Origin of the sequence: Pedobacter antarcticus, assembly GCF_900112985.1 — a bacterium.
Lineage (GTDB): Bacteria > Bacteroidota > Bacteroidia > Sphingobacteriales > Sphingobacteriaceae > Pedobacter > Pedobacter antarcticus.
The window spans coordinates 230,686-288,356 of sequence record NZ_FONS01000002.1; the positions used below are offsets into that span (position 1 = coordinate 230,686).

Here is a 57,671-nt window from a genome sequence, read left to right on the forward strand (position 1 = left end):
CTGCTCCATTTACAAGTTCGATAGGCGGATATACCCTAACCGCTTCACCAGACGGACCATTTGCCAGCAATTATGGAAATACAGAATCTATCTTCTCGATTGAGAATAATACGAACAGAAGTTCAGGTACTAATGGATCAATTTCAGCTATGTACAGTAAAGGACCTGGTAGAGCACTAATTGCACTTTCTCCTATCATTTGGAATGCGCCTTTCTGGAAAGCCAATGACCTAAGAAGAACGTTGTTAGCTAGTAACGACGCAACAGCTACAGTTGCTCCGAGAGCTTATTTTTCTAACAAATACCGTGATCAGGCAACTTTCACAGATGCAAATCCGATTATACGTTATGCAGAAGTATTGTTAAATGTTGCAGAGGCTTCAGCGCGTGTAAATGGTGTTAACGATCGTGCATTAGCCTTACTGAATGCAGTGAGAAACAGATCGGTAACTACAGTAGCTGACCAATATACGCTAGCTAATTTCACTGGTCCGAATGACCTGATCTCTGCGGTTCTGAATGAACGACGTATAGAGTTTCTTGCTGAAGGGCATCGTTGGAGTGATATCCACCGCCTTTCGACGGATGCAGTCTTTACGACAGGAGGTATTCCAGCTAAGGTATCTTACGCAAATACTACTTTTGCATCCTGGAATGCGACTACTCCTTATACGGGAATTAGAGGTGTTACACAAATCCCTGCGGCAGATTACAGGTTTGTATGGCCAATTCCCCAAAGTGAAACGGATAACAACTCGGTGTTAAAAGGGCAACAAAATCCGGGGTGGAATTAATAAAAAATACCTTAAGCGGAATGGGATAATAATCCTGTTCTCCAAGTAAAGGATTTTACGAGAAGGCTGTCCCATAATATTGGGGCAGCCTTTTTATAATTTATTCAGGCGTATTTTAGTGTTTAAATAAAGATAGAAAATGAAAATCACCTTATTTACAATCGCCGTAAGTTTACTCTTACTGTTTAAAAATGCACATGCCCAGCATGTGTTTCTCTCCGATAACTACGGAAAGCCAGTTGTCGAACATAAGTATGAAAACCTCAACGGATCTACTTATTTATTTGATAACTGGGAACCCGGGATAGTTAAATTAGGTAATGGATCTGTCCTGAAGGATATAGAACTTAAATTCGACATGGTTAATGAAGTTGTATTGTTCAAGGGGAAGAATGGGGAAACGCTCCGCTTTGTCGAAGACGTAAAGGAATTTACTTTTTTGACCCCCCAGAATCATAAAATTTTCAGGAGTGGTTTCGGGTTAGTGAAAGGTGCGACTGGCGACACCTACTATGAGATTTTATTTGATGGCACAATTAAACTTCTAAAGCGAACGAAAAAGCTAATTATAGAATCTAAGGGGTATAATTCTGCTACAGTAAATAAAAATGTGGATTCCCTTGTAAAGTATTATTATGTGAATGAGAATGGGAAAATAGAGGAGTTTAAGACGGCGAAAAAGCCAATAATTAGCCTTCTAAGTAGTCGTGCGAAAGAAATAGAAAATTTGATTGCGGCTGAGCATCTAGATCTAAAGAATGACATTGATCTTGCTAAAATATTCAAGTACTATAATTCTACCTTATAGTACTAACTAAAAAGCGTATTGTAAGACACAATACGCTTTTTTTGTTGACACCCTGTAAAGGGTATTAGTCCTTCATTTCGGACTGATTCTGAGCGAAAAGCGTCATAGGAAGTGTTTTTTCAATAATTAATTTAGTCAATAAAAAATGGCGGGGAGTATTAATCCCGCCATCTTCATATGGTTTTAGATTGAGTGTGAATCTCCCGAAAATCAGTATCCTGGATTCTGGTATATCCTTGAGGGACCCAGTTTTACTTCATCTAATGGAATTGGAAAATAGCGGTTTTTGGTACTAAAATTGGCCAATTTTGCATTTCCGAAAGTAGATTGTGGTTTAGTTTTAAAGTATGCCATGAGTTCTCCGATGGTAAAAAAAAGGAGTAAGTCAAACCAGCGCTGGTGCTCAAATGCAAGTTCAACTCTGCGCTCATGCAGGATAGCTAGTTTCAGCGTTGGATATTTATTATTATAATCGACTGTTAAGCGTGCCAAAGCATATAAAGTAACTCCTGCACGTTTACGTTACCATACTGTATAGCGAGCGCATCATTTCCCAGGTACATTTTAACTTCTGCCAGCATAAGAATCACCTCTGCGTAACGAATGATTGGGGTGTTGTTACCTCCATATCCGTTTACTGATGCAGTCGAACTGGCGTCCCGGTATCTAGTAATCAAATAATCCTGAACCTGCGGGCTGTTGGCGAACTTAATAGAAATAGCTGCACGTGGGTCAGTCTTTTCATACTCATTCACCAGATCTCGGGTAACATTGCCTCCTACGCCTGCTGTAACCTCGAGTGAGTTAATAGTTTCAATATCTTCCGGGTTCACAAACACATTGTTTTCCGCAGGGTATCCGTCTATTACATATAATGGATCTGAGCTGACATTGATGGATCCTACACCCCTAACGCGAATTTTGTCCCTGCATATGGTGCACCACTTGTCTGGGAACCTGGTTACTGGCAACTTTACCTACCAGGGCTTGTCCAACGGTCGGAGCAGTGACGTTTAAATCTGCTGCCTTGACGCTGCTGATTGCACCGGTAACATCAGATTTTCTAATGGCCTATTGCAACACCCTCATGCAGTGAGTCACTAGATTCTTTTAATTTGATATTAATGTTGGTCTGACCAGTAATCAAAACCTGAGCCTTTTTATATCTTATGAATTGAAGCTTAATGTCGAACCAATGGCTACACTAATTTTGAACCGGCCGTTGCCGTCAGTACCAACTTTATGCCCAGATGACTGATCCAACGCTGCTACACCCAGCAAGGGTTGATTTTGCTCGTCGGTAACCATACCTGTAACCTGAATTTGTGCTTGTCAAATTACATTTAGTTTTTTTTTAAAACGTTTTAGCTGGATCTGAAATAATAGTGCTTTTCTATACCACCTAATTTTTCGTGTGATTGGCGGCAGCCTTAGCACCTTGTCCCAAAGACATTAATGCCTTTGGGACAAAACCTGAAACTACGGATACTAATCCCAATTTAGAAAGCTTGAATAGCGAGCTCTAATAGAATTTCTGCATTATTAATCTGTTTTGTTAAGGTTTAATTGCGTGTTTGCTGTCAAGATATCTGTCTGATTCTTTCAGGTCAGGCGGAAAACTTAACGTCGCGAAAAACTAGATTCCTGTATAACCTTTAATTTAAGTCGCTGTTAAAACCAGTAACACCCTTAAATAGTAGTCGAGGGGAGCGGAAAGGAATTATTTAGCTGGAGGAATTTGTTTGCAAAATGGATTATAATGCATTTGATTTATTGCTATATTTGCGGCGGTTCGATTTCGCTATTTCAAATGCAGTGTAATATACAGCCATCATTGGTCCCGTAGTTCAACGGATAGAATAGAAGTTTCCTAAACTTTAGATATGAGTTCGATTCTCGTCGGGACCACGAAAGCTCGGTAGTACTTAATACTACCGAGCTTTTTTGCTTCAAGGAATTACTGAACCTTATCTTTTTTTATGCCTTTTGCCAAGAGGATAGTGAAAATACTAAAGCTTAGTGTTAGTTAGTAAAATTTCAAATGAGAGTTTAATGCAGTTAAATCTCATAGATGTTTTGCTCGTAAGACTGAAGGATTCTTCTTCGTGCCATTATTCATGTAAGAACGTCTGAATCTAAAAAGGAGGTTCTTCTAAGGGCGTCTTTTCTTAAAGCGTGTTGAATTTGAAATTGTTTAACCTCATCATGTAAATGTGTAATTTCAGTATAAGCATTATATCAAAACTTAACTGAGCACTAAAACTAGCTGTAATTTTGAAATTATGGTGGTGAAATATTGATTATAATATAATGCGCAGTATATTATCGTTTGATAAAATCCATAATATATTGAACTGCTTCGGTAGTGTTGCTCGCTGTAGATTTGAGCTCAAATCTCTTTACGCCAGACGACTTAAACCAATCAGTCCAAATCACATTCATAATTTCCATATCTGTCGGATGCTTAGTTGCAGCCCCAGTTTTAGAAAGCGACCGATCATACATTTCCAATACAATAACATCCAGATCTTTTAAAAAAGGATTAGTTGTCGGATTAATTTTGAATTTTGGATTCATATTTAGAAAGACCTCCATGCTACTTTCTTTTGATTTCAGAAAGGCGGTCCGAAAACCGGCAACTTTTGCGGCACTTAGATCATAACCTTTGTTATAAATGCCAGCCTCAATATAGCCGTCGGTCAGGAGAATCATAATATTGCGAAATTTATGAGTTACTTTTCCAATTGCGGCATCAGGTAGCACTATTCGACTGTCAATACCTGATTGAAAATAGGTCCAGATGTCGGCTCCATTGTTAGAAATAGCAGCGCGGGTGTTAAATTTTCTGTACTCATTTATTAAAGTTCTCCTGTCTTCAGCAAATGTGCGTGATACATGATTTCTGGACAGAATATAATTAATCCGATCAATTTGACGTGAACCGAATCTTCGAAAATCAATGGTTAGCGTATTCGTGTTTATTTTATAGAGTCCTATTAGTCCCTTATTGATAAAATCCACTCTGTAAACATCCTGCTGTCCATCGATTCTTTTGAGCTTTAATAGATCTGGCCATACTTTTTCCAAAATACCATCTATAATCTCTGCATCATTCACGGCTTTAGGATAGAGTTTTTGATTTAATCGATTAGATAAGTCAGGGGCAAATACGACGTTATAATGGATAATTTGTTTTTGTTTCTGAGCAAATACTTTCAGCAAAGGAGAGAGGATTAATAATCCAATTACAAGCAATTTTTTCATTATAATTTGACGCGTTTATCTATCTGAGACAGTTTGGTTTTATCATTTTGCCAATTTATAGCAGTACCGAAAGCTTCTTTGGATTTATCAGTAGCTTTGATTATCGCATATTCTTCATGCAGATAATCATTCCAGCCTTCCAAGAAAATATTGATTCTATCATTGAGCGCATCTATTGAGATGGGTAAATGATCATTTTCTACATGACTCTTGTAAATGGTAGAGATGTCTCTGATGTGTTGTTTGCCTGTTATTAAATCGGTTTTCTTAATTTCCTTTAGCATATTCAACTTATTAGGCGTCGATTCGAGCTCAGTCTCAGTTATTTTGTACTGGGCTTCCAAACCTAGATTTAGGCCTTCGACAGTATAAATCTCTTCTTTTACTGCTAAAGACTTGTCTTCTTCTTGCCTTACATCTTCACTCATTTGCGTAATCAGTAAGCTATTTTTCAACGTTGCAACATCTGGGTTACGTTCATCGAATATGGAGATCAGTTTTTCAAAGGCAAATTTGAGCATCACCAAACCAAACCCTCCAAGTAGAAATACAAGGTAAAAATTTGGGTCTGTGAAAGCTTTTTCGAACTGCCAGACTTCATTAATGTCTCCGGCATCATATTTCATCTGATATATTGCCGCTGAGACCTTATAGGCAATAGCAGTATCAATTAAAAAAACACCGATGATGAACATGACAAAAATAACCCATGCTTTTTTCGTGAATAATTTTAGCAGTGCACAAAAGAGTGGAATACTGACAAATAATAAAATGAAAATAAAACCAGACCCTCCCTTTTCTAGAGTTAAGCTTAAGGCTTGGGGATTAAATATTTCCATCGGTAAAGAATCTAGTCCTGCCTCTCTGGCAGCTCTTGAATCTTCAACAGCGAACAGTAAAATGTAACAAGCCGAAGAATAAAATATAAACAGATAAGTAATCAGACAAATATTAGCAATAAGCACTGGTATAAATTCATACCATTTGAACTTCGGTATAATAAAATCACGTTGAGCATTTCTGATTTTTTCTTTAAACTCCGATATTATTTTTTCATGAGATAGTATCTTTATGTTTTTTAGGCTTTCGATATACTGTTTATTTTTTTCTACATCGGATTTGATACTAATTAATTTGTTTTTTGCATTTAAAATCCCATTTTCAGCTTCCGATTCCGCTGTTTGTAATTGTAGATTGAGGTTTTCTTCAAATGTGTTAATACTTTTAATGCTCTGCTCGTCTATTTTCGTGATCAATCTTCTCTTCTTGTCATCTACAACATCAATGTCATTGATGAACACCGAGTAAACGGTGTCTAGGGATTTGGTTAAGACCTGATGATCTCCATTATTAAACTTAGCACGTTCATAGCCCTGTTTCCTTAATATGGCACGATCGAAGTTTCCTATTTCCGAAGCGATCATCGAATCCAAAACTTTGGTGAATTCTGAGATTGCGTGCTCTTTAGCAGTATGTTTCTCGATTTTAGATTCTGCAGTCAACTTCTCTTCCACGGGTTTAATCATCTCGTTTCTTTGCTGAAGAGCTTTCTGATTAATGTTGTTGAAGTTGGCTACTAGACTCGCTACCGTTTGTTCGTGATTAGTGACAATAATACTTTCATGATTGTTTTTTCTTGCGTTGACGGACCAGTTGTAGGATCCGTGGAGAGCAATCCGATTATCAATAACACAGAACTTTTGGTGCATAATTCCATAACCAACATTTTTTATTTTGGTTACAGATGCCCCCAGTATAATTAGTTCCTCAAAATCTAATTTTTGATTTTCTTGATTGTCTGCAATAATAAGTTTGACACTTACTTTCTGGGCGGCCTTAATTTTGATGATTTCGAAAAGTTCATCATCTGTAAACCAGGAACTGGCAATAAGTATTTCAAAATCGGATCCTTCTAATTCTTTAACTATTCGGGCGAAAATTTCCTTGTTGTCGTCTAATACTTCTTGCTCAAGGACCTGAGTATCTGTAGTCATGATTGAGGATTTTAATAGCGTTAATGTTATAAAATTGAGTTGGCTATTGATTGTGGCAAGTAGGAGAACAGAATTTGCATCCATCAGCAGCGGTATAGTTTTTTTTCGCTTCTGCTACAGCTTCTATACAAGAGTAGAAATCACCCAGGTATTTTCTATTCTTAATATCAGGTAGGTATGAACAAAAGTTGTGATGAACCTCCTGATCTCCGTTGCTTTGTTGATTGGTATTTATGTAATATTTCATCGTAATTTTATTGTTTTGACTCTTCGAAAATAGATAGTTTTAACGTGATTTTATTACGGGAAACCGTAAATAATAAGTGGAGTTTTGTGATTTAATTCGTTGTTTTATAGTGTGTTGTCGGTTGATGTCTTCTTGATGATTTGTCCTGAAAATATCAATTTTTAGAAATGCCATGAATATTAGTAGTTAGCTACTGTCTGATGCAATTGGGATCTGCTGTCATATATCTCATCGAGACTGTTGAGCTGTATTTTCTCTCCGGAATCTTTACCGTTGTGAAATAACTCTAAATATTTATTTACTGTATTGAAGTGAAATCTGCAGATCGGTTTTCTGTTATTATCATCAAGTAGAACGCCGAAATAGGATTGTGTATCTCTTGGAGAAATTCGTTCAGAAGGAATTTTCTCACGTAAAATAGCTCTGACGATTTGAAAGGCGTCCAGCTCTTCTTCGGTAGTGATTATCTTAGAAATTTCCTGAATGTCATCAATAGGAATGACTTTGCTTTCCTCTCGATTCTGTATTTTTTCATTAATATCTAACGCAGATTTTAAACGATAACTGATAGATTCATTAATAGATACCGACAGTGCTTTTTTAGTATACTCTTTGAAAGAAATCATACGGTTAGCGGTTAATGTCTTATCAAAAAACCTATTTACCAATAACTTGACTAATTCGTCCGAGGGAGTTTCTATTTCCTTTTCAAATTCTTTTCGTATAGCTTTAATGTATTTCAGCCCTTCAGCTGAATCCAGTATACTTTCAAGGTTGTACGCATTTTTTGTGAAGCTTTCAAGAATTTTTATGGAGCTATCTTTCAGGTCTTCGATATCAATCGTTAGAAAAGGTTTCTCATCCATTATATTTGGTTTTTCCAGATCCGCATAGAAATTGTAAATAGTACCATTTGTCAAAACGCCAAATCTTGCTTTTGATACATGGTAATATCGGTGGAGCTGAGAGTTATGCGCATCTGCATTTTCCTTCCAATGCTTGCACTCGAAAATCAGAATAGGTTCGTCATTTTTTCTAATAACATAATCTACTTTTTCTCCTTTTTTTGTGCCTATATCGCAGATGTGCTCCGGGACAACTTCCGTAGGATTAAAAATGTCATAACCCAAAATCTGTATGAAAGGCATCACAAAAGCATTCTTTGTAGCCTCTTCAGTTTTTATTTGTTCCTTCAAACCATTTACTCGCTGGTGTAGCTGCTCTAGTTTTAATTTTAGTTCCATAGTCTCATGATTATTCTCGTTTATTGTGGTTTTGATTGTTTGATCGATCTGATGACACTTTGATATGCTGAGAAGGCATGTCCAAACTGTGCTGTGAAATCATAATTGCTGAATTGGTATTCCTCATTTAGGCCAGTGGTCGTTTGTAATCTTATCTTTCCGTATTTGACAATTGGAATTTGATAGTTTCCTTTGAAACGTCTGTCTGGACTTCCATTTTTATTAACCTTAAGCCATGTCTGATCGATAATTATGGAATCACCAGGTACACTTTCTGTTTCTGTAAACCGGACGAATCCGTGGCTAAAATCCACTTCATCGATCCCAATGAGGGCAAAGTTTGACTCTGAAGAGTACATGACAATAAAACCAGGATAGATGTATAAATCGGCGCCATTTGCATTTTGAAAGTAAAGCGCCTCAAAATTTGATTTAATATCCGGAAGTGATTTGATGGCAAACTTTACTTCCCGTTTTTTTAACAGCGTGTTGGCTGACGAGCGCGCCGCTACCCGGTCTTGATAAAAGGCACTTGTTACGTCCCAGATTCTGTTCGAAAGAATTAATTGTGTAAAGGTGCAGAACAAGGTTTTATACTTTTCGCTAATCTCAATCTCAAATTCTGTTTCCAGCTTTACATAGCAATTCTCTATTTGGATTAGAAGCTGGCTGGTAGCTTCCTGTTGGTTTTTAATATCGGTTCTTATATTTTGAGGGATAGATTTTTTAATCAGTCCATATAAAAAGATATAGCTTGCAGCCAATTTTAACCTGGAGTTTCGAATGGTTCCTCTGATTTTTAGCTGGTCATTTTTTAGTTCTTTCCTCTGCTGGGCCGACATCAGAATAGCTTCCTTTATACCCTGCATATTTTGGCTCGTGATTTCTTGTATATCTGTGCTAAAAATATTGTCGTCTGATTGACCGGGTGTTGGCGGTGAAGGGAGGTTTTTTTTTGGTCTAGTAACTTCTGGCGGTTATAAATACCCAATGTTGGTATACCGGTGTTTATATATGTACCTTTTTTCCCAAATGTTATATTTGAACCCTTAATCCCGATAGAGGTACTGATCCCGCTCTTGCTGAAATTCAAATGTACTCCAGGAATGATTTTAATCCGTCTTCTGTAACTCCATGCCATCTTGTACGTATTTCTATTAGTATTTTGTTAGCGACATTTTTATTAAAATGTCGCTAACAAAAATATATACGTATAAGGCTTTTTTTTTACGGTAAACCGTAAACCAGAGCGGTCTTAAAAAGAAAAATTAAAGGGAATTTGATATTTATTATCTTTTGGTTGATAGTGGCTTACGTAATTTTTATCCCAGTCGGAAATGGAGTACAAGCAGTTGCTGAAAGAGATAATTTATATAATACCAAAGTCTTTACAATACGCAACTAATTGCTCATTCTTGGAAAATCCTAATACCTCTTTCATAGTATTGAGTCGTTTTTCGACACTGCTTGAGCCGGATGGCTTGATCGCATTAACTTGCAGGTAGACGGGGATGTCTTTTTGAAGGGTTCCTTGTGAGAGGAGGGAGATTATTGTGATATCAAAGGCTGTAAATTCATAAGCATTCTTTTCTTTCACATTTCTCCTCAGGTCTGCAGAAAGATGTATTTTATTCTTATAAATTGTATCTATGGCTATCCTCAAATCTTTTGCGTCGTTTCTGGCTTTACGTACATAACCGTTTATTCCGAGCTCTTTAAAAAGTTTGTCAATGACAGAAGCCTTACTCTCTGCTGAAAACACAATAACCTTTAAATTGGGCTGTATTGCCTTTGCTGCATTGATCAGATCCATTCCCCCTGCAATATTTTGAGCACGATGATCTTCCTCAAACGATAAGTCGGTAATCAGTAGGTCGAATGGTTGATCACCTAATATGCTTTTTCTGATTTGTGTCAATGCGTCGTCGCAGTAGTACGTGTATTCTGTATCTGTTATTCCTAAATCTTCTAAAGTCTTTCGCACAGAAATACTTGCACTTTCATGGTCTTCAGCTATTAATACTCTTTTGAACATCATTTATTAATTTAAGAAACGGGGCAGGAAAGTTGAATCTTTAATCCTCTTTCTACTTTAGTGTCAAAGGTAATTTCTCCATGAATGCTCTTAATACGGTTTCCCGTATTTGTTAAGCCATTTTTAAATTGCATCTCCTTTGGAAGACCTATGCCATTGTCGGTGTAATGGATGAAGAATTGATCTCGTAACTCCTCAAACTTTACAACCACGTTGCTTGCTTTACTATGCTTTTTCATATTTACCATGAGTTCCTGAAGGATATGCTCAATTTCAAATTTGTTCTTCGAACTTACTTTCTCCCACAATTCTGGGGTATTACCGGCGATTGCTATTAATGTATGCTCAGTGGCAAAAGCTAATAATAACGCGGATATTTTCTCGTGAAAATGGTTGTATACGGGTTCAGGCTTATCATAGGAAATATCCCGTGATTTTTCGTAGAGATCCTCGATCTTATCCAGCACATGCTCTTTGTTAATAATGTCCTGATTTTCGATTTCAGTCATCACCCTATATAAACCATTTGCCACAACATCATGAACTTTTTTCGATATTTTCAGTTGACTATTACGAATGGAATTTTCGGCCTCCAGTTCCAGTCTCTGTTTTCTTTTTTTATACCAAAGAATGCTGACGACAGATATTGTAAGCGTTATAAATAAAACAGTAAATAGTAATATTCTTTGTTTTATTATCTGAAATTTTTTTTCAGTATTGTCTTTTTGAAGTTTAAGGTTATCTGCTTTATTTTTTTCCGCATCATATCTAATCAGCGCAAACTGATTCTTGGCAGTATTGCGGGAAGTTTGTATACTATCATTCAATTTCTGATAAAGTCCAAAATATCGTTTTGTGTCAACTGGTGTGCTAAGCTTTATAAGCTTTTCTAAAGATTCTATTCGGTCGTCCGGACTATTTAATCTATTAGCAACGATATTCATCTTAGTTGCATATTCGAGAGCCGAATCCGGTTGGATTATACTATAATAGTCTGATAAATGCGAGTAGCTGGCATTTTGACCCCAACTATTATTTTCTTTTTCGCGAATGTGTAGTGCTTTTAATAAATCTCTTTTTGCGTCATAGTGTGGGTTTTGAAGCCATTTTGTAAAAGCAAAATTTGATAAAGTTCTTGCGAATTCCTGTTTGTTAATTGGTTGTCTTAAAATATCCTGATAGATATCTATTGATTTTTGATACTGTTTTTTCTTTCTATAAGCATTTGCTATATTATTCTTGATCACTAATATAGCAGCTGTGTCTTTTGTGAAAAGTAAAGATTTTTGATAAAACTCAATTGCCTGAGTATAGTTTTTTAGGTTGAATGAAGAAATACCAAGATTGTTAAAATTAGATTTTATATAAACCAAACTTGCTTCATTATTGGAGTTAAGGTATGAAACAGCATTTAATGAAATTTCCTGTCCACCATAATAATCTCCTTTATCTGTGGAAATTATCGCCATGTTTACCAAGCATTTTCCAATTCCAAAACTGTCTTTTTGTTGTTGAAATATATCTTTGGCTCTATTGAAGTAGAGGAAGGCGCTGTCAGGTTTATTGTCTTCTCGATAATCAAAAGCGCGATCATAAAAAATATTATCCAATTTTCTTTCCACTTTGGATGGTTTTTCACAAGAAAGAATGAGGAACATCAGAAGCGATAAGAAAGAGAGAGCTTTCAATTGATTTATTTTTCACTAAAATAAAAAATAAATTTGGCTATTTATTTTACTTAGATATTATTTGATAATTATGATAGAAAACGCTATGGTTATTTTATTAAACATTAACTAAAAAAGGAAACGGTGGCAAAAGCCACCGTTTCCTTTTTTAGTTCTTTTTAGGAGGCGGTAGCTGCCCATTTTCGCCTCCGGTATCGAAGGTGCTGTATGGAGGCGTTGTACCATTTGTATTACCGTTATTTGTGTTTGTATGTGAAGGGCATGCCAATCCCATTAGTAAGGCAAATATGAAAGAAAACATAATCTAAAATTTAAGAATGAGATACTATGTAGTTCCCCGCGAATCCTATCGCGGGGGTTGCTACGGTTGCAAATCAGAAGCGCTTCTGAAATTTTAGGGAAGTGTGAGAATCTATGCGGGAACTAATAACTGCTTCCCTGGCCGGTTGCTAATTCCCGCATTTCATCTCTGTGTGAAATCTGTTTTTTACAATTGGTCCGATAGCTAATCGAATCATGAACTGATTTCTGATACAAATGTATATTGCTTAAAGAGCTGTGAATAAGATTTTTCCGATGATTCCTTTGATTCCGGCGGAATTCCGGAAAAGCCGTAGAAATTCCGGGGATTCCATTTTATTCACGTCGAAAATTCCTTTGTAGGGATGTTTGATGACTATGAAAAGAAAAGACTGGTGGCCTTTATCTAATTAATATTACCGGTGCCAGCGAACTAAGAATGAATATGTGAGGGCCGGTTGCATATGGATCTACTATTTGTTTTTAGAACTCGGGTCAAGAATTCGATTACGGGGACAATTTTGGTGTCGACTTTCCTATGAAGAAAGGGGCATACTTAGGCTATCATAAATTAACTTCGCTCCTGACTTTTGTTTTATTACGGTCCGTAAAGGCGCGTTAAATTTGGTTAAAGGCCGTATTTTGAAATTCATGGTATTTTTGAGGAAAATTTATTTCAAAAAAACTACGATATTTTAAGTTGTAAAGTGTTATATTTCAGAATGAAAAAGAATATTGACTTCAAGTCTACATTTACCGCACTTATCTTTATCGTCTCAGTATTTGGATTTTCGTGTAAGAAGGAGCAGGTCGAGCATCCAATAACTGAAATTGCTGAACTGAAAAGCGTAATTTATATTGGAAGCAGCAATAATAATTTTTACGCCATTAGCTCGGTCGATGGAAGTGAGATCTGGAAGTATAAAGGAACTGAAGGTTTCAGCTACTCTGATCCGCTACTACATGATGGAATTGTCTATACAGGTGATGATGGTGGAAATATGTATGCTTTTAATTCTGAAACGGGTGGAGTGAAATGGAAATATCCAACAAATTTCGGTATTGAATCAAGTCCCGCAATTGCTGATGGGATTTTGTATTTTGGAAGTAACGATAGTTATTTTTATGCCCTGGATGCAAAAGACGGAAGGCTATTGTGGAAATATAAAACGGGTTCGGGCGTGAGTTCAAGTCCGTTGGTAAATAATGGACTTGTGTTTTTCGGTGGCAATGACAACTACATATATGCGCTAAATGCAAAATCTGGAAAACTCATGTGGAATTATGCTACTGGGGGACTAATGGGGCATTCAAGCCCTGTTATTAAGAACAATATATTATTTATTGGGAGCAGGGATGGCAATTTGTATGCTCTTTACGCTATAAATGGACTTCTTAAATGGACATATTACACTGGGCGTTCTCTTGAGGGGTCTCGTCCGGTCGTGTCAGATGGGTTGGTCTATATAGCGGGGGGAACCGTCCTTTTTAATGCAGAATCTTCGATAAAAGGTATGCTATATGCTATTGATGAAAAGACGGGTAAGCTCAGGTGGGATAAGTCAAGTGAGCGGGGAATGTATTCTGATGCAACAGTTAGCAACAATAAAGTGTTTATTTCATCAGACGACGGAAACTTCAATGCGTTCAATGCAAAAGAAGGGGCAAATATATGGGCTGAGCGAATAATCCCAAATGGGTCTAGGTCTACTGTTGCGGATGGTTTGATTTTCGTTAACGGTAGCGGAACTCGAAATTTTTATGCACTTGATGAAAATACAGGGGCGGTAAAATGGAAAAGTCCTATTCTTGACGGCTATAGTCCAAAACCCTGTGTGGTTGATAGTCAGGGATATATAATTCAGCGGTAGTTTTGGTTATACATTAAAATAAGTAAGTCGTTTTTTAAGACGGCTTACTTATTTAGCGCTAAGCGTTACAGTCACCTGCTGCTTAGGCGACAGATTAAGAACAGGCTTTCCCGGAATCATTTCCCTTTGAACAAGCCTAATTATGCCATGAATAATCCAATCAGATTTACAGATCCTGATGGAATGGCTGTTGAGGAAATCAATGCTGGTACTAGATATATTGGTGAAGATGCACAAGCTATGTTTGGCCAACTGAAATGTCAATTTTCTTCACAAAGTCAAGACGATGATAAGAAAAGGAAAAAGCCTGAGACAGCTGAATAAAAAACACAAGACCTTGCTTCCGAAGAAGCTGCATCGCTAAATTCTATGAATGAAAGCATGTTGAAGTTAAACAAGTTCATGCTTGGTTTTATTGAATTTAAGCTGTTTGCAGAGGTTTTGCGGAAACATTTCCAGGAAAAGTAAAGACTTATATTCCAAAATTTGTAAATAAAGAGTCTGTTATTCAGTTTGGTAATCCTGAAATACCCAATCAAGTTTCTCATGCTACAAGGCATTTAGAGGTGGCTGGACTAAAGTTGAAAAAGTTAAAAAGACTATTTTAACGAATTTGAAGCCTGGATCGTCATATAAGGTTAATGTGAGAATTACAGGGACTGTTAATGTAAATGGCGTAAGAATTGACTATAGCAGGATTAAATTGCCTAACGGCACAATAAACGTTGTGCTCAATTAAGCCGCCAAGATGATAAGAATATGTTGAGAAGAAAATTAAATCCCGAAGAAGTTGCTTTAATAACCTGGATGATAAAGGATACTGATGAAGGGGCATCTATAATTGATATATTGGAAGAATTGGTCGTTGAAGAAATGGAGGACGGAAGGATGGGAAGTTTACGGGTGGTTGTAGAAGGGGAGGACAATAGACTTTTTTCAAGAGAACTGGCGACCGCAGATTTATTTGATGCAGATTTGGTACCCGTTTTTATTTCAGTTAACCTAGATACCGAAGGGCATTTTTTTGAATTGGATGTTTTTAAAGCAGATTTCAGTCCTTTGAAAAATACGTTCAGACCACCTTCGGCTGGACTGATCTAAAAAAACTGCTTGCCTTCGCTTTTGGCGAAAGGAGGACAAAACAGCGCAACTTATTTTGTTGATTATAATACTGATGTTGTTGTTGAAAAATCCTTGAACTTCTTTTTGGCAAGCATGGTGTCAATGATCTTAAAGAACACTGTGCGGTCTTCCTCATCAGGCTGGTTGAATCAGTGATATTGATGCCGCCTTTGACAAAAAAAAGGGCGGAAGTGGCTCGGAAATCGCTTTTGATCCAAATGATCCTGGTAAATTAATTACTAATGCTGACGGCTCAAAAGGAAGACCAGCACAGATCGGTTTAGCTCACGAATTTGGTCATGCTAAAGACAGAATCGGCGAAAAAGCAACTAGAGAAAGATCAATAGTTAGAGATCCGGATGGCAATGCCAGAGTGTTCATGACCAATGTAGAGATAAATGTGAGGAAAAATATACAGGTCATCAGAAACTATACCCGTATCGGGAAGATGTGCAGCAAAATACCGGTACCACCCCTCAGAACAAACGTAATTGATCATGTGTTACGTTGTTGTTCTATATTAATCCCGTATCCATGAAAATACTTATTACAGGTGCCACCGGTTACATTGCTCAGAGATTACTGCCGGTTCTATTGGATCATAAACATCAGCTTATTTGCTGCGTAAGGGATAAAAGCCGTTTTGATCTCGAAAAATATGCCGGATTTGATCTGGAAGTTATCGAAGTAGATTTCATGAAGAAAGAGAGTTTGGAGAATATACCCGCAGATATTGATGTGGCTTATTACCTGATGCATTCGATGTCCGGTAAAAAAGGAGACTTTTCTGAGTCGGAATTATTGACGGCCAGAAATTTTAAAGAAAGTATGAGCCTTACGCAGGTAAAGCAGGTGATTTTCTTAAGTGGTATTGTTAACAGCCAGGAGTTATCTAAACATCTGCAATCGCAGTTGAATGTCGAAGAAGCATTGGCCTCCGGTACTTATTCGTTAACCACATTACGTGCTGGAATTATTGTAGGATCAGGAAGTGCCAGTTTTGAAATTATCCGTGATCTGGTGGAAAAGCTTCCTGTGATGGTCGCTCCAAAATGGCTCAATACCCGTTGCCAGCCGATAGGTATACGTGACGTGTTGAGTTTTTTGGAAGGCGTACTGATGCAAGATTATACATTTAATAGGGCTTATGATATTTATGGGCCGGAAATCCTCACTTATAAAGACATGCTGATGCGCTTTGCGAAGGCGAGGGGGCTTAAAAGGAAGATTTTTACTGTTCCGGTAATGACTCCGAGACTTTCATCGTACTGGCTATATTTTGTAACCTCAACCTCTTATCCATTGGCTAGCAGTTTAGTAGATAGTATGAAAGTTGATGTTGTGGCGCGGCCGAATGATCTGCAGCAAAAACTAGGTATAGAACCCATGACCTACGAGCAGTCAATTCAACTCGCATTCGGTAAAATTGAGCAAAATCAGGTGATCTCTAGCTGGCGTGACGCAATGAACAGCAGCACTTATGAAAACAGCTTTAAGAAATTGATTGAAGTCCCTCAGGAAGGATGTTTTAAAGACTTCAGATCTATGAAAGTAGATAATCCCGAGCTAGTATTGCATAATATCTGGTCTATTGGCGGTTCAACCGGTTGGTACTATGCCGATTGGCTTTGGGGTATTCGCGGGTTTCTCGATAAATTATTTGGGGGAGTTGGACTGCAGCGTGGAAGAACAAACCTCGATACACTTTCCACTGGCAGTGTAATTGACTTCTGGAGAGTGATTCTGGCAGATAAAAAAGACAGACGTTTATTATTATATGCGGAGATGAAGCTTCCCGGAGAAGCATGGCTGGAATTCAGGATAGATGAGCAGAATATCTTCCGGCAGACGGCAACCTTCCGGCCGCTGGGCATATCAGGCAGATTATATTGGTATTCAGTATTACCTTTTCATGCTTTTATCTTTAAGGGGATGATGCAAAACATCGCCAGGCATAGCAGAACGACGGATATTAGTTGAACCGATTTTTATTACGGCGGGTGTCCTTCGGGCACCCGTTTTTATTTGGATGTTAAACTCATAAATGGAGTTTAAGGTTGACACGATAAAACAATAGCTTATTCGGGTCAACCTTGGGTCAACCCCGGTGTAAAATCGGGTCAACTAACAACGAAACCCGACCAAGACACAACCAACACCTTGATATGGGCAGATTAAAAGTTTTACCTGCAGTTGCCAATCAGCTCCAGGAGCACTTTGGTTTGCTGTTCCAGTAAACTATAATTTTTATTGGCGGTGATTTCTTTTGTGATCAGTTTACTTCCCATTCCTACCGCACAGACACCGGCCTGAAACCAGGAAGTGATGTTTTCCTGTGTGGTATCTACACCGCCGGTAGGAATAAATAGCTGGCCTGGGAATAATTCTTTAATGGCAGACATAAAACCCGTACCCAGGACATTTGCAGGAAATAATTTAATGAGCATAGCCTCATTTTGCTGTGCTAAATGGATTTCAGTAGGTGTCATACAGCCGGGAACCCATAGCAGGCCAGCAGCATTCACTACAGATGCAACCTCGGCGCTTACTATTGGTGAAACGATAAAATCTGCGCCTGCGTTAATAAACGCTTCGGCATCCTGCGGAGTTTTGATGGTGCCGATACCCAGATGCAAATCTGGCATTTCACGCTTTGCAAGGCCGGACAGGTAGCTGAAGTTTTTCAATGCCGCATGTCCGCGGTTTGTATATTCTACTATTCTTACCCCTGCATTGTACATTGCCTGAAGTATTGCAGCTGACTCTTCCTGACTCTCCAGATAATATAGCGGCAATAAGCCCTGTTGTTTAAGCGTAGCTAAAATAGCTTCTTTATTTTTTTTCATGAGGAAGAATTGAATCGTAAATGTCGGCAGCCCTAGTGCTTGTTGCATCGCTGGCTATAAACAATTTGTTAAAGGCAGCTGCGGTTGCGAAGTCAAGGCTTTCCTGCGCTGGTTTTTGTTGATTGATGCTGTAGATCAGGCCTGCCATAAAGCAGTCACCGCTGCCTACCTTATCTACAATTTCTTCAGTCTGGTAAGTGGCCGAATGATAGGAACCATTTGCGGTATGCAGACTGGTAAAATATTTCACACCTTTCTCTCCCGCATCAAAGCGGAAGGTATTGGCGATTACTTTGCATTTCGGAAATTGCCTGCGGATTTCCCTTGAACTTAGTTCTGCTTGGCTAAGATATTCCGCCTTCGTCTTATCCTGAAAATCCAGAGGAATCGGAATATCTAACATCCGTTCTGCTGCCCAGATATTACCCATAATCAGATCGCAGTATGCAGCAAGTCCAGGCATAATATCTGCCGGCTGTTTGCCATATTGCCAGAGTTTGGCCCTGTAATTAAGGTCAAGTGAAATGAAGATTCCATTTGCAGAAGCATATTTTAAAGCTTCCAGACAAACTTCGGCAGCAGATGCGCTCACTGCAGGACAAATAGCACTGAAATGAAACCAGGAAACTCCTTTAAAGACCGCAGACCAGTCTATAGTGCCGGGCTGAAGCGTTGCAAACGATGAATTTGCACGGTCGTAGATGACACCTGCATTTTTAACATCCGTTCCTTGTGGAAGATAGTAAATACCTACACGCTCACCCTGAGCCAGAATTTTATCGGTTCCAATTCCCTTGCCTGCAATTGAATTCTTCAATTGTTCGGCCAGGATATTATCGGGTAAAGCAGTAAAATAGGTCACAGGAATTTCCCATAGAGACAGAGCGGTCGCTACATTTAGCTCTGCACCTCCTAAAAAGCAGGGTAGCTGATGAGTATTCAGCCATGTTCCACCGGCATCCGGACTCATTCTGAGTAGGAGCTCTCCGAAACATAGGACCCCTTTTCCAGCAGGATCAAATTCAATCATATTTAAGATATTAACCATATTTAAGACGACGGATTGCCTGCCCGGAAGTTAAAATAATTTTTAGCATTGTAATAGCAAATATCCTGTACAATTTTACCGATCCAGGCGATGTCGTTCGGCAATTCACCGTTTTCCACATCGTCGCCAAAGAGATTGCATAAAATTCTTCTGAAATACTCATGACGCGGAAAGGAAAGGAAACTGCGGGAATCGGTTAGCATACCAACCAGTTTACTCAGCAAACCCATGTTCGATAAGACATTGAGCTGGTCAATCATACCGTCTTTCTGATCATTAAACCACCAGGCAGAACCAAATTGGACCTTGCCTGCTACAGAGCCATCATTAAAGTTTCCAATCATTGCAGCGATCATCGCATTATCCGAGGGATTTAAATTATAGATAATCGTTTTGGCAAGACGGTTATCCAGATCCAGTTTACCCAGGAACCTGGATAATGCACTTGCCTGACTGAAATCACCGATTGAATCCCAGCCTGTATCTGGACCGAGCTGACGCAATGCACGGAGATTGTTATTGCGTAGGGCACCTAAATGATATTGCTGCACCCAACCCTTTTCGTGGTCCCAAAGGGCAAACTGGAAGAGCATAGCAGACTTGAACTTGAGTTTTTCTGAAGACGATAAACTTTGCTGGCTGCGAATCTTAATAAAAATATTGCTGATCTCGCTGTCTGTATAATCTTCAGCATAAATCTGCTCCAGACCATGATCCGAAACCGTACAGTCATTAGCTGCAAAATAATCATGACGCGATTTAAGTGCTTTCAGATAGGTATCGTAGTCCGTTATGGAAATATTACTGACTGCTTCCAGTTTATCTATATAGGCATTCAGCGCCGTGAGGTCGTCTGCATTCATTGATTTATCTGGTCTGAATGCAGGAGCTACGCCAATTTTAAACCCTTCTTTTTTTAGTTGCTGATGGTATGCCAGATCATCCAGCGGATCATCCGTTGTGCAAACCTGTTCCACATTCATTTTCAGCAGCAAGCTCTTTGCTGAAAATTCAGGGGACTGCAGCTTTTCAGTGCAGCTTTCATAAATATGTTTCGCTGTGTCCGGAGACAAGATTTCCTTACAGTCGAAGTATCTTTTTAACTCGAGATGAGTCCAGTGATATAAAGGGTTTCTCAGTGTATAGGGCACGGTCTCTGCCCATTTTTCGAATTTTTCGTAATCTGTTTTATTACCCGTGACATAAGCTTCGTCTACGCCGTTTGCACGCAGGGCACGCCATTTATAATGGTCGCCATATAACCAGATCTGGGTTAGATTGCCATAACGTGTGTCTTTCGCGATATCTTGCTGCGGCAGATGACAGTGGTAATCTATAATAGGCATGTGGCTGGCATATTCATGATATAACCTTTGCGCAGTTTTGGTCTTTAATAAAAAGTTATCATCTAAAAATTCTTTCATTTGATTTTTCTTGAGCTTTAATGAAATCCGTTGTCTTATGACTTGAGCTGACGGCTAATAGCCAGTTCCAGGCCTCGTAATTCTGCCAGACCTCTTAAGCGTCCGATAGCAGAATATCCCGGGTTTGTTTTCTTATGCAGGTCATCCAGCATTTTATGTCCATGGTCTGGTCTGAATGGCATGCGGGTATCAGTCCGGCCTGCTGCGATCCGGTCCTGCTGCTGTTCGAGTAAAGCTTTCATTACTGCATACATATCAACATCGCCATCCAGGTGATTAGCTTCATGAAAATTGCCTTGCTCATCTCTGCTGGTGCTTCTGAGGTGAATAAAATGTATTCTTTCACCCAGGCGTTTCACCATACCCGGCAAATCGTTGTCTTCCCTTACACCGAAAGAACCGGTGCAGAAAGTCAGACCATTGTTGGGCGAAGGAACAGCCTCGTAAATTGCCTGAATGTCTGCTTCCGTGCTTACTACGCGCGGTAGACCCAGGATAGGATAAGGTGGGTCATCCGGGTGAATGCAGAGCAGTACACCTGCCTGTTCGGCTGCTGGAACAACTTCCTTCAGGAATGAAATGAGATTATCACGCAGTATTTCCGGGCTAATTTTATCATAACCCTGCAAAACGGTCAGGAATTCGGTTAAAGTATAACCTTCTTCGGATCCTGGCAGACCTGCAATTATGTTTTTGACCAGTAACTGCTGTTCGGCATCCGATTTACTTTTAATCCAGTCTTCTGCACTTTTTTTCTGCTGCGCTGTATAGCTGATTGCCGCGCCGGGTCTTTTCAGCAGGAACAATTCAAATGCAGCAAATGCAGCCGCCTCGAAACGTAAAGCTGTAGATCCATCTGGCATCAGATAATCCAGGTCTGTACGGGTCCAGTCCAGTACGGGCATGAAATTATAACAAACGATATTAATACCACATGCCCCCAGGTTCAGCAAAGATGTTTTATAGTTTTCGATATACTGGCGGAAATTTCCGGTTCTTGTTTTAATGTCCTCATGTACCGGGACACTTTCAACGACCGACCAGTTTAAACCAGCAGTCTTAATCAGTTCCTGTCTTTGCAGAATTTCTTCCTTTGTCCAGATTTCTCCGTTTTTAAGATGATGCAGAGCAGTTACTATTCCTGTAGCACCTGCCTGTCTAACATCACTCAATGATACCGGGTCTTGTGGTCCATACCACCTCCAGGTTTGTTCCAAACTCATATTAATCTATTTTATACGCCGCCAAATGCAGCAAAACCACCATCAACATTAATTACCGTCCCCGTTACAAACTTAGAGGCATCACTTAAGAGCCAGATCAATGCACCTTCTAATTCGTCAGGTTGACCAAATCTTTTAAACGGCGTTTGTTTAATCACTAATTTACCTCTTTCTGTATAGCTTTGGTCAGGGAGCGTCAGCAATCTTCTGTTCTGTTCTGTGATAAAAAAGCCAGGTGCTATAGCATTCATACGCAGCTTATCACCATATCTGTTAGAGAGTTCTACGGCAAACCATTTGGTATAGGAATCCAGCGCTGCTTTCGCAATACTGTAGCCCATTACTTTCGTGATAGCCCTTTGCGAGGTCATGGATGAGATATTTACAATACTTCCACTTTTCGCTTTAGCAATTTCTTCTCCGAATACCTGGGTTGCTTGTACTGTACCTAATAAATTAAGATTCAGTACTTTACTGAAAGCCTCCAGATCCAGGCTAAACAAGTTGTCTTCGGGCTCTATAACTGCTCCGGCCATATTGCCTCCTGCTGCATTGACCAGCCCGTCTATATGACCGTATTTTTCCAGGATAACTTTTTTTGCTGATTCCAGGCTTTCCATGTCCATCACATCGGCCACAACGGCCATTGCATTCCCGCCCTCAGCGTTAATTTTTTCAGCTCTTTGATTCGCAATTTCGCTGTTTCTTCCAATGATTACAACTGTTCCGCCCATGGCGTGAATACAATTCACGAAGGATTCACCAAGAATTCCGGTTCCGCCAGTGACCACTATTACTTTATCTTTTAACGATCCGAAGTCCATATTTCGTTGATTAAGGGTTTAAATTTTCAATTGGTTTCATATTTCTGGTGAGTAGCTGAATAATGGCCCAGGCTAAAAAGTAGGCGCAGCCGCTAATAATAAATAGAATGTTATAGCCCGCTGTGATATTGCCCAAACCTTTATAATAAGCTAAAAGCGTTCCTACAAAGATTGGAAAAAGTGTAGATGCAATAGAACCGGACATACCTCCGATTCCAACTACCGTGCTCACTGCATTTTTCGGGAACATATCCGATACAATGGTGAAGATATTTGCGCTCCAGGCCTGATGGGCTGCGGTAACCAGACTAATAATTCCTACCACGACCCAGATATCGTCCATCATACGGACCAGAAATATCGGCGTAACAACAATAGCGACGATTAGAAGCGTTGTTTTACGGGCTTTTAGTACCGGCCAGCCGATTTTAATGAAGTAAGAAGACAAATATCCCCCTCCAATACTACCCAGGGTTGTTGCAGCGTAAACAACGGCAAGCTGCAAACTCGGTTTGGTTAGATCCAGGGCGAAGGTATCTGCAAAATAAGAAGGAAGCCAGAACAAGAAGAACCACCAGATTGGGTCTGTGAGCACTTTTCCTACTATAAAAACCCATGTTTGTTTCAGGCGGAGTAATTGACCCCATTTTAGCTTGACCGGGTTTTCCTCTATTGCTTCATTGTCACTCAGGATATAATCCAGTTCGGGTTGTTTAAGGCGTTTTTGTTTTGTCGGGATTTCGTAGAATATCCACCAGAATATTAACCAGATAAACCCGATTGCCCCGGTGATCACAAAAGCTTCCTGCCAGCCGTATAAACCCAGAAGCCAGGGCACTATTATCGGGGCTATTACCGCTCCTATACTGGTTCCGGAATTGAAAATACCCGTGGCCAATGCCCGCTCTCTTTTAGGGAACCACTCGGCGACGGCCTTTACACCTGCAGGGAAATTACCTGATTCTGCCAGTCCTAAAAGACCTCTTACAAAACCAAAACCTACGGTGCCTTTTACAAAAGCATGCAGAATAGCGGCAATGCTCCATACGAGTACAGAAACTCCGTAGCCGATTTTTGAACCCACTTTGTCGATAAAACTGCCGAAGAGCACATAACCCAGCGCATACATACCGGCAAAGACCATGACGATATAACCATAGTCGGCTTCGGTCCAGTGAAATTCTTTCTCCAGGGTTGGCTTGAGTAAACCAATTACCTGTCTGTCAATATAATTAATAGTTGTGGCAAAGAACAGTAAGGCGCAGACTACCCAACGATAATTTCCAGTTTTAACTTTTTCCATGATATGTTGCTGTATTTAAGGATAAAAGATGATTACAAAGCTGTAATTGTGACTTCTGCACCTTTACGTTCTGCAGATACGTAACCTGCATAAATGGTAGCCATTACATCGGCGGCGAGACTGCTGTTACTTTCTATAGGCGTTCCATATACTGCAGACCGGTAGAAAGCATCCATCTCATGCTGATAACCATTAAACCATCCTTCGTCTGGAGAGATTGAGGACCAGCCTTCTTTGGTTTCAGTTTTTTCTACAACATAAACATCCTTAAAATTAGTACCATTCGGTGTATATGCCTGCATGGCATCATTTGGGGCAATATTGCAAATCGTCCTGTGATTATTGGTGTTTACTTCCAGCCGGTTTTTGACACCACCCAGTACAAGTTCGCTGGCAAACAGATTAGCAACAGTCCCGTCTTCAAAAACAATATGTACCATTGCCAGGTCTTCTATATCCTTATAAGTAGTTTGCAAATGACCCTGGTCCTGATAACCCGGCATACGTGTTATTGCATGTGTACGTGAAGAAACTGTTTTCGGTCGGATTGGGTTTCCATTGCGGACCCTGCCTTCCACGTGTTTCAGATAAATAGCAGCAGTGATCGGATGACACCCTTTACCGACCATAGAGCCTCCGCCAGAGTATTTCCATTGTCCGTAGGCTAATGAATGAGACCCCGAATGAGACTGCTCACCCAGCATCCAAAGGATTTGCGCACCTGTTTTTTCGAGTAGTTCTCTTTCTTTTTGAATGGCGGGGGCATAAACCCAGTTCTCAGCATACATGATTTTGCCGCTGCTTGCTTTTTCCGCATCGAGCATTCTCTTCAGGCTTTCTAAAGTATGGGAGAGACCGGTTTCCCTTGGAAACAGATCGCCGTTAAAATTTGCAGTGCCGTCACCAAAATAACCGGTAAAAGGTTTTTCTACGATAACATGCTTGTTTTTTGCCAGAATAGCTATAACGAGTGGCTCATGTGATACCGGGGGAGTACAGACGTGCAGGACATCGCAATCATCAATGAGCTCTTCGAGATTTGTATAGGCTTTGATTTCCCGTTTTTCTGCGAATTGTTGTAACTCTTCAGTGCCGGTAGAATAGGCACCGGCGACTTCAACCTGGGTACTAAACACCCGTTTAAGTGCGTCATAGTGGAATCGTGCGGCAAAACCGGACCCAATTATCCCGGCCTTAGTGATTCTTTTGTTCATAGCTTTATATTTGGTCAATATGGATGCGGGTCTTTTGCAGATTCCAGGTATTCATAAGATACTGCAAACGATTGCATACGCATAATTATGTAAAATAATTAGCATATCAAAAAGAATCGGGAACAAAATTTCGTTTCTTTATGAAGATAGCTCCGAAAACGTTGATGTTCTTTTAATCAGTTCAACCGGTGTAGTGAGCGAAAGAAAACTGCGTTGATTGTCTTGATTATGAATAAGATCCATAATCAATTTAGCGACGCCTTCGCCCATCAGATGCGGAAACTGTTCCACCGATGTAATCTCGGGTCTGGAAATTTCAGTACGGCTATCATTCGCGTAACCGGACACTTTAAGGTCTTTCGGAACAGAAATCCCATTTACTCTGGCAAATTCCAGTACGGCCAGTGCTGCAGTATCATTACAGGCAAAAATTGCGTCAGGAACCTGTTCGTTTTTAAATAAGGTTTCGCAGCTCTGCAGGGTGTTTTCTTTGTTTAATTCGTGGAAAAAGACCAGGTTTTCATCATAAGGAATCTGAAATTCATTAAGAGCCTCTTTATAACCATTCAGACGTTGCAGGTAGATACTACAGCTAAGTGGCCCGCTGATATGCGCGATCCGTTTGCATCCCTGTTCCACTAAATGCTTCGTTACCTGATAACCACCACTAAATTCATCGCCGACAATTTTATGGCAGGCTTTGTCAATAGGCACCCGGTCATAAAATACAACCGGCACACCACCTACAGCACTTTTATCGAAGACAGAATAATCTTTAGTATAGAGCGTGGTAGAGACAATCAAACCTTCTACCTGTGTGGCCATCAATAATTTAACTAAGGTTTTCTCCAGCTCAGGCGATTCATTTGATTGAAATATCATCAAATTATAACCATCTGTGTGCAGCTTATTCTGAATGGCGGTAATCACTGCAGCCTGGAAAGACATGGAGATGCGGGGAACGATAAGGCCGATGGTTTTAGACCGGCTGCTTCTGAGCGCTGCAGCAAGTGCATTATACCTGTAACCCAGCTTTTCAGCTGCATTTTTTACTTTAAGTTTGGTTTCTTCACTAATATGGGGATGATCACTTAAGGCTCGGGATACAGAGGATACAGACATCCCTACTTCCAGGGCTATGTCTTTAATGGTGACTTGCTGTTGCTTTTTCATATTTATGCAATCGTTCTCAAAACGATCATTATTCAAATATAAAAATAAAGTTACACAAATTGATCATGCTTCATAATGTACGCTGTAGATTGATTTGGCTGAACTAATGTTTTTTATGTTAATCTAATATCAGTTACGTTAATAATTAGCTGATTACAGGACACATAAATAAGTGCTCAATAATTTTGTTATTCTGAAATTTTTATATAATTATGTATATGCAATCGTTTGCAGACAATTGCAATAACCAAATATAAGCTGATATAAATATGCAAAAGGAAGGAATTTCAGGGGTATTATACCTTGAAGCTAATATGCTTGCTATGACGGAATTTCGACGCCTTCTGCGATCAAAATCTCTTCTTCCGTGCTTTCCGGATCTCCAAACCACACCTCACCCGCTCTTAATCTCAAACCGAATAAACTTAATGTATGAATCTAAATTTAAAAAAGCCTTTAAAACGGTTTAAAGTAACTAAGGTTGCGATATCCCCTTTAATGTCTGCCCTATTTATTATAGGTATATCAGCAGCATTTACAGGGCAGGTAAGGGCGGCAAACCCAGGCGGCTTCTATATTCAGACTCCGGTTACCGGAGTCGTCAGAGATGGCAGTGGCCAACCAGTTCCGGGCGTAAGCGTGGTTATCAAGGGGTCTAAAACCGGAACTATAACAGATATGAACGGTAAGTTTAGTATCGCTGCCCAACCAAACAGCATATTGGTCTTCTCTTATATAGGTTATATTGCTCAGGAAGTCACTGTCGGTACAAAAACAGCTCTGGATGTTAAAATACTGGAAGATGTCGGCAATCTGAACGAGGTTGTGGTAACAGGTTATACGACAGAACAAAAGAAAGATATTCTGGGCTCTGTGAGCATAGTTAATGCTGCCGATCTGCAGTCTACACCCACCGGAAACGTAACCAGTCAGCTGCAAGGACGCTCACCAGGTGTAACGGTAAGTGGTGACGGTAGCCTGGATGGAGGTGCTAAAGTACGTATTCGTGGATTTGGGTCCTTTACAGGTTCCGAACCACTCTACGTAATTGATGGAGTTCCTGTTTCACCCAATACAGCAACTGCAGGTTCAAGGGCAGGGAGTACAACTTCTGCAATCGACAATCTGAATCCTAATGATATTGCATCCGTACAGGTACTAAAAGATGCAGCATCTGCTTCTATTTACGGAGCCCGGGCCGCCAATGGAGTTGTTATTATTACAACGAAAAAAGGAAAATCCGGTGCTGCGAAAGTATCGGTAGATGCTTATACAGGTATAAACTATGTGAGTTCGGGCAGCTTCCCGAAGTTACTGAATGCCCAGCAGATGGGAGATTTATACTGGAAACAAATGGAGGGGGCCTATGCCTCAACCGGTAACCCTGCTTATCAGCCGGGCGGTGCGAGCTGGAAGCATGACCAGTACGGGTCAGGTGCCAGGCCAGTAATTCCTGAGTTTATCTTAGTTAACAACAACGGATCACGTATCGGAGGTGCAGCACTGGAGAAAATGAGAACCAGTGACCCAGCCTTATTTGCATCTCTGACGAACCCAGCTAATTATAATCTGAGGACACACCAGATTGTCAGATCTGCAGATACAGATTGGTTTGATGAAGTTTATAATCCTGCGCCGATCAGCAATATACAAGTAGGTGCGACAGGTGGATCGGATAATGGGAATTATGCGCTGAGTTTAAATTATATGACACGTGAAAATACTGCGGCTAAAACCAATACTTTCGACCGTTATACCTTAAGGGCAAATTCCAATTTCAAAATTAAGGAAAACATCAGGTTTGGTGAAAACATCCAGATTTCATATAGTAAAATGAGTGGAAATAGCAGCCCCGATGGGGCAGGCCCGCGCGCTGCCTGGGTAATGCAACCATTGATTCCTGTTTATGATATTATGGGCAACCCGGCAAGTAGTGCAGCGCCACAGCTGGTTTCTACTAATGATCCGGGACGGAATCCAATCACAGAATCTTACCGGAACCGTTTCGATAACACAGAAAACTACGGTATTTTCGGTAATGTTTATACAGAAGTAGATATCATTAAAGGGTTAACCGCAAGGACATCATTTGGTATAGATTATTCTGCCAGAAATGCGAAAGATGTAAATCCGGTTACCTATGAACACGCGGAGAACACGGCGACAAATTCCATTTCAAACAGAAAGAATTTCAGTAATACCTGGACCTGGTCAAATACCCTGACCTATGCAACAACATTTAAAGAAAAGCATGATTTAAAAGTCCTGGTAGGTACAGAAGCGATTAAATCGTATGCTGAAGATCTGTTTGCTCAACGGTTAGGCTTAGCCCTGAATCTGGAAGATGATCCGAATTTCCAGATTATTAATGCAGGGGTTGGTGCGCAGACCAATTCAGGAGGATTCAGAAGAAGTACTTTATATTCCATGTTTTCCAGAGTAGATTATTCGTATGCCGGAAAATATCTGTTGAATGCGACAGTACGTCGTGATGAATCATCCAAGTTCTCAAAAAACAATCGCGTAGGATATTTTCCTGCAGTCGCAGCGGGTTGGAGAATTAGTTCTGAGGAGTTTATGAAAGACGTTAAATTCCTGACGGACCTGAAGCTACGTGGTAGTTATGGTATTATCGGCAATCAAAGCGGTCTGCCAAATGAAAATCAATACAATGTTTATGTATCCAGCTTAGGACAGGGCTATCCGCTTACAGGCGCACAGTCTGTCGCAAATGACAGTTATACTTTGGGCAGTGTAGGTAATCCCAATGCCAAATGGGAGCAGAATACCACTACAAATATTGGTTTGGATGCATCTATGTTTAACGGAACGGTGAACTTTACAGTAGAGGTTTATCAGAAGAATACGAAAGATCTGCTGGTTCGAAATCAGGCTCCAGTTACCGGTACGATGGCGGTACAGCCTTTTCTTAATGCAGGAGACATGCGAAACAGGGGAATCGACCTGGGAATTTCTAAGAACGGTGAATTTAAGTCTGGTTTCACCTATGATGTAGCTTTAACTTTCTCTAAATACAAAAACGAGGTTACCCGAGTTATGGATAATCCTTTAGCAACTATAATCGGTGAATCGACGCGTTTGAACGGAAGTCCGAGTATTACTATGGTTGGACAGCCGATAGGATCTTTCTATGGCTATAAGCTGGACGGATTTTATAATTCCCAGGCAGATGTAGATGTTTTTAATGCAAAATACAATCCGAACGGTACCACTACACCATGGATCCCTGCAGAAGTAGGAAACTGGAAGATCAAAGATGTGAATGGAGATGGAATTATTAATGCACTGGACCGAACCATTCTCGGTAGCCCTCATCCAGATTTCCAAAGCAGTCTGAATCTGTCGGCGGGATATAAAAACTTTGATTTTACAGCCTTTTTATTTTACAGTAAAGGTGGTCAAATCTTTAACCTGAGCCGTTTCAATACCGACTTCAATACTTTTCAGTTTAACAGAAGTGAAAGAATGCTTAAGGAATCATGGACACCGGAATTGGGTAATAATGCTAAACTGCCTAAGCTGAATGTTCTGGATACTTATTCGAATTCAAATGTGACAGATTACTACCTGGAAGACGCCTCTTATCTACGTTTAAAAACTGTGCAGGTAGGTTATACACTTCCAACCCGGCTGGTAAGCAGACTGAAGATGGAAAAAGTGAGAGTCTACGTTCAGGCGCAGAACTTATTTACTGTTTCTAAAGCGACAGTACTGGATCCGGATGCAGGATTAAATGGTGATGTTGATACTTCTATGGGTGTAATTGCCAATACTTTACCGACGCCGAAACAGGTTTTATTTGGTATAAGTGTAGGATTCTAATTTTTGAAAAACAAAAAATAATTTTATGAAAAAGTCTCAATCGATAATATTTATAATGATCTGCTGCAGTATGTTCTTTTCCTGCAGTAAGGACTTCATAGAGCAGGGGCCGGTTGGTTCCTTCCCCGAAAGTGTCCTTAAAACACCTGATGGGATCCGAAAAGCATTAGTTGGTGCTTACTCCTCGCTGAATGGTACCGAAGGCTTAGAGAGGACGCCGGCTCAGGCCCTGTTTGGCAGTATTCGCGGGGGCGAAGCCAACAGGGGTTCCGGGAATGGTGTGCAGCCTCAAATGTCTCAAATACAACGTTTCGAAGTGAATACAAGTAACAGCTCGGTACTTTTGTTTTTCAATCATTTTGCAGATGCAATCGCCCGCACAAATTTGGTGTTAAAGTACCTTCCCCAGGTAGAAGGTCTGGATCCGCAGGATGCTAAAAACATCGAAGCGGAAGCTAAATTTTTAAGAGCTCATTATCATTTTATGATGAAAAGGGTATTCAAGAATACGCCATGGCTGGACGTAGAAAGTCTGAATGATCCAAAAGTATCCAACACTGATGATGGTGGTAACTTCATTGATATCTGGCCAAAAATTGCTGCGGATTTCAAATATGCAGTGGATAATCTTCCGCAGACACAAGCTGATTTCGGCAGACCGAATAAATGGGCGGCAAAGGCATATTATGCCAAAACTCTGGTCTATATGGGTAATGAAGGGGATGATGCGAATTATACGCTGGCGAAGGTAGAATTCGACGACTTGATTGCTAATGGTGTAAATGTGAAGGGGCAAAAATATGCGCTGAATCCAAATTATCATGATAATTTCAATACACAGAAAGAGAACGGGCCTGAATCTGTCTTCCAGGTTCAGCATTCTGTCAATGACGGAAGTACAAATAATTGGGCAAACGCAAATTTGGAGACACTTTTTACAGGTTTGCAGGCTAGTGATGGCCCGACTTTAGGACGCGGATATGCTTATTTCAACCCCTCCCAATGGTTTGTAAATAAATTCAGAGTAGATGCGAATGGACTGCCTATCTTTAATCACACTGCGCGTAATGCCGCCTTCGTGAAAAATGATGATGGAATTGAATCTACTGCACCATTTACACCTGACGCAGGTTTGATCGACCCAAGGCTGGACTGGACAGTTGGACGCCGTGGTATTCCTTATCTTGATTATGGTTTAATGCCAGGAAAGGCCTGGATTCGCGATCAGGCTTATGGTGGGCCATATATCAGTAAGAAATTCTTTACATTGAAATCTCGGGAAGGCGTTGATACCGCACCGGGAACGCCATACAATAACCTGAATATTGATATTATTCGTTATGCAGATGTCTTATTATTGGCAGCAGAAGTAGAGGCGCGGATCGGAAGTGAGGCTAAGGCGATGGAATATGTAAATATGGTTCGTAATCGTATGGTAAATAACACAGCTGATCCTGAGAACTGGGTCCTGAGGAATGGTGTACCGGCGGCTAATTATAAAATTGGCTTGTATAGCGCAGGAACTTTTCCGTTCGATAGTAAAACCAATGCTTTAAAAGCTGTTTTCTTTGAGCGTACGCTGGAGTTAGGTCTGGAAGGACACAGAGCTTATGATGCAATAAGATTTGGCGCAGAAGATCAGACAACAGATCTGGATGAATTGAATGGTTATCTTCAGTACGAGTCTACTTTGAGAGGATTTGTTTCCGGAGCAAACTATACACGTGCGCCTGATGCTGTTATCCCCATCCCCCAGCAAGCTGTTGAGAACAGTTTTAAAGATGGTAAAATTACCTTGAAACAAAATCCAGGCTATTAAGCGGTAAATACCAATTTATTAGAAATTGTCGCTAATTTGAATTCTGGATTCCATACCAAATATATATTTTAATACAATGAGCTATTTACAACAACCTAACCGAAAATCGAAATGGAGAAAAGGCCTGCTGCTTTGTTCAGTACTTTGCATCAGCAGCCTGTTTTATCAGTGTAAAAATGATGAAATGTCCGCAGAAGCTTCCCTGAAGAAAATGGAGGTTGAAAAGGGTTTTGAGGTGAAACTAGCAGCTTCAGAGCCATTGGTCAGTGCGCCCGTAGCCATGACTTTTGATGACCGTGGCCGGATGTGGGTCGTGGAAATGAACGGTTTTATGCCGGATACGCTTGGTACAGGAGAAGATGCTCCAAGTGGAAAAATAGTAATCCTTGAAGACACCGATCACGATGGGGTTGCAGATAACCGCAAAATATTTCTGGATTCGCTGCAATTGCCGCGGGCCATTTGTCTGATAGAAAACGGAGCGCTCGTAGCTGAGCCTCCGTATTTATGGTATTATGAAATTAAGGGCGATAAAGCAGGTAAAAAGACTTTGGTGGACAGTACTTATGCAGATGACGGTAATGTTGAACATCAGCCGAATGGCCTGCTCAGAGCAATGGACAACTGGATTTATAATGCTAAATCGAGTACGCGATATCGTAAAGTCGGAGATCAATGGAAAAAAGAAAGTACACATTTCCGGGGACAGTGGGGCGTTTCTCAGGACAACTCCGGAAGACTGTATTATAACCACAATTCTGCCAATATCCTTGGAGATTATTTCACACCTGGATTAGGATCGCAAAATCCGAATCAGAAAGAAATTGCGGGTTATAATGTGGCTGTAGTACCAGATAACAGGGTTTATCCGGCTCATGCTACACCTGGTGTAAACCGTGGTTATATGGAAGGTATTCTGGACAGTAACCAGAGATTGGTGAATTTTACTGCTGCCTGCGGACCACTGATTTACAGGGGCAATTTATTTGGGGAAGCCTATGTACAGAACGGCTTTGTAGCTGAACCTTCGGCCAACCTGATTAAGCGTAATATTTTAAAACAGGAAGATGGTTACATCGTAAGCGGAGAACAAGCTTATCAGGGAAAAGAGTTTTTATCCAGTGTGGACGAGCGATTTAGGCCGGTTAACCTGAATGATGGTCCTGATGGCGCTTTGTATGTCCTGGATATGTACAGAGGTATTATCCAGCATAAGACCTATCTCACGCCATATTTGAAAAATGAGATCAAAGAACGTAATCTCACTTTGCCGCTGGTTTGCGGAAGAATCTACAGAATCGTACCTGAGGGTGCCAATCCAGTAATGAAAACCATGCCGCAGGACCCGCAGCAGTTAGTCGCAGCACTGGCAGATCCGAATGGATGGATTCGTGATAAAGCACAGCAAATGCTGATTGACCGTAAAAATAAAGATGTCGTACCTGCTTTACAGAAAGCACTGGGCTCATCAAACAAATTGCAGGCTGTACATGCGCTCTGGACATTGGAGGGTTTACATGAATTGACAACCGAAGAAGTTCTGGCAGCAGTTAAGTCTGATTCCTGGGCAATCAGGATGCAGGGATTGAGTGTAATTCCATCGGTTATTAATAAGCAGAATTCCGGTGCTTATATCGCTGCTTTAAATGAAAAAGCCTTAATCGGCGACAAACGTGCTGCACCTTATATTGGGTTTTTAGTACAATTCATTCAGCCTTTAAACCCTAAAGCCGCTTCAGATCTGACCCAGGCGCTGATTAAATTATACGCCAATGATAAATATGTAGCTGGTGCAATTGTAAGTAACCTGAAAGATAAAGAGGCCGCCTTCCACACAGAATTATTAAAAAAGTATCCGGATACGAACCTGGCTATTAATACACAGTTGGCCAAGGTTGCTTTAAATAAGGCAAACGAGTTGCTTAATAAAGATCCGAAGGTTATCGAAGCGCGTTATCCAAAAGGAGTATTGATCTATAAATCTACTTGTCAGACCTGCCACGGACCAGATGGGAACGGAATAAAATCGCTGGCACCGCCGCTGAATAAATCGGAATGGGTTAATGGTAATAAAGACAAATTAATTCCAATTGTACTTTTTGGCCTGACGGGTCCAGTACCCGTAAATGGACATTTGTATACCAAACCTGAGATTATGGCCGATATGCCCGGCATTGGGGCCACTGAAGAGTTTCATGATAAGGATATTGCCGAGTTGCTGAATTATATCCGGAATTCTTGGCAGAATAAAGCATATAAAGTGACTGAAAGCGAAGTTACGGCCATTCGTAATCTATATAAAGGCAGGGATAAAGCCTTCACAGTTGAAGAACTGAGCCGCATTAATTAATAAATTGTATTACCTAATCAAATGTAAATATGAATATCTCGAAATTTTTAGTTGTTGCCATGTTCTGCTATTCCGGCAGTGTCACTGCACAGCAAAAACCAGTATGGAAATCGCTTTTTAACGGTAAAGACCTGACAGGTTGGGAACAACTGAACGGAAAAGCAAAATATGAAGTAAAAAATGGGGAAATTATAGGAACTACTGTGCCTAAGGAGCCGAATTCTTTTTTGACAACTAAAGAAAAGTATGGCGATTTTATTCTCGAGCTGGAGTTGCTGGTAGACAACTCCATGAATTCCGGTATACAGATAAGAAGTGAAAGTACCGCAGATTATCAGGATGGCCGTGTACATGGATATCAGGTGGAAGTAGATCCTTCTGACCGTGCCTGGAGCGGTGGTATTTATGATGAAGCCAGAAGAGGGTGGTTGTATCCACTTAATATTAACCCTAAAGCTCAGACGGCTTTTAAAAAGTCAGAATGGAATAAATACAGGATAGAATGTATCGGTAGTTCGATCCGTACCTGGATTAATGGTGTGCCTGCAGCTAATGTCGTAGATGCAATGACATTAAAAGGCTTTATCGCTTTGCAGGTGCATGGGATTTATGGTGACCAGAAACCAGGAACTGAGATTCGCTGGCGTAATATTCGTATTCAGACTGCAAATCTTGTACCCTCAAAGATTGATGATATTTATGTAGTTAACCTGGTTCCGAATTCAGTTTCTGCACAAGAAAAAGCGCAGGGTTATGGATTGCTGTGGGACGGAAAAACAGCTAAAGGATGGATAGGAGCTAATAAAACGAAATTTCCTGAAACAGGGTGGACAATCTCCAACGGAGAATTAACTGTACAGGAATCAAATGGAGCGGAATCTACTAATGGCGGCGATATTGTTACAGAAAAGCAGTATAAAGCATTTGAGCTTAAATTTGATTTTAAACTAACCGAAGGGGCCAATAGTGGTATTAAGTATTTTGTAACCTTGAAAGAACAAAGTCAGGGTTCAGCTATTGGTTTGGAGTACCAGGTTCTGGATGACGAGAAGCACCCTGATGCAAAATTAGGACGTGACGGAAACCGTACACTGGCTTCGTTGTATGACCTGATTACCGGTAAAAAAGATAGAAATGCGATCCACAAGATCGGAGAGTGGAACCAGGGATTGATCCGCGTTTATCCCGATAACAGGGTTGAACATTGGCTTAACGGGTTTAAAGTGGTAACTTATACAAGAGGTTCAGCAGAATTCAAAGCACTAGTTGCTGCTAGCAAATACAAAGACTGGAAAGATTTTGGAATGGCTCCACAGGGACATATCCTTATCCAGGATCATGGAAATAAAGTATCCTACAGAAGTATTAAGATTAAACAACTCTAAAGATAAATCCTAAAATGCTTAATCTGATTGTGGAAAAACGGTGGTGCCAGGCACTGGATTTTCTGCAATCGGATTTTGTTTTTTAAGCAGATTATTCCACCGTGTATATTATTTGTTACACACAGTTAATTTAGATACAAGGAATTATCTGTTTCTTACGAGCCTTAACCAAATGAATATTTATGGACCTGCTGTTAAGTATATTGAACATCGTCTTTTGTATTGCCTTTCTCCTGTTTGCTTACGTAAATCTTAATGATAATGATTCCTGGCTCTGGGTGCCAATCTATATGGTTGCTGCTGTCGCCTGCGGATTAGCTGCCTTCCACTATGTCTACCCTAACCTGTATTTGGTTGCAGTAACTTTTTACCTGGTCTATGCAGTAGTCCTGTTTTTTAGTAAAGATGGTGTTAAAGACTGGGTCATTAAATACGGAAAGCCCAGCCTGGTGGAGAGTATGCAGGCGACTAAGCCTTATATTGAAAAAGCAAGGGAATTTTTCGGTCTGCTGATTATCAGTGCTGCACTGCTGCTGAATTATTTTATTCATTAACGGAAAGCTATGAATTTAATAACAGGTCAAAACAAATACACACTTAAAAATTTAATCAATCAGTTGTTGAACAGGTGTTTATCTGCTCAATCCTTTGAGTGGATCAGTACGAAATCGGCACTTATTGAGCAGGAAGAAGGGGCTGTCCAGCTTAGTATGACTTTTGCGCAGGTTTCCAGATATGCCCCAAAAATACAGTTGGATCGCGATGCACCCGAAATAGAGGCGATCGGCAGCTTAGTACCAGGATGCGACCCCAGTAACTGGTCTGTAGCGACGCTTTGCAGAATAGCCTTAATAATGCGCATTAAGGATGTGGGAGCAGAGCTGTATCTGCGAAAGATCTCAGGATTGTTTACCGCTGCAGAGATGAACGAACTGGTTGCCCTTTATACGGCTTTACCTTTTCTAGAACATTCTACGCAATGGATTGCCCGGTGCGAAGAAGGAATACGCAGCAATATTGGCATTGTGCTGGAAGCTATAATGTATGGCAATCCTTATCCTGCGGCTTTTCTGCCGGAAGCGTCATGGAATCAGATGGTTCTGAAGGCGTTCTTTACAGAAAAAAACGTGGAAGCGATCATTGGGCTCAAAGAAAGAAATAATTCTGTTCTCCAATCAACGCTGAAAGACTATATAGAGGAGCGGGTTGCAGCCGGGCGTATAGTTCAGCCCGGTATATACACCCTGATTTATTAATAACCAAATAGAATTTGACTATGTGTTGTAATGAAAATATAAAAGAAAGAATAGCAGGGTCTGTACAGCAAAGCAGCCTTGATTTAAGTGAGATCAGCGGGATGAAATTTTTTGATCCCCATGTACATATGACGTCGCGAACTACAGATGACTACCAGGCCATGGCAGATGCGGGAGTAGTTGCACTTATTGAACCCGCTTTCTGGCTAGGTCAGCCCAGGACCGGAGTGGATAGCTTTACCGACTATTACAGCAGCTTAATTGGCTGGGAAAGGTTCCGCTCATCACAGTTTGGCATTAAGCATTATTGCACAATCGGGCTAAATTCCAGGGAGGCGAATAATGAAAAACTTGCCGAACAGGTCATGGAAATCCTGCCGCATTTTATATTTAAAGAAGGCGTAGTAGGGATTGGTGAAATTGGCTTTGATGACCAGACTCCTGCGGAAGAAAAGTATTTCCGTCTGCAACTGGAACTAGCTAAAGAAGCTGGTTTGCCGGTACAGATCCATACGCCGCACAGGGACAAGAAAAATGGTACAACGCGGAGTATGGATATTGCGCTGGAGCAGGGACTGGATCCATACAGCATAATCATCGATCATAATAATGAAGAAACGGTGAAAGAAGTACTGGACAGAGGCTTCTGGGCGGCCTTTACGATCTATCCATTTACGAAGATGGGTAATGAACGTATGGTGGAAATTGTGAAGCAATATGGTTCTGAACGCATCATGATCAATTCTGCTGCCGACTGGGGTATCAGTGATCCGCTTGCAGTGCCTAAATCTGCTGCTTTAATGAAAAGGTCGGGAATCAGCCTGGCCGATATAGAACTGGTTACGTACCGCAATGCAATTACAGCTTTCGCACAAAGCGGACAAATAGATGAAAAAGATTTTGAACAGCTGCAGCCGGTTGATCAGGCACAAAAGTTCGCCAGCAACTCTATCTTAAGAGGTGGGCAGCAACCAAGGATCGATAAAAATTCTATCATTATCTCTTAATTCCGGAAAAATGGAGAAACTTCTGGGATATCTGCGTTTAACCCGGCCCGCAAATGTAATTACTGCTGTAGCTGATGTACTGGCAGGAATGGTTATATCCGGATATTTTCTGGTACAGGTAGATTTATGGCCAGTTTTGCTCATCTGTCTTTCTACTATAGGCTTATATAGCGGCGGTATTATATTTAACGACGTTTTTGATGCAGAACTTGACCGGGTCGAAAGACCGGAACGACCTATTCCTTCAGGGTTAATACCGTTGAGAGCAGCCATAATTTTTGGGTCCGTCTGTTTCGCTGGAGGAATATTTGCTGCGGGACTTTATCAGCCGGTTTCCATTCTGCTTGCTATTGCGATAGTAATTGCCTGCCTAACCTATAATAAATGGCTGAAACATCATTTTATCCTGGGGCCGCTGAATATGGGTATTTGCCGCGGGCTTAATTTACTATTAGGTATGAGTATTTTGACGACCGGTCTGGCAGATTGGTGGTTTTTAGCATTAATTCCGGTGGTTTATATCTTCGCAATTACCATGATCAGCCGCGGTGAAGTTCATGGCGGTAGTAAAAAGACAATGGTATTTGCCGCCTTGTTATACTTGGTGGTTATCAGCTGTCTGCTGTATGTAGCAGTTGCACAGCATTATTTTCTACTGATACTCGTATTTATTGTGCCGTTCGGCTTAATGATCTACAGGCCTTTGCTTGCAGCTTTCAGGAACCCGGAAGGGAGAAATATCGGTAAAGCGGTCAAAGCTGGTGTAATAGCTTTGATTCTGCTCGACGCCACCTGGTCGGCTGCTTTCGGTAACTGGCAGGTAGCATTATGCATAGTCCTTCTTTTGCCGCTTTCAATGGGCCTGAGTAAATTATTTGCCGTTACCTAATTTGAATTAATTATGGAATATTTAGAACAATCTTTCAGCGTAAAATTTGACTATAAAGTATTTTTTACGACCTCACTCTTTAAACCTGACAATTTCACACTTGCTAATTTTATTTTAAGTGTGCCCGCTAAAATCCGCCGTAAGATCCTTTTTGTTGTGGATGAAGGTGTCGCGATTGCACACCCTGACCTGAAGGCTTCCATTAAGGAATATTTTAAAGTATATCAGGAAATTCAGCTTGTTGAAGACATCCTGATTATTCCCGGAGGAGAAGCTGCTAAAAATAATCCGGAGCTTTTTGAAAAACTGATCGCCGCAGTTGATACCTACGGTATTGACCGGCATTCCTATATCGCAGCGATTGGAGGAGGAGCGGTACTTGACCTGGTTGGTTATGCAGCTGCTGTATCACATCGTGGTGTAAAACATATCAGGATTCCCACTACGGTACTTTCACAGAATGATTCCGGTGTCGGTGTTAAAAATGGGATCAATTTTAAAGGAAAGAAGAATTTTACCGGAACATTTTCTCCGCCCGCAGCAGTATTCAATGACGCTGAGTTTTTACTGAGCCTAACTGACAGAGATTATTATGCGGGTATTTCTGAAGCGGTTAAGGTAGCGCTGATTAAAGATGAAGCATTTTTTGAATGGCTGGAAGCTCACGCCTCGTCTTTAGCTGAAAGGAATAGTAAGCAAATGAATGTGCTTATTAAGCGTTGTGCTGCATTGCATCTTGCCCATATCTCCAGTGCCGATCCTTTTGAAATGGGTTCGTCCAGACCATTGGACTTTGGTCATTGGGCCGCACATAAAATAGAGCAGCTGAGTCACTTCAGTATTCTCCATGGCGAAGCAGTTGCGATGGGGATTGCACTTGATAGCACCTATTCCTATCTGATTGGTTTGATAACCGAAGAAAAGCTGCAGCGGATTTTAAACGTATTACAGGTCTTCTTCGAACTTACCCACCCTTTGATTCAGATACAAGATCTAAATGCTCCGGTATTGAAAGGCCTGGCTGAATTTCAGGAACATTTAGGTGGGGAGTTAACCATTACGCTTCTTTCTGATATCGGTAAAGGGCAGGAGGTCCATCAGATTGACTCCGATCTATTGATTGCCGCAAGTAACTATGTCATGGAGTTTACCAGGCAACCACAATCTTTATCCCTTTAAAATGAAAACTCAACTAGGACATTTAACCTATTGCACAAATATTCATGCGGGTAAGAACTGGGCAGAAGATTTTGAGATTCTACAGCAACATTACCCCGAAATCAAACAGTCTGTATCAGCAGAAACCCCATTGGGTATTGGTCTAAGGCTTTCTCATTCGGCGAGCCTGGAGCTTCAAAACGAAGATAAACTAGCGGCTTTTATTGCCTGGCTGAAAGCGCAGAATGCCTACGTTTTTACAATGAACGGTTTTCCTTATGGCGAATTTCATCATACAGTAGTGAAAGCCGATGTGCATACACCAGACTGGACATCTGCAGAACGCAGGGAATATACCATCCGCCTGTTCAAAATTCTGAGCCGCTTATTACCAGATGAACAGGAACGCGGGATCTCTACTTCACCACTAAGTTACCGTCACTGGTTTAAAACACAGGAGGACCTGAAAGCAGCGAGTAAAGCGGCGACGCTGAATATTATAGCTGTGCTGAAAACTTTAGTTTATATCGGCCGGCAAACCGGAAAATATCTTCATCTGGATTTAGAACCTGAACCAGATGGCATCATTGAAACCGGTTTGGAATATATAGCATGGTTTGAACAGGAACTGCTGGTTTTGGGAATTCCGGAAATCATAGCCGAATTTCAGGTTTCTGCAGCAGAGGCGGAATCGTTGCTTAAAAAGCATCTTTGTTTATGCTATGATGTCTGTCATTTTTCCATCGGTTATGAAAACCATCGGGAGATGATTGCTGCATTGAAAGCAAAAGATTTGCGGGTAGGCAAAATACAAATCAGTGCAGCACTTAAAGCTAACCTGAAGACTGGTATTGAAGAACGCCAGGCGATCAAAAATAGTTTCGCGGAGTTTAATGAGCCAACTTATCTGCATCAGGTAGTCGCGGTAAAAGAAGATGGTACGCTTTTGCGTTATCCGGATCTGCCGGAAGCACTGGCCGATTTTGACCATGCCGATGTCAGAGAATGGCGCGCGCATTTTCATGTTCCCGTTGCGCTGTCCAATATAAATGTTCTTCAGACCACACAAAGTGATATCATGGAGGTACTGAAACTTCAGAAGGAATATCAGTTCACGAATCATCTGGAGGTGGAAACTTATACCTGGGAGGTACTGCCGGAAGCAATTAAACTACCAATAAGTACCTCTATAAGTAAAGAACTGAACTGGGTAATTAATCAAATCGATCAACTATGAAAAAGACAGTAGTTATTGATGTGGTAGGCTTATCATCCGGTTTGATCGGGGAGTTTACCCCATTTCTAAATAATTATGTAAAGACAAGAAATGTGTCGGTTATTGAACCAATGCTGCCTGCAGTTACTACCGCCGTGCAGTCTACTTATTTGACAGGTAAATTGCCAGAGGAGCATGGTGTTGTCGGTAATGGCTGGTATGACCGCACTGACGCCGAAATTAAGTTCTGGAAGCAATCAAATAAACTGGTGCTTGCAGAGAAAATATGGGATAGAGCTAAACGCGAAAATCCTGATTTTACTTGTTCCAATATGTTCTGGTGGTACAATATGTATTCCAACGCCGACTATTCTGTAACACCCCGGCCTAACTATCTGGCCGACGGCAGAAAGATGCCGGATTGTTATTCTGCTCCTGCATCGTTGCGGGACGAGTTACAGGAAAAATTGGGAACTTTCCCTCTATTTAGTTTCTGGGGGCCAGGAGCCAATATAAAATCTACTGCCTGGATTGCAGAGGCATCTATCCTTACAGACCAGCGTTATAATCCAACCTTAACACTCATTTATCTGCCTCATCTTGATTATTGCCTGCAGAAGTTCGGGCCCGACTTTGTGAATATAAAACAGGAGCTCGGGGAAATTGACCTGGTGTTAAAAAGACTGATAGAATATTATCAGCAGCAGCAAGATGTAGAGCTTATTATTCTTTCTGAATATGGAATAGCACCTGTAAGCCGCCCGGTTCATGTGAACAGGGTTTTGCGGGAGAATAACTTTCTACAGATTCGTGTCGAACGCGGACTCGAGCTGTTGGATGCAGGTGCCTCTGCCGTTTTTGCGGTTGCAGACCATCAGATCGCTCATATTTATTTCAATGACACGGATAAAATGGATCAGGTTAAACTGCTTTTTGAAGGCCTGCCGGGTGTTGCTGCCGTACTTGACGAAGCAGGTCAAAAGGCACACGGGATTGCCCATGAACGCGCAGGCGAACTGGTTCTGATTGCAGAGCCGGATAGCTGGTTCACTTATTATTTCTGGTTAGATGATGCCAAGGCACCAGATTACGCCAGATGTGTTGATATTCATAAAAAACCAGGATATGATCCGGTTGAGATGTTTATGTCTTCTAAAGCCAGGGCAGGGTATAAATTACTGAGAAAGAAAGCGGGATTTCGCTACATTATGGATGTTATTCCATTGGATGCAAGCCTGGTCAAAGGGTCTCACGGAAGCCCCGCAGTACCGAAAGTCTATCATCCTGTGCTGATTACTGATAACGGTTTGATTTCTCAGAACCTGAAAGCGACAGAAGTTTATGAGCTAATCTGGAATACGCTGACCGGTGATTCCGCCGTGGAAGTATAGCAGGCAATTACAATCATCACTTTGGAATCATTTGATTGCAAAGTTGAATATCAGGAGATTTAAGGATATCTCAGTTGTTCGTTTTGTTGTTCCGCACTACGGTTAAAAATTCTTAACTTTGAATTAACGGATTAACAATAGACATGGAGATAGACATAAAAAAAACATGGATTTTTAGGATTATTCCGGTTCAGAATTTGGAGCATAATTTACGTCATGGATTGTATTCAAAAAATGGCGCAAATACTATTCCCGGATACTTATCCATAGGCAGTATAGATGTGATCACCCAGCGAGATACACGACCGGTGAAATGCTATCCTGATTATGTGGTTAACGATTGTGTCCCTTTCTATTTTTCAAAGCGTACGCCAATGCTTTACAATATTATAACTGGTCATGGCGTTAAACCGATAGCTCAAAGTGAGATTATTTATCTTTGTTTCAAACTGGAAGATTTGGCATGTGATGAGTTCAGATGGTGTTATACAAATGGAAACGCAGCTAAATGGATTACGAAATTTTTTGATAGTTTTGATGATATTGATGTTAATATTGACTGGCATTCCATTAAAACCGACGATTTCCGAGATGCCAATGCCGACGGTGATGAAGATAGGATAAGAAAAAAGCATGCGGAATTTTTAGTTCTTCATCATGTCCCACCGGAATTTATACGCAAAATTGTTGTATTAAATCCGAGAGTTAGAGCCGAAGTAGAGGCTATAATAGCTGCTCAGAAAATGGATATTAACGTACTTGTTAACCCTAAACAATTATTTTATTTCACATGATTTATAAAACAGGCAATTTACTGGAGGCAGAAACACAGGCTCTTGTTAATACAGTAAACACGGTTGGAGTCATGGGAAAAGGAATTGCACTGCAATTCAAAGAACGGTTTCCACAGAATTTCAAGATTTATGCTGATGCTTGTAAAAAAGGGTTGGTGAAGGTTGGAAGAATGCTCATTGTAAATGAGCATACACTGGAAGGAGAAAAGATCATTATTAATTTCCCAACTAAGGAGCAGTGGTTTAAAAAATCCCAGTATCGTTTTATCGAGGAAGGTTTACAGGCACTTGCACAGGAGATCAGGACTCGTAATATCAAAAGTATCGCATTACCTCCATTGGGCTGTGGAAATGGGGGGCTTAATTGGGAGAAAATCAAACCTATGATCAATCATTACCTTTCTGGTCTTGAGGGTGTGGAGATTGTCGTGTTTGAACCTAATGAAGCAGTAAAGGAGATTTTGCAAAACGAACAACAAAAAAAACAAGTTGAACTAACTCCCGGACGTGCAATGTTACTATATGCGTTGTTTAGGTATGAAAGACTTGGCGAAGTTGCCAGTATATTTGCGGCGAACAAGTTGGCATATTTTTTACAAGAAAGTGGCGAGAAATTGAAATTGCAATTTACTGCTTACACCTACGGTCCATATGCGCAGGCAGTTGAAAAGGTTTTGTATTCGATGAATGGCAAATATCTAACGGGGTTAGAACAAATGCAAGCCCGGCCGTTTGAACCGTTAAAATTGAATTGGGAAAAATTAGCGGAGGTGGAGTCTTATATTAAGACCTCTCTTTCTGATGACCAGAAGCAGCGTATTGAAAATATCTTTCAGGTTATTGATGGTTTTGAGTCTACGTTATCGCTGGAGATACTATCATCTATACATTATCTCCTATCAGAGGATCCTAAACTTTCGCAGAAACAACTACTCTCGAAAATACAAACTTGGAATGACAGAAAAAGGCAAATGATCAAAGAAGAATATATTGAGATTGCGGTGGAACATTTGGCTAATTATGGCCGGCGACTCAACTTTGCATGATTATCAGTTGGATAAACAAAAAACCCGTATCTAATTGACAGATACGGGTTTTTTGTTTATGTGAAATTATGTAAGACCGACACAGCAGCATTTATTTCTTTAGCTCATTTGAGAATGAATACGGCAGGTCTGCTGTATTTACTCCTCTTGTTTTTTCAGGTTTTTCCGACATCTCGAAACTGATATTACCTCCTTTAGTCAGGTCCTGATGGGTCAGGTAATTACGAGTGTAGCTCTTACCATTTAGTTTCATGGATTTTATATACCTGTTTTTGCGGTTGTTATTACCCGCGCTAATGGTCATTTGCTTCCCGTTTTCGAAGTTCAGCCTTACCTTGCTGAATAAAGGCGAGCCAGTGATATATTCATCTGTTCCGGGACATACAGGATAAAAGCCGAGGGCCGAGAAAACGTACCAGGCCGATGTCTGACCGTTGTCTTCGTCACCGCAATATCCGTCAGGGGCCGAGGAATATAACTTATCCATTACTTCCCTTGCCCAGTATTGCGCTTTCCATGGTTCGGCAGAGTAGTTGTACAGATAGATCATATGTTGTATAGGCTGGTTGCCATGTGCGTATTGGCCCATATTCATCACCTGCATTTCCCTCATTTCATGAATCATACTTCTGCTGTCCATACCTAATGAACCAGGCATGGTAAATACAGAATCAAGCATATGATTAAATGTTTTTTTACCACCCATCAGGTCAATTAGCCCTTGAGGATCATGTAATACTGACCAGCTGTAGTGCCAGCTGTTACCTTCTGTAAAATCTTTACTCCAGTCTGTCGCTTTAAAATAGTCCTGGAACTTTCCGTCGGTCTTTTTACCACGCATCAGGTTATATTTAGGATCAAATACATTTTTGTAGTTCATTGCCCGTTTCGCGTAGATATCTATCTCTTGTGCCGGACGCTTTAATGCCTTGCCAAGCTTATAAATTGTCCAGTCATTATAAGCATATTCCAGAGTACGGGCGACATTCTGCGTAATTCCGGCATCGTTAGGGATATAACCATATTTATTGTATTCCTGATAACCTGTCCGTCCTGATGCAGCTACTGTCGGGTGAACATTATTTGCTCCGTTCTTAAGTGCTTCCCATAAAATTTGAATATCATAGCCTCTCAACCCTTTCAGATAAGCGTCTGATACTACAGACGCAGAGTTATTGCCAATCATTGTGTTTCTATGTCCCGGACTTGCCCATTCAGGTATAAAGCCACTTTCTTTGTAGGCATTTGCTAATCCTTCCTGCATTTTTATACTTTCAGAAGGATACATGAGGTTAAGAAATGGGAAAAGACTTCTGAAAGTATCCCAGAAGCCAGTGTCGGTAAACATGTAACCCGGTAATACTTTTCCGTTGTAAGGACTGTAGTGAACAGGAGTTCCGGTGGCATCTATTTCATAGAAGCTTCTTGGGAATAGCAAAGAACGGTAGAGGCAGGAATAGAATGTTCTTTTGTTGTCTATATTCTGGTCATCTACCTGGATTTTGCCCAGCACTTCGTTCCAGGTATTTTCACCTTTTTTGACCAGTTGGTTAAAGTTGTCATGACCTAATTCCCGCAGGTTTATTTCTGCCTGTTCCGGACTAATAAAAGATGAGGCGACCCGGGCATGTACCTGCTCACCTTTATGAGTTGAAAAACCAATTATTGCGCCACTGTGCTTACTTTCACTTTCCACACCGCCAGCATTGATATTGCCATTTGAAACTGCTGCCTGGTAGGTGAATGGTTTGTCGAAAACAATTACAAAATAGTTCTTGAAGTTGTCAGGTACACCACCGCTGTTTCTGGTTGTATAGCCAACAATTTTGTTCTCAGATTTAATTATTTTAGTATAAGATCCTTTATCAAAAGCATCAATGGTTATATAGGCCTGCTTAGTTTCGGGAAAGGTGAACCTGAACATCGCTGCACGGCTTGTCGGTGTGATTTCGGTTTTGACATCGTGATCAGCAAGATAGACGCTATAATAGTTGGGGCTTGCAATTTCTGATTTGTGGGAAAACCAGCTGGCCCGTTTATCTTCATCGAACTGAACTTCTCCGGTACCCGGCATAATGGAGAACTGACCGTAGTCGTTCATCCATGGGCTTGGTTGGTGAGTTTGTTTAAATCCTCTTATTTTTTCTGCGTTATAAGTATAGATCCATCCATCTCCCATTTTTCCCGTTTGCGGAACCCAGAAATTCATACCCCATGGCATCGCTATAGCCGGATAGGTATTACCGGTAGACAGTCCATAGCTGGAAGAGGTTCCTGTTAATATATTCACATAATCCAGCAGATTGTCTTTTTGCTGGGCATTTGTGACCTTGCTGAGTTGAAAAGTGAGGGCAAGGCAGATTAAGAATCTCAATGAAATTTTAAATGACATGTAATTGGGTTTATAATGGTTTAAGTTACTAAAACGATTTATGGCTCTAATAGGCTAAAATAATATCTAAACTGGATAATATTACAAGAAATTTAAATATTTAACTTCTTTATGTTTACGAGTGGGAGCGCAGCCTGTAAGGATTGTGAGTTTATTGCTAATCTAAAATCTAGTTTAATGTTAAAAAAAGCTATTCTGGGCCTGGTATTGATACTTGGCTTTAACACCACTACGCTACTGGCGCAGGATGTAAATTCCAAACCACTACCATTGCACCAATTACAGCAGCAGTTTGTAGACTTGAGGTTCGGTATGTTTATTCACTTCAACATTCCAACATATGCTAATGCAGACTGGCCGGATCCAGATGCACCTGCTTCACTTTTTAATCCGGTAGACCTGGATTGTGATCAATGGGCAAAAGCAGCAAAGGCAGCTAATATGACATATGGTTGTATTACCACAAAACATCATAGCGGGTTCTGTATCTGGGATACTAAAACAACAGATTACAGTATTAAGAGCAGTCCTTTTAAAAGAGATGTAGTACGGGAATATGTAGATGCATTCCGTAAGAATGACCTGAAGGTTATGCTTTATTACTCTATTCTGGATACACACCATAAATTAAGACCAAATGAGATTACACCTAACCATATTGATATGGTTAAAAAACAGATTACAGAATTATTAACTAATTATGGCCCGATTGAGGCTTTGGTGATCGATGGATGGGATGCGCCCTGGTCAAGAATCACGTATGATGAAATTCCATTCGAAGAAATCTATCACCTGGTTAAAAAGCTGCAGCCAAACTGTTTATTAATGGACTTAAATGGTGCAAAATATCCAGCTGAAGGTCTGTATTATACAGATATTAAAACTTATGAAATGGGAGCAGGACAACAGGTATCTAAAGAAACCAATAAAATGCCGGCTCTTGCTTGTCTGCCGATTAACACAGCATGGTTCTGGAAAACAGATTTTCCTCAGGTGCCTGTTAAATCTGCGGCGAAACTGGTTAACGAAACTTTGATTCCTTTAAATAATGCTAACTGTAACTTCATTTTAAACGTTGCGCCAAACCGTAACGGTTTGATTGATGAAAATGCTTTGGCTGAGTTAAAAGAGATTGGTAAAATCTGGAAGAATGAGGGTTCAGTCGGTAAAATTGCAGAGACCGGAGCTCCAATCATTTCATCTAACCTGGCTAAAAATAAACCATCTAATTCCAGCTGGAGTGATGATTATAATATTATGGACTTTGCCAACGATGATAATTTCCGTTCTTCATGGGTATCCAATTCAGAAGTAAAGAATCCTTGGTACGAAATCGATTTCAGAAAGCCGACAACTTTTAACACCGTTGTTATTGCGCAGAACGATGCTAATTTCAGTAACTATACTTTAGAGTATTATCAGAATAAGACCTGGAAGAAAGTCTATGATGGAGAGAATAGCAAAAAAGTAAAAGTAAACAGATTTGATAAGGTGACAGGCGAAAAAGTGAGGGTGAAAATCAAAGATTCAGGTAAACAGATTACGATATCAGAATTTGAAGTCTACAATGAAAAAAGATAAGTTAGCATAGTCTCCTGTCCCTTAAGCCGGCAGCGGGAGGATAAAAGAATTTGTCCTGAATAGGAAAAACAAGGTTTTAAACAATATCTTTGCGGCAATGAGATTCAGAAACTTGATTGCGGTATTTTTGCTCGCGGCCCTGATGTTATCAACATTCAGCCGCCAGTTTATTTACGCGGGTTTTGAACTGAATCAGAAGTACATTTCCAGTACACTGTGTGAAAACAGAGATAAGCCCGAGTTGAATTGTAATGGTAAATGCTACCTTGCAAAAAAACTAAAGCAGGCAGAAGAAAAAGAGAAAAAGCAGGAACAGGACGGACAAAAGAAAAGCTTTCAGGAACATTGCATTCTGAAAACAACAGTTACCCTCCCGGCTTTAACCTACACTCAGAAAAGGAGTGCTTCTGCAGAAATCTCTTCAGCTTTGCCAGTACGCGATGCTGAAGTACTCGTACCCCCTCCCACCTTATTTTCCTAGGTTTTAATTAAAGTTCATTTTTTGCATGTTAATCCTGCGGGTTTAGCTATGCATATGGGATTTTTATGCCCTGCCTATTAATGCTTTATTCATTCTAAAACAATTTATTATTCACCCTTAAACCGGTTGTAAAGGCAATATTCATTGGCTATGGGGACTGGTATGTCCCGGAAATCCAAAGCTTTTAAAGCCCGTATTCAATACAAATAATTAAAGATGAAAACCATTTTAAATCATATCACATATTCCCTAATGCTGGGAGCACTGTTATTAAGTACAGCATGTAGTAAAAAAAGCGATCCTGCTCCAGAGTTCCAGGAACAGAATCTGGCTCCGCTGTCTGTAGAATTTGATAACATTGTTGGCGACCGGACTTTCTCTGTCAACAACACCGGTAGTCCGTACACTAATGGCGCAGGAGAGAAATTCTCTATTTCTATGCTGCAGTATTTTATTAGTAATATTAAGGTTACTACCGCTGAAGGCAAGAGCTATACGGTAAATCAGGACAGTAGTTATTTCATGATTTCAGGAGCTGATAAAGCAACGCGATTTGCTAAAGTAAATGTTCCTGAAGGTGATTATACGTCTTTGACTTTTACAATGGGGGTAGATAGTTTAAGAAGTACAATGCCTATAGATAAAAGAACAGGAGTACTGGACCCGGCTGCTGGCGGCCATGATTCAGGCGGAATGTATTGGGGATGGAATTCAGGATATATTTTCTTCAGGTTCGAGGGTAATTCCAGTGTGATCTCTGACGATGCAAATGGCGATCCTACAGGTAAAAAACAATTTAAATATCATATAGGTGGATTCGGAGGTTATTCTGCACCGACTATTAACAATATTAAGACTGTTACTTTGGACTTGCGGACTGCAGGAATTGCACGGGTCAGAAAAGACCGTCAGAGTAATATTCACCTCTTTGTCGATGTAATGAAGGTCTTTAACGGGACCAACTCATTTAGGATTGCTGAGCATCCGAATGTAATGTTTAGTGAGTATAGCACTAAGGTGGCTAACAATCTTACAGGAATGTTCAGACATGATCATACCGAAAATTAAGGCCATGAATAGAAAACATTGGCTTGTATTGCTGTGCATGGGAATCTTCATTACTGCTTGTAAGAAGGACAATCCCTTAAAGCAGGAAATAGAACAGTTCCTGGGGTTTCACAAACCAGATAATTTCCCGGATCCGACGTATCATTTTGCAACTAATCCGGTAACTAAGGCTGGGTTTGAATTGGGACGGGCACTTTTTTATGAGCCACGACTGTCCAGAAATAACACGATAAGTTGCGGGTCCTGTCATATCCAGTCTTCTGCGTTCACGCAGCACGGACACGATGTGAGTCACGGAATTGATGACCGGCTGGGTACCAGAAATTCCCCTCCGATTATGAATCTTGCCTGGAATAAAGCTTTTATGTGGGGTGGTGGTGTATACGATCTTGATCTGCAGCCGGTCACACCTATTACAGCGCATGAGGAGATGGACGAAAGCCTGGAAAATGTATACAGTAAACTTCGTGACATGCCAAAATACCAGCAACTTTTTAGATCTGCATTCGGATCTGCGGAGATTAATACAGCGGTTTTTATGAAAGCGCTTTCGCAGTTTATGGTCATGTGTATCAGTAGCAATTCCAGGTATGACAAAATCATGCGTAAAGAAGCAGGAGCAAGTTTTACCTCTGCCGAGCTGAATGGATATCATCTTTTTAAAGAAAAATGTGCATCCTGTCATGCTGAACCATTATTTACCGATGGTGCATTCAGAAATAATGGTCTAGGTATTAGTCCGGTTAACGATCTGGGTTTATATACGGCCACGCTAATTGAAACTGACAAGTATAAATTTAAAGTGCCCTCTCTGCGAAACCTAACCTATACTGGTCCTTATATGCATGACGGACGGTTTTTATCACTGCCAGGCGTGCTGGAACATTATAATTCGGAGGTACAGCCTACTCCAAATCTTGATCCGCTACTTCGGCAGAATGGCAGGGTAGGGATTCCTTTGAGCGGCGATGATCAGAAAAATCTGCTTGCATTTCTCAAAACATTGGATGATGAGGAGTTTATTAAGAATATCAGTTTATCAGAACAATAAAAATTCAAGGGGCGGCCTGGCCGCTTCCTGTAAAAAATATAGAATATGAAAAAGAAAATATGGATAAGCCTGTGTCTGTTGTTTCTGACAACAGCAACGGCCTTCGCCTGCGATATCTGCGGATGCGGAGTTGGCAGCTATTACCTGGGCATTTTACCAGAATACAACAAGCGGTTTATTGGGTTGAGATATCAGCATAAGTCCCTGACTACACATTTAGGTCCTTTTGGTGAGCGGACACCATTAACTTCTGAAGAGACTTATCAAAGTATGGAAGTCTGGGGCGGCTGGAATGTAGGAAGCAGGTTCAGAATCCTCGCATTTGTCCCTTATAATTTTAACAGGCGTGAAAGTCAGGCAGAGACCGGAAGTAAAAATGGTCTTGGAGACGTCGCCGTGATGGCTTATTATAAGTTGTTTGACCAGTCTGCAACGGTAGCCGGACGTTTACTTATCCAGTCTTTATGGATTGGTGGGGGGGTGAAAGCACCAACAGGTAAATATGAGCCTTCAGAAAGATTGGCCGTGGTGGAATCACCTAATAATTTTCAGCTGGGAACTGCAAGTACAGATTTTACTTTAAATGCAGCTTACGATATCCGGTATAATGATTTGGGTATGAATGCCAATGTGAATTATAAGATGAATACAGAAAATAAGTACGATTACCGTTACGGTAATAAATTTACCGGGAATGTTTTGGTATACTATAAATTCCGGGTGGCAGATGCACTTACCATTGCACCTAATGCCGGTGTACTTTATGAACGTGCAGCAAAAGATGTCGAAAATAAAAAGTACGACGTTGCTGTTTCCGGCGGATACTCCCTTTCCGCTGTTGCCGGTGTTGAAGTGGCAGCAAAGAAGATTTCCTTTGGTGCGAATTATCAGAATGTACGTGCTCAGGATTTAGCCGGTGGTCGTGTGAATGCCGGGAACAGAGTAATGGTTCATGTTTCTTTACCTTTTTAAATGATTATTATTATGCGAAATATATTACGTTTTAGTGCATTGACACTTATATGCATAGCCTGCCAGTCTGGTCAGGAGTATAAAACTTTCAGAACGGAAGTTTTGACTTATCATGATCAGGTGATGGTAGATAGTGAGAAAGCAATTTCCCGCAAAATGAAGCTTGACAAAATTTCCCGCCAGATGGATAGTCTGTTCAGTAAAAAAATAGTGCCGGACACCGTAAAAGAAAAGCGGCAGATTGGGCAGCTAATCGGGAAACTGAATAGCGTGGATGAGCAGATGATTGACTGGATGCATGACTTTAAGGCAGATATAGATGGGAAATCCAATGAAGAAGCTTCCGTTTATTTCAAAGCCGAAAAGCAGAAAATTATTGTGCTGGATTCTCTGTATAAAGCGGTGCTTTCTGAATCAGATGCTTATCTCTTAAAATACAAATGATAAATCATTATTTTGCAGTTCAAGAATCAGCTTAAACCATCCAGCATGAAAAAACTACTGACTATCTTTTGTCTTTTCCTTCTATTACAGCCCAGTGTCCGGGCGCAGGAACCATTAACGGATTTACCGGATTGGGCTATCGGTCCTTTTGTACGTCCGCAGGGAGTTAATCCTATTATTTCACCGGACGCTAAAACCAGGTTTTATGATCCGATGCAAAAGAAAAAGGTAGACTGGGAAAGTAATGATACGTTTAATCCTGCAGCAGCGGTAAAGGATGGAAAAGTATATGTGCTTTATCGGGCAGAGGATAAATCGGGAGTCGGTATCGGACACCGGACTTCGAGAATCGGGCTGGCGGAGAGTAAAGATGGAATCACCATGAAAAGAAGAAGTACCCCTGTATTTTACCCTCAAGCAGATGATCAGCGGGAGTTCGAATGGCCGGGCGGCTGTGAAGATCCACGTGTAGCGGTTACCGAAGACGGCACTTATGTAATGTTCTATACACAATGGAACAAAAAATTGCCAAGACTAGGTGCGGCGACTTCCAGAGATTTGGTGAATTGGGAAAAACACGGGCCAATTTTTCAAGACGCTTATAACGGTAAATTTCATGATATAGCTTCAAAATCTGCATCGATATTAACTACATTGAAAGATGGGAAACTGGTGATTACCAAACATCAGGGCAAATACTGGATGTACTGGGGAGAGAACCATGTCTATGCTGCGGTTTCAGAGAACCTCAAGGACTGGACTCCGGTTGTCAACGAAAGTGGCCAGCTTAAAGAGTTGGTTTCTCCGCGTAAAGGTTATTTCGACAGCCATCTCACAGAATGTGGCCCACCTGCAATTTTAACAGATAAAGGAATTGTATTACTCTATAACGGTAAGAACTTGTCTGGTGAGGACAGCGACCCGAACTATACGGCCAATTCTTATTGTGCCGGTCAGATGTTATTCAGTGCAGATGACCCTTCTGTTTTTGTAGAGAGGCTGGATCGTCCATTCTTTGTGCCGACAGAATCTTTTGAGAAAAGCGGACAATATCCGGCTGGTACTGTGTTTATTGAAGGTTTGGTCTATCATCAGGATAAGTGGTTGCTGTATTACGGATGTGCAGATTCCAGAGTTGCCGTCGCCATAGCTGATGGTGAACAAAAATAAAACGAAAGACCGGTCTCTGTAAGAGACCGGTCTTTCATTTTATTTATAGATCGGATTCAGAAATCCGGGTTGAAGTCAGCCAATATCAGTAGTCTGCTATAAAATGATTTTCTGCATTCGCTGCGAGTGGAATATACAGTCTTTCCCAAGTCTCCCCTTTAATTAGCTCCCAGGTGTGACCCTGGCCTGTGGTATCTTCCGCAATGAGGATTATGCCAGGCTCTATGAGGAAGGCCTTGCCGTTGGTTACTTTGAATTCCAGAGAGCCCTTTAACGTTACTACATACTGTCTCCTTGGTGCAGGGTGAGCAGCTTTTTCATATTTATCGACGTGATTCTGAACCCAGAATGTAGTCACATCCATCGGTGTGACCGTCGGAATTTTACCAATTTCAAAATCGCATCCGCCATCAGGAGTATTATACAATCTGACAGCTTTAATGTATTTCATTTCGTCATTCACATCATTATGACTTTTCTTAGATTCTAACTGATTCATTTTTCCGGTTAGTATGGTGTACAACGCTGTTGTTGGCTTCGACAACAAGTCTTACCTCTTTATTAAATTCATGAGCAAATGTAGGCGTTACTATAAAATGGTGGGAAAGAAATATGTTTTGTGGTCTTCAGATGTTATTTTAGCATAAACCTCAAACAATCACCGGATGAAGTATCATCAATCTGTTTCTGTAAATGAACTGAAAGCCTTTCGTCAGGGAATAGTTCCTTATGTTAATTTTACTGATAAAGAATGGGAGGCGGCTATTCCTTTTTTGAGTAGCTGTACGATTAAAAAGAAAGATCATTTTGCCGTAAACGGGGAAGTGTGCGAACACTTTGGTTTTATTGTTGGAGGCTCCGTGCGGTTTTACCACCTTAAAGAGGGAACAGAGATCACCGGATATTTTTGTTTTGAAAATGAATTTGTAAGTTCCTATAAAAGTTATCTGACGCAGCAGCCCGGTATTACTTATATACAGGCGCTGGAAGAAACGCAGTTGGTACTGATCTCTTACCAAAATATGCAGCTTATGCTGGAAAACCCGTTACTGGGCTGTAAAATGGAACGCTTCGGTCGTCTGGTCGCAGAGCATTACCTTTGCTGTTACGAAGACCGCGTCACATCATTTATTCTGCAAACGCCGGAGGAACGATATCTGCAAATGTTGGAAACAAACGGATCTGTTTTACTTCGAATTCCGCAGCACTATATTGCAAACTTTCTTGGAATTACGCCAGTATCGCTTTCCCGTATCAGAAGACGTACCTTAATGCATGCCTGATTCCGCAGGAGGTTTCTAAGAGACCTAAAAATTTTAAACCCATATCTTTTGTTAACGTTTACTATGGGTCTGCCACTGTAATTTTGTCTCAGACATTAAATGAAAAAGACATGAATACAATATTAGGTGCCGGCGGACCATCGGCAAATGCATTAACCAGAGAACTGCTGGCACATGGTGAGAATATTCGGCTGGTAAGCAGAAGACCTTCCAAATTTACAGATGAAAAAATAGAATGGAAGAAAGCGGATCTGTTGGATTATAAACAGCTGCTAAAGGCTTGCCAGGGTAGTACTGTTATCTATATGTGCGCCGGCCTGGTTTATGATTCAGGTATCTGGGAACAGCAGTGGCCGGTTATTATGCAAAACCTGATACAAGTTACTCAGCAAGCCGGCGCCAGGCTTATCTTCTTCGATAATGTTTATATGTATGGCTTGGTTAAAGGGCCGATGCTGGAAACGACGCCCTATAACCCCTTAAGTAAGAAGGGAGAAGTCAGGGCAAAGATTGCAACTCAGCTGATGGAGGAAGTTAAAACGGGAAATATACAGGCGACGATTGTCCGGGCCGCTGATTTTTATGGGACAGATTCAATGAATAGTTTTCTGGATATGATGGTTTTGAATAAATATGCAGCCGGACAGCGTGCGCAGTGGATTGGTGACCCCAAGGTTTTACATAATTTCACTTTTATTCCCGATACCGGAAAAGCAATGTATTTGCTGGGCAAAAATCCGGAATCTGGTAATCAGATCTGGCATCTGCCAACTGCAGCTCCTTTAACCGGTAATGAATTTATCGAGCTGGCCGCAGAGATTTACAATGTGCAGCCCCGCGCTTTTAACATTAACAAGTTTCTGCTGCGGCTGGCCGGATTATTTGAAAAGACTGCAGCTGGAACAGTAGAGTTGTATTATCAGTATGACCATGATTATAACCTGGATTCGTCGAAATTCGAAAAGGCTTTTGATTTTAGGCCGACAACTTATCGTAATGGTGTCAGGCTGATGTCAGAGACTTTATATCCCAAAAAATAATGTCTCATCTTTGTGATGTATACAAAGCCCATATTTGATTTGAGTATCAAACTTATTAATGCGCCTTGTGGCCCCTATGCGAATGAATTTTTCTGAAAAACAACATAAATACGGTCCATGCGGGCCGATAGCAAATCTAAAAAAAAACAAAATGAGAAAACTGACATGGGTATATGTGTGCTGCCTGCTAGTATGTACTGGCTTTTCCTTTAATAGTTCTGCGCAGCAGGTAACCGGACAGTTTACCGGAGCCAAAGCGAACCTAAAACATTATAAGGCGCTTTATGTGCTGAACAGTGGTGAAGACAAAAAGATAACCGGAACACTAAGAAATATTAAAAATGCACTGGAAGATCCCAGGCTCAAGGGGAAATTAGAAGTGGAGCTTATTGTATTTGGTGATGGGGTTGCAGTTTATAACAAAGAAAACGCCTATGAGAAAACGCTGCTGGATCTGAAAGGCAGAGGAGTTATTCTCGCCCAGTGTGAAAATACAATTAAAGAGCGAAAGATAGCAAAAGAAGAACTTTTCGATTTTATCAGTTATGTACCCAGCGGTAACGGCGAAATCATTATCAGGCATTACGATGGCTGGGCAATTGTACATCCATAAACTAAGAGTTAATGCTAGTCTTGTGTTAGTGATGCTCTGCGTTTGTTCCAATTTCCTTCATACTTCCTTCATTGTTTGTTCATTGTTTCTTCAATCAGGAACGAAGGAACATTGGACCATATTTAAACAGAAAACGAATAATAGCTGAACAGAACTTTCTTTAAACTATACCATTCGGGCAAAAATCAGGTTATAAAAAAAAGGGAACAGTTGTTCAACTGTTCCCTTTTTTTTATAACCTGATTTTTTTATTGTGCAGGCTTAATCTCTACTCTTCTGTTCAGTGCTCTTCCTGTTTCGGTATCATTACTAGTTGCCGGTTGTGACGCCCCAAATCCTTTGATCGTGAAATTCGCAGCGTTGAGTCCAGCGTTAACCAGGTAAGATTTTACAGCATTCGCACGATCTACCGAAAGTGACATATTATGTTCTACTGAACCTTCTGCAGAGGAGTGTCCGTTAATGACAAACTTAGCATCTGGTGATTTCTTCATTTCTGCAGCAGTCTGGTCAAGCAGGGAAAAAGAATCTGTTTTCAATACAGCAGAATTAAATTCAAAATGTACACCACTGAAACTGAAATTCGGTTTCGCTTCTTCAGCAGGTTTTTCCTGCACAGGTTCCTGTTTAACTGGAGCCTCTTCTTTTACCGGCGCGGGTTCTTGTTTAACACGCTCCATAGGCGCTGGTTTTGCAGCTATCTTTTTAGTCTTGCAAGAATAGAAAGACAGGGAGATTAATACAGCCAGAACAGGGATCAGAATTGATTTAATAGATTTCATTTGTTTGATATTATTTTAAGTGATTATTTCTTTGCTTAATATTAATTACTAGACATAACGCCTTTAACCGGATAATGGTATGGTGGATCTGGCAGTCTATTGTGGTTTGAAAACCGAAATTAACATAAATGTATCAAATAAGAAGAACCCATTTGTTTGTATTTGTAAATAAACAGGTTGTGATTTTTAATCCAATAATCTTATATTCATGGAATAAT

Annotated in this window: 52 protein-coding genes and 1 tRNA gene (1 of these 53 running past the window's edge); 31 read left to right on the plus strand and 22 right to left on the minus strand. The window is 40.6% G+C overall.

What is annotated here, in order from left to right; genetic code table 11:
- Positions 1-794, plus strand: the final stretch of a protein-coding gene (locus tag BM192_RS06040; protein ID WP_070808178.1) for a RagB/SusD family nutrient uptake outer membrane protein. The gene continues 832 nt to the left of window position 1, outside the view; the window shows 794 of its 1,626 coding nt (coding positions 833-1,626); the start codon falls outside the window, past its left edge; it ends in the stop codon at positions 792-794.
- Between the two features lie 139 nt (positions 795-933).
- A complete protein-coding gene (locus BM192_RS06045; RefSeq protein ID WP_037437569.1) occupies positions 934-1,602 on the plus strand; it encodes a hypothetical protein in 669 nt (222 codons plus the stop codon).
- Between the two features lie 210 nt (positions 1,603-1,812).
- Here the strand turns inward: BM192_RS06045 and BM192_RS21180 are convergent, their stop codons facing one another.
- The 3 genes from BM192_RS21180 to BM192_RS20900 form a co-directional block, all read right to left on the minus strand.
- On the minus strand, positions 1,813-2,094 hold the full coding sequence (locus BM192_RS21180; protein WP_051759434.1) for a RagB/SusD family nutrient uptake outer membrane protein: 282 nt from the start codon (positions 2,092-2,094) through the stop codon (positions 1,813-1,815).
- A complete protein-coding gene (locus BM192_RS21185; RefSeq protein ID WP_262496531.1) occupies positions 2,082-2,435 on the minus strand; it encodes a RagB/SusD family nutrient uptake outer membrane protein in 354 nt (117 codons plus the stop codon). Before BM192_RS21185 ends, BM192_RS21180 begins: the two co-directional genes overlap by 13 nt.
- Positions 2,436-2,769: 334 nt before the next feature.
- A complete protein-coding gene (locus tag BM192_RS20900; protein ID WP_157282724.1) occupies positions 2,770-2,910 on the minus strand; it encodes a hypothetical protein in 141 nt (46 codons plus the stop codon).
- Positions 2,911-3,438: 528 nt separating this feature from the next.
- Between BM192_RS20900 and BM192_RS06060 the strand changes: the two genes are divergently transcribed.
- Positions 3,439-3,510, plus strand: a tRNA-Arg gene (locus BM192_RS06060).
- Positions 3,511-3,924: 414 nt separating this feature from the next.
- On the opposite strand, the gene BM192_RS06065 is transcribed toward BM192_RS06060, so the two are convergent.
- From BM192_RS06065 to BM192_RS20905, 8 genes are all read right to left on the minus strand, one after another.
- Complete coding sequence (locus BM192_RS06065; RefSeq protein WP_037437567.1) at positions 3,925-4,866, minus strand: hypothetical protein; 942 nt, start codon at positions 4,864-4,866, stop codon at positions 3,925-3,927.
- The gene (locus BM192_RS06070; RefSeq protein ID WP_037437565.1) at positions 4,866-6,860 is read right to left on the minus strand and encodes a phospholipase D-like domain-containing protein; all 1,995 of its coding nucleotides are present in this window, start codon (positions 6,858-6,860) and stop codon (positions 4,866-4,868) included. The genes BM192_RS06065 and BM192_RS06070 overlap by 1 nt, the downstream gene beginning before the upstream one ends.
- 426 nt (positions 6,861-7,286) lie before the next feature.
- Positions 7,287-8,351, minus strand: coding sequence for a type I restriction endonuclease (locus BM192_RS06080; protein ID WP_037437562.1), 1,065 nt, complete (start codon positions 8,349-8,351; stop codon positions 7,287-7,289).
- Between the two features lie 20 nt (positions 8,352-8,371).
- Positions 8,372-9,220, minus strand: coding sequence for a hypothetical protein (locus BM192_RS06085; RefSeq protein WP_201771339.1), 849 nt, complete (start codon positions 9,218-9,220; stop codon positions 8,372-8,374).
- Entirely contained in the window at positions 9,208-9,492 is a 285-nt protein-coding gene (locus tag BM192_RS21340) for a DUF4236 domain-containing protein (protein ID WP_201771338.1), read from the minus strand. The genes BM192_RS06085 and BM192_RS21340 overlap by 13 nt, the downstream gene beginning before the upstream one ends.
- 228 nt (positions 9,493-9,720) lie before the next feature.
- Positions 9,721-10,389, minus strand: coding sequence for a response regulator (locus BM192_RS06090; RefSeq protein WP_316930960.1), 669 nt, complete (start codon positions 10,387-10,389; stop codon positions 9,721-9,723).
- A gap of 8 nt (positions 10,390-10,397) precedes the next feature.
- A complete protein-coding gene (locus BM192_RS06095) occupies positions 10,398-12,008 on the minus strand; it encodes a tetratricopeptide repeat-containing sensor histidine kinase (RefSeq protein ID WP_234797513.1) in 1,611 nt (536 codons plus the stop codon).
- 214 nt (positions 12,009-12,222) lie between these two features.
- Positions 12,223-12,375, minus strand: coding sequence for a hypothetical protein (locus BM192_RS20905; RefSeq protein ID WP_170844843.1), 153 nt, complete (start codon positions 12,373-12,375; stop codon positions 12,223-12,225).
- A gap of 721 nt (positions 12,376-13,096) precedes the next feature.
- On the opposite strand from BM192_RS20905, the gene BM192_RS06100 reads away from it, so the two are divergent.
- From BM192_RS06100 to BM192_RS06110, 5 genes are all read left to right on the plus strand, one after another.
- Positions 13,097-14,245: an outer membrane protein assembly factor BamB family protein gene (locus tag BM192_RS06100; protein WP_051759809.1), complete on the plus strand. Its 1,149-nt coding sequence runs from the start codon at positions 13,097-13,099 to the stop codon at positions 14,243-14,245.
- 147 nt (positions 14,246-14,392) lie between these two features.
- Positions 14,393-14,569: a hypothetical protein gene (locus BM192_RS20910; protein ID WP_157282817.1), complete on the plus strand. Its 177-nt coding sequence runs from the start codon at positions 14,393-14,395 to the stop codon at positions 14,567-14,569.
- A gap of 435 nt (positions 14,570-15,004) precedes the next feature.
- Positions 15,005-15,346, plus strand: a complete 342-nt coding sequence (locus BM192_RS06105; protein WP_051759807.1) for a DUF6984 family protein — start codon at positions 15,005-15,007, stop codon at positions 15,344-15,346.
- A 178-nt stretch (positions 15,347-15,524) separates the two neighbouring features.
- Positions 15,525-15,905, plus strand: a complete 381-nt coding sequence (locus BM192_RS21345) for a M91 family zinc metallopeptidase (protein WP_394364783.1) — start codon at positions 15,525-15,527, stop codon at positions 15,903-15,905.
- Complete coding sequence (locus BM192_RS06110; RefSeq protein WP_037439992.1) at positions 15,902-17,347, plus strand: SDR family oxidoreductase; 1,446 nt, start codon at positions 15,902-15,904, stop codon at positions 17,345-17,347. The genes BM192_RS21345 and BM192_RS06110 overlap by 4 nt, the downstream gene beginning before the upstream one ends.
- Before the next feature lie 203 nt (positions 17,348-17,550).
- Here the strand turns inward: BM192_RS06110 and BM192_RS06115 are convergent, their stop codons facing one another.
- From BM192_RS06115 to BM192_RS06150, 8 genes are all read right to left on the minus strand, one after another.
- Complete coding sequence (locus BM192_RS06115) at positions 17,551-18,213, minus strand: beta/alpha barrel domain-containing protein (protein ID WP_037439990.1); 663 nt, start codon at positions 18,211-18,213, stop codon at positions 17,551-17,553.
- Positions 18,200-19,261 (minus strand): sugar kinase, encoded by a 1,062-nt coding sequence (locus BM192_RS06120; protein ID WP_234797514.1) that lies wholly within the window; start codon positions 19,259-19,261, stop codon positions 18,200-18,202. The genes BM192_RS06115 and BM192_RS06120 overlap by 14 nt, the downstream gene beginning before the upstream one ends.
- A gap of 2 nt (positions 19,262-19,263) precedes the next feature.
- Positions 19,264-20,685, minus strand: a complete 1,422-nt coding sequence (uxaC, locus tag BM192_RS06125) for a glucuronate isomerase (protein ID WP_037439988.1) — start codon at positions 20,683-20,685, stop codon at positions 19,264-19,266.
- A gap of 35 nt (positions 20,686-20,720) precedes the next feature.
- Complete coding sequence (uxuA, locus tag BM192_RS06130; RefSeq protein ID WP_037439986.1) at positions 20,721-21,908, minus strand: mannonate dehydratase; 1,188 nt, start codon at positions 21,906-21,908, stop codon at positions 20,721-20,723.
- A gap of 11 nt (positions 21,909-21,919) precedes the next feature.
- Complete coding sequence (locus BM192_RS06135; protein ID WP_037439984.1) at positions 21,920-22,732, minus strand: SDR family oxidoreductase; 813 nt, start codon at positions 22,730-22,732, stop codon at positions 21,920-21,922.
- Between the two features lie 10 nt (positions 22,733-22,742).
- Entirely contained in the window at positions 22,743-24,035 is a 1,293-nt protein-coding gene (locus BM192_RS06140; protein WP_037439982.1) for an MFS transporter, read from the minus strand.
- Between the two features lie 32 nt (positions 24,036-24,067).
- Positions 24,068-25,267, minus strand: coding sequence for a Gfo/Idh/MocA family protein (locus BM192_RS06145; RefSeq protein WP_262496564.1), 1,200 nt, complete (start codon positions 25,265-25,267; stop codon positions 24,068-24,070).
- A gap of 120 nt (positions 25,268-25,387) precedes the next feature.
- Entirely contained in the window at positions 25,388-26,422 is a 1,035-nt protein-coding gene (locus BM192_RS06150) for a LacI family DNA-binding transcriptional regulator (protein WP_037439977.1), read from the minus strand.
- A 432-nt stretch (positions 26,423-26,854) separates the two neighbouring features.
- On the opposite strand from BM192_RS06150, the gene BM192_RS06155 reads away from it, so the two are divergent.
- The 13 genes from BM192_RS06155 (at position 26,855) to darG (ending at position 44,576) form a co-directional block, all read left to right on the plus strand.
- Positions 26,855-30,265, plus strand: a complete 3,411-nt coding sequence (locus BM192_RS06155) for a SusC/RagA family TonB-linked outer membrane protein (RefSeq protein WP_083332123.1) — start codon at positions 26,855-26,857, stop codon at positions 30,263-30,265.
- A gap of 25 nt (positions 30,266-30,290) precedes the next feature.
- Complete coding sequence (locus BM192_RS06160) at positions 30,291-32,084, plus strand: RagB/SusD family nutrient uptake outer membrane protein (RefSeq protein WP_037439975.1); 1,794 nt, start codon at positions 30,291-30,293, stop codon at positions 32,082-32,084.
- Positions 32,085-32,160: 76 nt separating this feature from the next.
- Positions 32,161-34,434, plus strand: a complete 2,274-nt coding sequence (locus BM192_RS06165; protein WP_037439973.1) for a DUF7133 domain-containing protein — start codon at positions 32,161-32,163, stop codon at positions 34,432-34,434.
- A gap of 29 nt (positions 34,435-34,463) precedes the next feature.
- Positions 34,464-35,819, plus strand: a complete 1,356-nt coding sequence (locus BM192_RS06170; RefSeq protein WP_037439971.1) for a 3-keto-disaccharide hydrolase — start codon at positions 34,464-34,466, stop codon at positions 35,817-35,819.
- Between the two features lie 182 nt (positions 35,820-36,001).
- On the plus strand, positions 36,002-36,373 hold the full coding sequence (locus tag BM192_RS06175) for a transmembrane 220 family protein (RefSeq protein ID WP_234797515.1): 372 nt from the start codon (positions 36,002-36,004) through the stop codon (positions 36,371-36,373).
- A 9-nt stretch (positions 36,374-36,382) separates the two neighbouring features.
- Positions 36,383-37,075 (plus strand): EboA domain-containing protein, encoded by a 693-nt coding sequence (locus tag BM192_RS06180; protein WP_037439968.1) that lies wholly within the window; start codon positions 36,383-36,385, stop codon positions 37,073-37,075.
- 20 nt (positions 37,076-37,095) lie between these two features.
- On the plus strand, positions 37,096-38,082 hold the full coding sequence (locus BM192_RS06185; protein WP_037439967.1) for a TatD family hydrolase: 987 nt from the start codon (positions 37,096-37,098) through the stop codon (positions 38,080-38,082).
- Positions 38,083-38,092: 10 nt separating this feature from the next.
- Positions 38,093-38,971 carry a UbiA-like protein EboC gene (eboC, locus tag BM192_RS06190; protein WP_037439965.1) on the plus strand — a complete coding sequence of 293 codons (879 nt, stop codon included), beginning with the start codon at positions 38,093-38,095 and terminating at the stop codon, positions 38,969-38,971.
- A 12-nt stretch (positions 38,972-38,983) separates the two neighbouring features.
- Complete coding sequence (locus tag BM192_RS06195; protein WP_037439963.1) at positions 38,984-40,150, plus strand: 3-dehydroquinate synthase; 1,167 nt, start codon at positions 38,984-38,986, stop codon at positions 40,148-40,150.
- Between the two features lies 1 nt (position 40,151).
- A complete protein-coding gene (eboE, locus tag BM192_RS06200; RefSeq protein WP_037439961.1) occupies positions 40,152-41,366 on the plus strand; it encodes a metabolite traffic protein EboE in 1,215 nt (404 codons plus the stop codon).
- On the plus strand, positions 41,363-42,736 hold the full coding sequence (locus BM192_RS06205; RefSeq protein WP_037439959.1) for an alkaline phosphatase family protein: 1,374 nt from the start codon (positions 41,363-41,365) through the stop codon (positions 42,734-42,736). The genes eboE and BM192_RS06205 overlap by 4 nt, the downstream gene beginning before the upstream one ends.
- A 143-nt stretch (positions 42,737-42,879) precedes the next feature.
- Positions 42,880-43,530 (plus strand): type II toxin-antitoxin system toxin DNA ADP-ribosyl transferase DarT, encoded by a 651-nt coding sequence (gene darT / locus BM192_RS06210; RefSeq protein WP_051759800.1) that lies wholly within the window; start codon positions 42,880-42,882, stop codon positions 43,528-43,530.
- On the plus strand, positions 43,527-44,576 hold the full coding sequence (darG, locus tag BM192_RS06215) for a type II toxin-antitoxin system antitoxin DNA ADP-ribosyl glycohydrolase DarG (protein WP_037439956.1): 1,050 nt from the start codon (positions 43,527-43,529) through the stop codon (positions 44,574-44,576). The genes darT and darG overlap by 4 nt, the downstream gene beginning before the upstream one ends.
- A gap of 91 nt (positions 44,577-44,667) precedes the next feature.
- On the opposite strand, the gene BM192_RS06220 is transcribed toward darG, so the two are convergent.
- Positions 44,668-46,968, minus strand: coding sequence for a GH92 family glycosyl hydrolase (locus BM192_RS06220; protein ID WP_074963930.1), 2,301 nt, complete (start codon positions 46,966-46,968; stop codon positions 44,668-44,670).
- Between the two features lie 177 nt (positions 46,969-47,145).
- Here BM192_RS06220 and BM192_RS06225 point away from each other — a divergent pair, with 177 nt between their 5' ends.
- The 7 genes from BM192_RS06225 to BM192_RS06255 all read left to right on the plus strand — a co-directional run bounded on the left by BM192_RS06225 (position 47,146) and on the right by BM192_RS06255 (position 53,735).
- A complete protein-coding gene (locus BM192_RS06225) occupies positions 47,146-48,549 on the plus strand; it encodes an alpha-L-fucosidase (protein ID WP_037439954.1) in 1,404 nt (467 codons plus the stop codon).
- Positions 48,550-48,646: 97 nt separating this feature from the next.
- Positions 48,647-49,030 (plus strand): hypothetical protein, encoded by a 384-nt coding sequence (locus tag BM192_RS06230; RefSeq protein ID WP_037439952.1) that lies wholly within the window; start codon positions 48,647-48,649, stop codon positions 49,028-49,030.
- A gap of 216 nt (positions 49,031-49,246) precedes the next feature.
- Positions 49,247-50,098, plus strand: a complete 852-nt coding sequence (locus BM192_RS06235) for an MbnP family protein (RefSeq protein WP_074591541.1) — start codon at positions 49,247-49,249, stop codon at positions 50,096-50,098.
- A gap of 4 nt (positions 50,099-50,102) precedes the next feature.
- Positions 50,103-51,149, plus strand: coding sequence for a cytochrome-c peroxidase (locus BM192_RS06240; protein WP_037440001.1), 1,047 nt, complete (start codon positions 50,103-50,105; stop codon positions 51,147-51,149).
- Between the two features lie 45 nt (positions 51,150-51,194).
- A complete protein-coding gene (locus BM192_RS06245) occupies positions 51,195-52,121 on the plus strand; it encodes a transporter (protein WP_037439948.1) in 927 nt (308 codons plus the stop codon).
- 12 nt (positions 52,122-52,133) lie between these two features.
- On the plus strand, positions 52,134-52,565 hold the full coding sequence (locus BM192_RS06250; RefSeq protein WP_037439999.1) for a hypothetical protein: 432 nt from the start codon (positions 52,134-52,136) through the stop codon (positions 52,563-52,565).
- Between the two features lie 45 nt (positions 52,566-52,610).
- Positions 52,611-53,735 carry a glycoside hydrolase family 130 protein gene (locus tag BM192_RS06255; protein ID WP_037439946.1) on the plus strand — a complete coding sequence of 375 codons (1,125 nt, stop codon included), beginning with the start codon at positions 52,611-52,613 and terminating at the stop codon, positions 53,733-53,735.
- An 85-nt stretch (positions 53,736-53,820) separates the two neighbouring features.
- Here BM192_RS06255 and BM192_RS06260 read toward each other — a convergent pair whose 3' ends face one another.
- Complete coding sequence (locus BM192_RS06260) at positions 53,821-54,234, minus strand: cupin domain-containing protein (RefSeq protein ID WP_051759810.1); 414 nt, start codon at positions 54,232-54,234, stop codon at positions 53,821-53,823.
- Between the two features lie 166 nt (positions 54,235-54,400).
- On the opposite strand from BM192_RS06260, the gene BM192_RS06265 reads away from it, so the two are divergent.
- From BM192_RS06265 to BM192_RS06275, 3 genes are all read left to right on the plus strand, one after another.
- Positions 54,401-55,018: a Crp/Fnr family transcriptional regulator gene (locus tag BM192_RS06265; protein WP_051759795.1), complete on the plus strand. Its 618-nt coding sequence runs from the start codon at positions 54,401-54,403 to the stop codon at positions 55,016-55,018.
- Positions 55,019-55,128: 110 nt separating this feature from the next.
- Positions 55,129-56,058 (plus strand): NAD-dependent epimerase/dehydratase family protein, encoded by a 930-nt coding sequence (locus tag BM192_RS06270; RefSeq protein ID WP_037439945.1) that lies wholly within the window; start codon positions 55,129-55,131, stop codon positions 56,056-56,058.
- A gap of 151 nt (positions 56,059-56,209) precedes the next feature.
- Positions 56,210-56,671 (plus strand): DsrE family protein, encoded by a 462-nt coding sequence (locus BM192_RS06275; RefSeq protein ID WP_037439994.1) that lies wholly within the window; start codon positions 56,210-56,212, stop codon positions 56,669-56,671.
- Positions 56,672-56,919: 248 nt separating this feature from the next.
- Here the strand turns inward: BM192_RS06275 and BM192_RS06280 are convergent, their stop codons facing one another.
- Complete coding sequence (locus BM192_RS06280; protein WP_037438090.1) at positions 56,920-57,453, minus strand: OmpA family protein; 534 nt, start codon at positions 57,451-57,453, stop codon at positions 56,920-56,922.
- Positions 57,454-57,671 lie beyond the last annotated feature (218 nt).

Excerpts from the sequence above, each read along its gene's own strand:
- BM192_RS06045 (WP_037437569.1), top strand. The coding sequence starts at position 934 with ATGAAAATCACCTTATTTACAATCGCCGTAAGTTTACTCTTACTGTTT.
- BM192_RS20900 (WP_157282724.1), bottom strand. The coding sequence starts at position 2,910 with ATGGTTACCGACGAGCAAAATCAACCCTTGCTGGGTGTAGCAGCGTTG.
- BM192_RS06065 (WP_037437567.1), bottom strand. The coding sequence starts at position 4,866 with ATGAAAAAATTGCTTGTAATTGGATTATTAATCCTCTCTCCTTTGCTG.
- BM192_RS06070 (WP_037437565.1), bottom strand. The coding sequence starts at position 6,860 with ATGACTACAGATACTCAGGTCCTTGAGCAAGAAGTATTAGACGACAAC.
- BM192_RS06080 (WP_037437562.1), bottom strand. The coding sequence starts at position 8,351 with ATGGAACTAAAATTAAAACTAGAGCAGCTACACCAGCGAGTAAATGGT.
- BM192_RS06085 (WP_201771339.1), bottom strand. The coding sequence starts at position 9,220 with ATGCAGGGTATAAAGGAAGCTATTCTGATGTCGGCCCAGCAGAGGAAA.
- BM192_RS21340 (WP_201771338.1), bottom strand. The coding sequence starts at position 9,492 with ATGGCATGGAGTTACAGAAGACGGATTAAAATCATTCCTGGAGTACAT.
- BM192_RS06090 (WP_316930960.1), bottom strand. The coding sequence starts at position 10,389 with ATGATGTTCAAAAGAGTATTAATAGCTGAAGACCATGAAAGTGCAAGT.
- BM192_RS20905 (WP_170844843.1), bottom strand. The coding sequence starts at position 12,375 with ATGTTTTCTTTCATATTTGCCTTACTAATGGGATTGGCATGCCCTTCA.
- BM192_RS06100 (WP_051759809.1), top strand. The coding sequence starts at position 13,097 with ATGAAAAAGAATATTGACTTCAAGTCTACATTTACCGCACTTATCTTT.
- BM192_RS20910 (WP_157282817.1), top strand. The coding sequence starts at position 14,393 with ATGAATAATCCAATCAGATTTACAGATCCTGATGGAATGGCTGTTGAG.
- BM192_RS06105 (WP_051759807.1), top strand. The coding sequence starts at position 15,005 with ATGTTGAGAAGAAAATTAAATCCCGAAGAAGTTGCTTTAATAACCTGG.
- BM192_RS06110 (WP_037439992.1), top strand. The coding sequence starts at position 15,902 with ATGAAAATACTTATTACAGGTGCCACCGGTTACATTGCTCAGAGATTA.
- BM192_RS06115 (WP_037439990.1), bottom strand. The coding sequence starts at position 18,213 with ATGAAAAAAAATAAAGAAGCTATTTTAGCTACGCTTAAACAACAGGGC.
- BM192_RS06120 (WP_234797514.1), bottom strand. The coding sequence starts at position 19,261 with ATGGTTAATATCTTAAATATGATTGAATTTGATCCTGCTGGAAAAGGG.
- uxaC (WP_037439988.1), bottom strand. The coding sequence starts at position 20,685 with ATGAAAGAATTTTTAGATGATAACTTTTTATTAAAGACCAAAACTGCG.
- uxuA (WP_037439986.1), bottom strand. The coding sequence starts at position 21,908 with ATGAGTTTGGAACAAACCTGGAGGTGGTATGGACCACAAGACCCGGTA.
- BM192_RS06135 (WP_037439984.1), bottom strand. The coding sequence starts at position 22,732 with ATGGACTTCGGATCGTTAAAAGATAAAGTAATAGTGGTCACTGGCGGA.
- BM192_RS06140 (WP_037439982.1), bottom strand. The coding sequence starts at position 24,035 with ATGGAAAAAGTTAAAACTGGAAATTATCGTTGGGTAGTCTGCGCCTTA.
- BM192_RS06150 (WP_037439977.1), bottom strand. The coding sequence starts at position 26,422 with ATGAAAAAGCAACAGCAAGTCACCATTAAAGACATAGCCCTGGAAGTA.
- BM192_RS06155 (WP_083332123.1), top strand. The coding sequence starts at position 26,855 with ATGAATCTAAATTTAAAAAAGCCTTTAAAACGGTTTAAAGTAACTAAG.
- BM192_RS06160 (WP_037439975.1), top strand. The coding sequence starts at position 30,291 with ATGAAAAAGTCTCAATCGATAATATTTATAATGATCTGCTGCAGTATG.
- BM192_RS06165 (WP_037439973.1), top strand. The coding sequence starts at position 32,161 with ATGAGCTATTTACAACAACCTAACCGAAAATCGAAATGGAGAAAAGGC.
- BM192_RS06170 (WP_037439971.1), top strand. The coding sequence starts at position 34,464 with ATGAATATCTCGAAATTTTTAGTTGTTGCCATGTTCTGCTATTCCGGC.
- BM192_RS06175 (WP_234797515.1), top strand. The coding sequence starts at position 36,002 with ATGGACCTGCTGTTAAGTATATTGAACATCGTCTTTTGTATTGCCTTT.
- BM192_RS06180 (WP_037439968.1), top strand. The coding sequence starts at position 36,383 with ATGAATTTAATAACAGGTCAAAACAAATACACACTTAAAAATTTAATC.
- BM192_RS06185 (WP_037439967.1), top strand. The coding sequence starts at position 37,096 with ATGTGTTGTAATGAAAATATAAAAGAAAGAATAGCAGGGTCTGTACAG.
- eboC (WP_037439965.1), top strand. The coding sequence starts at position 38,093 with ATGGAGAAACTTCTGGGATATCTGCGTTTAACCCGGCCCGCAAATGTA.
- BM192_RS06195 (WP_037439963.1), top strand. The coding sequence starts at position 38,984 with ATGGAATATTTAGAACAATCTTTCAGCGTAAAATTTGACTATAAAGTA.
- eboE (WP_037439961.1), top strand. The coding sequence starts at position 40,152 with ATGAAAACTCAACTAGGACATTTAACCTATTGCACAAATATTCATGCG.
- BM192_RS06205 (WP_037439959.1), top strand. The coding sequence starts at position 41,363 with ATGAAAAAGACAGTAGTTATTGATGTGGTAGGCTTATCATCCGGTTTG.
- darT (WP_051759800.1), top strand. The coding sequence starts at position 42,880 with ATGGAGATAGACATAAAAAAAACATGGATTTTTAGGATTATTCCGGTT.
- darG (WP_037439956.1), top strand. The coding sequence starts at position 43,527 with ATGATTTATAAAACAGGCAATTTACTGGAGGCAGAAACACAGGCTCTT.
- BM192_RS06220 (WP_074963930.1), bottom strand. The coding sequence starts at position 46,968 with ATGTCATTTAAAATTTCATTGAGATTCTTAATCTGCCTTGCCCTCACT.
- BM192_RS06225 (WP_037439954.1), top strand. The coding sequence starts at position 47,146 with ATGTTAAAAAAAGCTATTCTGGGCCTGGTATTGATACTTGGCTTTAAC.
- BM192_RS06230 (WP_037439952.1), top strand. The coding sequence starts at position 48,647 with ATGAGATTCAGAAACTTGATTGCGGTATTTTTGCTCGCGGCCCTGATG.
- BM192_RS06235 (WP_074591541.1), top strand. The coding sequence starts at position 49,247 with ATGAAAACCATTTTAAATCATATCACATATTCCCTAATGCTGGGAGCA.
- BM192_RS06240 (WP_037440001.1), top strand. The coding sequence starts at position 50,103 with ATGAATAGAAAACATTGGCTTGTATTGCTGTGCATGGGAATCTTCATT.
- BM192_RS06245 (WP_037439948.1), top strand. The coding sequence starts at position 51,195 with ATGAAAAAGAAAATATGGATAAGCCTGTGTCTGTTGTTTCTGACAACA.
- BM192_RS06250 (WP_037439999.1), top strand. The coding sequence starts at position 52,134 with ATGCGAAATATATTACGTTTTAGTGCATTGACACTTATATGCATAGCC.
- BM192_RS06255 (WP_037439946.1), top strand. The coding sequence starts at position 52,611 with ATGAAAAAACTACTGACTATCTTTTGTCTTTTCCTTCTATTACAGCCC.
- BM192_RS06260 (WP_051759810.1), bottom strand. The coding sequence starts at position 54,234 with ATGAATCAGTTAGAATCTAAGAAAAGTCATAATGATGTGAATGACGAA.
- BM192_RS06265 (WP_051759795.1), top strand. The coding sequence starts at position 54,401 with ATGAAGTATCATCAATCTGTTTCTGTAAATGAACTGAAAGCCTTTCGT.
- BM192_RS06270 (WP_037439945.1), top strand. The coding sequence starts at position 55,129 with ATGAATACAATATTAGGTGCCGGCGGACCATCGGCAAATGCATTAACC.
- BM192_RS06275 (WP_037439994.1), top strand. The coding sequence starts at position 56,210 with ATGAGAAAACTGACATGGGTATATGTGTGCTGCCTGCTAGTATGTACT.
- BM192_RS06280 (WP_037438090.1), bottom strand. The coding sequence starts at position 57,453 with ATGAAATCTATTAAATCAATTCTGATCCCTGTTCTGGCTGTATTAATC.